Genomic DNA, 56,661 nt, shown 5'->3' with positions numbered 1-56,661 from the left:
GACGAGCTTCGTGTCGTGCTCGGCCAAGTCGGTGCCGAGCTCGGCGAGGATGCCCGCGGCGGTGGTGTCCACATCGGTCATCGGCTCCGCGGCGACGACGATCCATTGTGGACGCTCGCGGGCCAGGTGGCGGATCTCGTCGCGGAAGGTCTTGGCGTTGGCGAAGAACAGGGGCGCGTCGTAGCGGTAGAGCACGAGCCCGGGCAGCCGGCGTGCTTCGGGGTAGGAGCTGACGTCGTGGTACCCGTCGAGCCCGTCGACCTTGCCGAGCACGGCGGAATACGGGCGCCAGGCGTGCCGGAAGACGTTGAGGATCGACAACCCGACCGCGATGGCGATCCCGGGCAGCACGCCCAGCAGCGCCACCCCGAGCAGCGCGGCGATGGAGAGCAGGAACTCGCTCCTGCGCTGCCGCCACAGCCGGACGGTGCCCGGCACGTCGGTCAGCGAAAGCGCCGCGGTGATCACGATCGCCGCCAGCGCCGGCTGCGGCAGGTTCCGGAACAGCCCGGGCACCAGCACGATCATGAGCACGATGAGTGCCGCGCCGACGACCCCGGTCAGCTGCGTGCGCGCCCCGGACTGCTCGGCGACCGCGGTACGGGAACCGCTGGTACTGACCGGAAAACCCTGGAAGAGCCCGCTCGCGACGTTCGCCACGCCGATGCCGGTCATCTCCTTGTTCCCGTGCACCTCCTGCCCCGCGCGCGCCGCGAACGCCGACGCCGTCGAGATCGTGTCGGCCAGCGAAACCAGCGCGATCCCGACCGCACCCGCGAACAGCGTCCCGAGATCACCGAACGACACGTGCGGCAGGGTGAGCGGCGGGAACCCCCGCGGGAGCTCGCCGACGAGGCTCACGCCGTGCCCGGCCAGGCCGAACACCCACGTCGACCCGATCGCCAGCACCACCATCACCAGCACCGACGGGATCTTCGGCAGCCACCGGTTCAGCACCAGGATCACGGCGATGCCGGCGATCCCGACCGCCGCCGAGGCCGGCACGACCTCGCCGTCCACGATCGCGCGGACGGTGGCGGGGAAGTCGTCGGCGTGGAAGCCGAGGAGCTTGGGCAGCTGCCCGGCGAGGATCGTCAGCGCGAGCCCGTTGAGGTAGCCGGTCATGGTGGGCCGCGAGATCAGGTCGGCGATGAACCCGAGCTTCGCGACGGCCGCGCCGATCATGATCGCCCCGACGAGCAACGCGAGCATCGACGCCAGCGCGATGGCGCGCGCCGGGTCGCCGCCGGCCGCGACGAGTGGGAGGATCGTGGCCGCGATCATCGGCCCGAGCGAGGAATCCGGCCCCAGCACGAGGATCCGCGAAGGACCGAAGACCGCGTAACCGAGCAGGCACAGGATCGACGTGTACAGCCCGGTGATCGGCGGCAGCCCGGCCAGCTCGGCGTAGGCCATGCCCTGCGGGACCAGCAGGGTCGTCAGCACCACCCCGGCGACGACGTCCTTGGCCAGCCACCGCCGCCGGTACGAGCGGACGAGCTCCACGCCCGGCAGCAAGGCCGGCACTCGACCCTCCACAACGGACTCACGGGAGGACGGCGATGACCGGGACTTCACCGGACACCACCGCGGCCGGGACTTCGCCGGGCCGCCGGCGTGCCGCCGGGATCTACGGCTCGATCGTCACGGCCGCGATCCTCACCGCGGCGGGCGGTGCCCTGCCCACGGTGGGGCTGGCGCTGGCGGTGGTGGTCACGCTCGTCGTCTACTGGGTGGCCGAGGAATACGCGGAACTGCTCGGCGAGCACGTCGAAGGCGGGCGGCTGCCCGGCCGCCGGCAGATCGGGGCCGAACTGGCCGCGACCTGGCCGATGGTGACGGCGTCCTACGGGCCGGTGGCGGTGCTGCTGCTGGCGGGCCTCGCCGGCGCGTCCCGGTCGGCCGCCGCGAACACCGGCCTCGCGGTTTCGGTGCTGCTGCTGGTTTTCCACGTCTGGTCCGCCGGCCGGGTCGCGCGGCTGCGGGGATGGTGGCTGGTGCTGGCCACGTCCACCGCGGCGCTGCTGGGGCTGATGCTGATCCTGCTGAAGAACCTCGTGCTGCTGCACCTGCACTGACGAGGGCTCCCGCACGGCGGCGTGGCCGTGCGGGAGCCGGTGGTGACCGGGGATCACCACCGGTCGGACTGGACTTCCTTGCCGTGCACGATCACGGCCCAGATCACCAGCACGTCGAGCGCGATGCAGATCGTGCCCCACACCGGGTACGCGGACAGGAAAGCCAGCTGTGCCACGGCGTTGATGGTGGCGAGTACGACCGCGGTGACCCTGGCCCAGGTCGCGCCGCTGAACAACGCGAACCCGGCGACGATGGCGAGCGCGCCGAGGATGAGGTGCACCCAGCCCCAGCCGGTGAGGTCGAACACCAGCAGGCCCTCCGGGCCCACCACGTAGTACTTGTCGTTGAACAGCGCGACGAGGCCCTGGATGACGCCGAAGATCCCGAGCAGGATCATCATCGCGCCGCCGAACCAGATCCAGCCCACCCACAGCGTGCGGGTCCTGGCCTCCGGCTGTCCGGAAATGGGCCCGGGCCCGCCGGCGGTACCCGGGTGCGCTTGTTGGCTCATAGGTCCTTCTCCTGTCTTCCGGCTACGAGGCCGCTCTAGTCTTCGATCGTGATTTCCTTGCCGTGCACGATGAGCGCGTAGATGACGAGCACGTCGATGGTGATCACCACGAGGGACCACGCCGGGTACGCGGCGATGAACAGCAGGTGCACCACCGCGCTCGCCGCGGCGAAGACGGCGCCGGCGGCCTGGGCGACGGTGCCGCCCCGGAGCACGCCGATGCCGACGACCACCGCCACCACGCCGAGCCCCAGGTGCAGCCAGCCCCACGCGGTGTAGCTCATGTGCACCGAAAGCCCCGACGAACCGACCCGGTAGTACCCCTCGTCGAAAACGGCCACGAGTCCTTCCACCGCGTGGAACAACCCGAGCAGCACCAGCATGAGCCCGCAGAACGCGACCCAGCCGGTCCAGCCGGTGGCTCGCCGTGGCTCGGTCGTGCCGGTCATCGTGTCCTCCCGGATCGGCGTTCCGGTGCGAATTTCCGCCCGCGGGCGCCGGGCTGTCCTCATCCGGTCCGGGTGATGGCGCCGCGCGGAGGCGGCGGCCATCGTCCGTGCCGCACCGAAACCCCCCCGACAAGGAGGCAGCAGATGGGCACGTTGACGGTGTGGAAGTTCGACACGGCCGGAGGGGCGGAGAACGCGCTTCATCTGCTTTCCCGGCTGCAGAAGGAACAGGTGATCCGGGTCAACGACGCCGCATACGTAACCTGGCCGATGGACCGGAAGAAGCCGAAGACGAAGGACCTGGGCAAGCTGACCGCGAGCGGCGCGCTGGGCGGCAGCTTCTGGGGGTTCCTGTTCGGGCTGATCTTTTTCGTGCCGCTGCTCGGCATGGCGGTGGGCGCCGCGGTGGGCGCGCTGACCGGGTCGATGGCGCACGTGGGGATCGACGAGGACTTCATCAGCGAGGTGCGGCGGCAGGTCGTGCCCGGCACTTCGGCGCTGTTCGTCGTGACCAGCGACGTGGTGGCGGACAAGGTGCTGCGGCCGTTCAAGGAGACCGGGGCGTCGCTGATCACCACGAACCTGTCGAACGAGCAGGAGGAGCAGCTGCGCGAGGCGTTCGCCGACACCGAGGCGGACGCGCAGCACCTCTGAAAGTCAGCCGGCCTGGTGCTCTTCCTGGTTCGGCCGGTGCGCGGGACGCCCGGTCAGGACCAGGAAGAGCGCCGACACGGCCCCGAACACCCCGTGCGGGACCAGCGCGGCCGGGGCGGCGCCCGGCGCGTCGAGCGGCACCCGGACGCGGAGCGCGCCGGACAGGATCCGGAACCGCAGCGGGGGCGGCAGCCGCAGCGCTTCGCCGTCCACGCCGATCTCGACCAGCGCCTGCCCGGAGTCCACGACGAACTCGGTCCCGGTCCAGGCGCGGTAGCCGTGGAATTCGTGCAGCCGTCCCGCCAGTTCCGCCGAAACCAGCGCGGGCACGTCGCGGGCGCGGTCGACGGTGACCGTGACGATCCCGAGCCGCCCGGCGTCCAGGCGTTCCCTCGTGCCGAACCCGTTGATGTGATCGAGCCGGTAGACGCCGTTGGACACCAGCACGACGTCGGCGCCGGGCTGTTCCCCGCGGCCGGGCCTGCTGAACCGGAGGTCGGGCCGGACGGCCTCGGGCCCGAGCAGCTCGGGCAGCCGCTGCGCGATCGTGGCGACCTTCGCGTCCCGGTAGCCGGGGGACTGCACGACCGTGGCGTACACCCCGAGCGAGGCGTTGTTGACGAACACGCGATCGTCCACAGTGGCCAGATCGACGCGCCGCTCGTACGCGGTGCCGAACGCGTCGAGCGCGGCGGGCACGTAGTCGCGGTCGAGCCCGAGGTCGAGCGCGAAGTGGTTGCGGGTGCCCGCCGGGACACAGACGAACGGGATTCCGTGCCGCCGGGCCACATCCGCCACGAGCGCCTGGGAACCGTCCCCGCCCGCCATGCCCAGTACGTCGGCGCCCGCCGCGACGGCCTGCTCGGCGAGCGCGCGCAAATCGTCGCCCGGCGTGAGGACCATCGGCACCACGCCCCGCGAGCGTGCCCGCGACTCGAGCCGGAACCGGGCCGCTTTCCCGCCGCCGGAGCGCGTGTTGATGAGCAGCACTCCGCGCCGGGCCGGGGGCACGCGCACGCCCGCGCGGTCGGGCGCGAGGTCGTGCGCGAACGCGATCCGCGCCAGCGCGCCGGAGGCGGCGCACAGCGCGATCACGACGATCATCAGCAGGAAGGCGCGCAGGTCCGGCAGCAGGAGAATGCCGGCGAGCGCGACCAGGGCGAGCACGCCCGCGAAGACGCGCCGAGCGCCGCGGCCGACGAGCGCCGCCCACGCGGCCCCCACCGCGATCAGAACGAGCACCACGGCGATCACCAGCTGCACGGGATGGCGCGCGAGGGCGCCGATCGCCGTGCCCAGCGCCGCGAGCGCGGCGACCAGCGCGAGTGCCGCGCACACCCGGCGCGTGACCGAAGGGCGAGGGGATTCTTCGTTGTCTGCCACCGTCCCACGGTGCGAACCGGGCGGACGGGACGGCTCACCTTTCCCAGATGAACCCCGCTCACCCACGCTGGAGGAGGCACCTCGGCCCGGCCGGGCATACCCTGCGCTGATGACCGCGCAAGCCGTGACACCAGCGATGTCCCGTGACGAAAGGATCGCGCAGGGAAAGGCCGCCCGCGCCCGCGTCCCGCGCTCGGCGCACGCCGGGTTCGTGCGCGAGGAGGGCAGCCCGGCGCCGCTGGAACTGCTGGCGCGTCAGGACGAGGTCCGCGTGCCGGAGCTGGTGCCCATCCGGTACAAGCGGATGGCGGAATCGCCGTTCGCCTACTACCGCGGGGCCGCGCTGCCGATGGCCCACGATCTCGCGCCGACGCCGCGGACCGGGTTCACCGCGCAGGCCTGCGGGGACGCGCACCTGGCGAACTTCGGGCTGTTCGCGTCGCCGGAACGCCGGCTGGTCTTCGACATCAACGATTTCGACGAAACGCTGCCCGGCCCGTGGGAATGGGACGTGAAGCGGCTCGCCGCGAGCCTCGAAGTGGCCGCGCGCGACAACGGTTTCTCCGCGCGCGACCGGGACCGCATCGTGCTCGAAGGGGTGGGCGGTTACCGGAACGCGATGCGGGAGTTCGCCGGGCGCACGGCGCTCGACGTCTGGTACGCCCACGCCGACGTGGGATCGGTGCGCTCGCTCGCCGCCCCGATCCTCGATTCGGCGGGCCGCAAGCAGTTCGACCGCACGGTCGCGAAGGCGAAGTCGCGGGACAACGCCGCGTCCCTCGTCCGGTTCACGGCCACCGAGGACGGCACCCCGCGCATCACCTCGGACCCGCCCCGGGTGGTGCGCGTCGAGGACCTGGCCGTGGAGGGCTTCGATCCGGAGACGCTCTACGGCCAGCTCAACGAGGTGCTGCGCGCCTACCGCAGGACCCTGGAGCCGGAACGCCGCGCGCTGCTGGACCGCTACACGCTCACCGACATCGCGCGGATGATCGTCGGCGTCGGCAGCGTCGGCACCCGCTGCTGGATGCTCATGCTGCTCGGCGGTTTCGAGAAGGACGCGCTTTTCCTGCAGGCCAAGGAAGCGAGCCGCTCGGTGCTGGAGGAGTTCGCCGGCAAGAGCGAGTACGCCAACCACGGCCAGCGGGTGATCGTCGGGCAGCGGCTGATGCAGACCGTCAGCGACATCTTCCTCGGCTGGGTGCGCGTGCCCGGCATCGACGGCGCGGAGCGGGATTTCTACGTCCGGCAGCTACGCGACGGCAAGGGCTCGGTCGCGATCGAGAGCCTGCGCCCGACCGCGATGGCCACGTACGGGCGGTTGTGCGGCTGGACGCTGGCGCGGGCGCACGCGAGGTCCGGGGACGGCGTGGCGATCGCCGCGTACCTCGGCTCGGGGCCGGTTTTCGACCACGCCGTGCGCGAGTTCGCGGTGGCCTACGCGGACCAGAACGAACTCGATCACTCCGCGCTGCGCGCCTTCATCACCCGGAAAACATGAGGCGCTCCCCGGCCGCGCCCGGGAGTCTGGCCGTGCGTCGAGGGAGGCGAGTGCACATGGGCCGGACGAGTTTGCTCCGAGGTGGCGCCGCGCTGGCCGTCGTGGCCGCGTTCGCCGCCGGGTGTTCCGACGGCGGCGGAGGTGGCGGCGGCACGACGACCACACCGCCTCCGGCTTCGTCGGCCCCGGCGACCACCTCGTCCGCGAGGGCGGAGTGCTCGGCGCTCGTCACCGCGAGCCAGACCCTGCTCGCCACCGTGACCAGTTTCGTGACCGGGCAGGCGACCGGAGACCAGGTGCGCGCCGCGGTCACGGACCTGTCCACCTCCGTCGACCAGGCACGCGCGACGGTCGGGCCGGAGACCCGCGCCCGCCTCGACGACGCGAAGGCCGCGCTGGGCCGCCTGCAGACGGCCGTGACCGCGCAGCCCCCGGACCTCCAGGGCGCCAGGACAGCGGCGAACGACACGGTCTCGGCGCTGCGGGACGCGGCAACGTTGTGCCAGTCGTCCTCACCCTCGAGCAGCTGACGCGGGCTGGTCCAGGAACTGCACCACGGCGAGGCAGAACACCAGCACCAGCGCGATGATCAGCACGGTCAGCCCGCTCGGCCGGTCCAGGAAGACGAACACCAGCACGGCCACGCCCACCAGCGCCACCCGCAGGGCGGTCAGGTGCGCGTGCACCCACGGCCCGACCGGGCCGGTCCGCAGGCCGCCGAACCGCAGCACGCCGATCGCCTTCTTCGTGCCCTTGCGGATGGCCACGGCGGTGGTCGAGGGCCCGGCGAGGAACGCGCCGGCCGCGACGACGACGCCGACGGCGAACACGGTGCGCAGCCCGTCGCGCAGGAAGCGGACGATGATGTCGTAGGAATCCCCGGTGGCGATCGCCGCGCGAGGCGGAACCGCGCCGACCAGCGCGCCGCGGGTGATCAGCAGCGCGGCCGCGACGACGAGCATCGACAGCGCGATCCCCAGCCCCGCGCCGAGCAGGGCGCGGCGATGGTGCCGGGCGAGGTACACGCCGAGCGCCAGCAGCACGAGCATCACCCACGGCAGCCAGGTGGCCATCGTGTCGAGCAGCGAGTAGCCGCGCTGCGCGCGGGTCAGCGTGGTGGCGTCGGTGATCGGGATCGTCGGGTGCACGTCCGGGATGCGCGCGGCGACGGTCAGGCCGGAGGCGACGAGCTGTTGCTTCGCGGCCGTGATGAACGGCGCCAGGTCGAGCCGGACCTCGCCGCCCGACACGACCACCGCCTGACTGTTCCCGGACAGCACGGCGTTCATCTGCTCGTGCGCGGTGCGGATCGTCTGATCCCACAGCTGCGCCACGCCCGGGCTCGCCACGAGGTCGGCGACGCGGTCGTGGACGAAGCTCCGCACGCTCGACGCGAGCGGGCCTACCAATCCCTGCAAGGTGTCCGTGACGACCGGCGGGACGCCCTGCGTGCCCAGCGCGGTCACCGCGTCGCGGGCCAGGCCCTCGATGTCGAGCTGGCTGAAGATCGTGTCGGACACCCGGTCGGTGACCGCGGCCTGCACGGCCGGGTCGCGGATGAGCGGGCTCGCGGTGGCGACGAAGCGGTCGGTGTCGGCGACCTGGTTGTGCACCCACACGGTCAGCAGCGACAGCGGCGCGAGCAGGCAGCCGATCACCAGCAGCACTCCGGCCGCGAGCGATTTCCACGCGAAGCGGCGCTTTCCCCGCGTGGTCCGCAGCCGTGCGACCTCCGCCCGGAGCCGGGCGAGTTCGGCGCGCTCGTCCTCGGTGAGTGTCTGGGGGTGCTGTTCCACCGATTCGGCCATCACCGGCCTCCGTTCCCCGTGCCGTCAGCCGGAATCCTCGGGCAGCGCCGGGATCTCGTGCACGGACACGATCCGCAGCCCGAGATTTTCCAGCAGGGTCAGCATTCCGTGCAGATGGGCCTCGTCCGAGATGGCGCCGTAGATGAGGGTCTCCGGCGGCGCGTGCATCATGCGCACGTCGCTGAATTCCCGGACGGCCTCGCGGAGCGGTTCGGAAAGCCACCCGTGCACGCGGAATTCGTAGTTCGTCTCCGACACGGAGCCATCTCCTCGCCCGTTGCGCCGCCGCTCTGTCTCCCTTCGTGCACGTTCGTCGCCCACGGGCACCGCGTTCCTCGCCTGCCGGGGGTGAAACGAGCACGCGTACTGGAACCGGGCGTCGCGGTTCCCCACAATGACAGGGTGCGGGAGCCCGTGAGGCGGGTGTTGCGCAGGCAGGTGCCGGGCACCAAGGTCGCGGTGCCGGACCTCCCGGCGCATCTGGTGTCACGGCCGCGGTTGCTGGCGGTGCTGGAGGAGGCCGGCGGGGTGGCCGTGATTTCGGTGTGCGCGCCTGCCGGGACCGGGAAAACGCTGCTGCTGGCCGAATGGGCGCACCGGCACGGCCCGGTCTGCTGGGTTTCCCTTGACACGGACGACAACGACGAGCGGCGGCTGTGGTCGGCCGTGCTGGGCGCGCTCGAAACGCATCCGGGGATCGGGCGGAGCGGCGGGCTCGCGGCCGTCGACGTGCCGTCGAGCCCGGACGCCGCGCCCGCTTTCCTTGCCGCCGTGGGGGAAGTGCTCGAAAAGCTGCCCGAGCCCGTCGTGCTGGTGCTCGACGGCGTGCAGGAGATCACCGCCCCGACGGCGCGGCGGGAGCTGCAGTCCTTGCTGCGGCATCAGCCCGCCGGTCTCCGGCTGATCATCTCCGGACGGCTGGATCCGCCGTTGTCCTTGGCACGTCTGCGACTCGCCGACCAGCTCGCCGAAATCGGCGCCGCGCAACTGCAGTTCACCGAGGCGGAAGCGGCTGCCCTGTTCGCCATCGCGGGCGTCGAGGTTTCGGCGGATCTGCTGGCACGGCTGACGGAGGAGACCGGGGGCTGGGCTGTGGGGCTGCGCCTGGCCGCGGACGCGGCGGTGCGCGAGGGCGGTCTCGAAGGTCTTCTCGCCGGGCACGACAGGGCGCTGCAGCAGTATCTGGACGACGAGTTGCTCTCTCCGCTGGACGACGAGCTCCGGCGATTGCTCGTCTCGGTGAGCGTGTGCCCGGCCGTTTCGCCGGAACTGGCCAGGGAACTGTCGGGGCGCCCGGACGCCGCGGCCGCGCTGCACGATCTGCGTGAGCGGGTCATGGTGCTGGAGCAGGCGGGTACGCGCGACTACCGGCTGCCGCCGCTGCTGCGCACTTATCTGGTCACCGATCTCGGCCGCCGAGACCCGGACCGGCTGGCGGCGCTGCACGCGACGGCCGTGGACTGGTTCGAGGCCAACCAGTCCGCGGTGGCGGCACTGGAACACGCGGTGCCTGCCGGGAACCCGGGCCGGCTGATGCGATTGCTGCGGCGGCACGGGATCGAGCTGTTCGTGTCCGGCGCGCATCGCGCGTTGCGGCAGGCGCTCGGCACGCTCGACGAAGCCACGCTCGGCGGGGATCCGTTGCTGGGGCTGCTGCTCGCGTGCCTCCATCTCGAACTCGGGGAGACCGGGACCGCCGGACTGCATCTCGCTTCGGCGGACGACGCCTGGCCGGCCGACCCCGCCCCGGAGCTGATCGTGTTGCGGCAGTTGACGCGTGCCCGTCTCGCGGCGCTGACGGGGAAGGATTTTCCTTCCGTGGCCGGGGAAATCGATCTCGAACTCGCGCGGCGTACCGGCCTGCGCCTGCTGGCCGTGGTCGAGCGGCTGTGCGCGACGGACGCGACGGGGGAGCGGGCGCGGCTGGAAGCGGTGCTGACGGAGGCGGAATCGGCGGGGCAGCGCCACGTTGTCGTGCGGTGCCTCACGTTGCTGAGCTGGGCGGCCGGGCGCAGCGGCGACTATCGCGCGCTGAGCCGGTTCGCCGACGTCGCGAAGGAACGGACGCGCGAGGCGGGGCGGACGGTGTCGGGCACGATCGCCTCGGCCATGTCCGCCTACGGCAGTTTGTTGCGGGCCGAGCCGGTGGAGGCGGCCGGAGAAGCGAGCCGGGCCGGGTATCTCGCCGGGCGCTGGGGGCCGTGCTCGGAGACCGAACTGCCCGCGGTGGCCGAGGTGGTGCGCGGCGCGGCCGAGTTCGAACTGGGGGACTGGTACCGGGGACTGCGCCGGATGGAGCGGGCCAGGGCGAGGATGCCCGCGGGCGACGGGACCGGCGCGGCGTTGTGCGGGCTGCTCGAACAGCGCGCGGCGTTGCTGCTCGGCGCGGGCGACCACGCGCGGGATGTCCTTCGCTGGAGCCAGGAAGTGCATGTCCGGCCGGGTGAACTGGCGCTCATGCGGGCCCGCGCGCAGCTGGCGCTCGGGCGGCATTCGCTGGCCACGCACTCGCTCACGCTGCTGTTCGACGGCGGCGCCCCGACGACGGTGGCCTGGACCCCGCTCGAGGCGATGGTGACCGGGGCGCGGATCGCGCTGGCTGCCGACGAGCGCGAGCAGGCGCGCCGCTGGCTGGAGCGCGCGCTGTCCACGGCGGAGGAAACCGGCGTGTGGTACCCGCTCGTCTTCGCGTCCCCGGAAGTCGTCGAGGCGCTCACCGCGTTGCTGGGCAGACTCGGTACCCGGGAACGGTTCGCCGCGCGGGTGCTCGGGCGGCGGCGCAAACTGAACTGCCCGCCGGTCCCCGTCCCGCTGACCGAACGGGAACGCAGCGTGCTCCGGCTGCTGCCCACCCTGCGCTCGATCGAGGAAATAGCGGAAGATCTCACCGTTTCGCCGAACACCGTGAAAACACATGTCCGGGGTATTTACGCGAAATTGTCGGTGAGCAGGCGGCGGGACGCCGTCGCGGTGGCGATCCGCCAAGGACTGCTCGAACCGAGGGACGAGGAATTCCTCGGCTGAATGGGGGAACCGGGCGAAAAGTGCCTTTCGGCTCTAGGAACGCCTGCCGGCCCGCCATACCGTTAGGTTTGTGGGATCGTCCGTGGCAGGCCGGACGCGCCCGCGGTGGCAGGTGCCGCATGCGAAACTGGCGCCACCGCGCGTACCGGTGAGTTTCGTGGCACGGCAGGCCTTGCGTGACCGGTTCATCGAATCGGTTTCCTCGGCGGCCGTGACACTCGTCTGCGCGCCGGCCGGCTATGGAAAGTCACTGTTGCTGGCGGACTGGATCGAAAATACCGGAAATCGGGACAAGGCGTGGGTGACGCTGGATTCGGGCGACCGGGATCCCGCCGCTTTCGTGACCGCTTTGCTGTGCGCCGTCCGCGAATGCGAGATGGTGCCGGACGACGCGAAGATCCACCGGCTGCGCCCGCCGCGCCGGACGGACGCCGCGGCCGTGCTGGTGAGCCTGAGCGACGCGATCGGCCTGCTGCCCGAGCCGCTGTACCTGGTGCTGGACGACGTGCAGTCGGTGGTCGGGGAGGCCTCGCTCGGGGTGCTGACCGCGTTGGTGCGCGACCAGCCGCGCAATCTCCGGCTGGTGCTGGCGGCGTGCGCGGACCCGCCGTTGCCGCTCGCGCGGCTGCGCGTGGAAGGCCGGCTCGCCGAGTTCCGCAGCGACCAGCTGCGGTTCACCGCCGAGGAAGTGCCGTTGCTGCTGGAGGCCTGCGGGGTGCGCCTCAACGGCGACCAGGTGCGCAGGCTCATGGAGATGACCGACGGCTGGGTCGCGGGCCTGCGCCTCGCCGCCCGCTCGCTGCGCGACGCGCCGAGCCCCGACCGGTTCCTCGACACCTACGCCGGCGACGACGGCACGATCGCCGATTTCCTCGCCGGTGAGGTCCTTTCCCAGCTGCCGGGCCGGACCCGGCGGCTGCTCCGGCTGCTGAGCGTGTGCGAGAACGTCACCCCGGAACTGGCGAGCACGCTGTCCGGCGAGGCCGACGCGGGCGCCGTGCTGGCCGAGCTGGAACGCGAGAACTCCCTGCTGACCGCGCTCGGCGAGGACAAGCGCTGGTACCGCATCCACCCGTTGCTGCGCTCGTACCTCAGCGCCGATCTCAACCGCACCAGCCCGGAACTGGTGCGCGTGCTGCACAAGATCGTGGCCACGTCGTTCGCCGGGGAGGGGTACAACCGGGAAGCGCTGGGGCACGCGTGTCAGAGCGGGGACGCGCAGTCCGTGGTTTCCGTGCTGCGCGCGAACGCGGTGGAGATGCTGCTGACCGGGGAAGCGGATCTCGTGCTCGAAGGGCTCGCCGCGGCCGGGCGGGCGGCAGTCGCCGCGGACCCGTGGCTGGGTCTGTTCTCGGCGCTGGCCTGGCTGGAGAAGGGGGAGTTCGCGGCGGCTGAGCGCGCGCTGGCCCGGGCCGGGACGGCGGAAAACGCGCGTCTCGGACCCGCGTTCACCGCGCTGCGGCGGCTGATCGTGTCGGCCTATTCGTGTGCCACCGGGCGGTTGCTGCTCGACGACACCACGCCGAACCCGGGAGACAGCGCGCTGGTCGCGGTGGCGGCGACGGAGCGCGCGGTCGCGCTCGCGGCCCACGGTGATCCGTCCGGCGCCGACCGTGAACTGCGGATCAGCGAACACCTCGGCCGCAAGCACGGGCTGGATTACCTGCTGCTGCACGGAGAAGTGGCGCGCGCCTACGTGGCGGCCACCAGCGGGGACTTCGCTGCGATGGAGCTGGCGTGCGGGCGGGCGCTGGCCCACACGGCGGGCTCGGCGTGGCAGGACTCGCCGTGGCTTCCCTTGTGTGGCGCGCTTTCCGGGCTCGTCAAGCTGATGCGGCTCGACCCGGCGGGCGCGCTGGAGGTGGCGGCGGGGACCGTCGACGCCGCGGCGCCCGCGGTCCGGTTCGCCGGGGCACTGGTGATCGGGGCGGCGCGGTTCGACCGGGGCGACCGGACCGGTGGGCTGGAAATGCTGTACCAGGGCCGGCGGGGGCTGGGGGACCGGCCGGTCAACGTGGCGCTGGCGGCGACGGCCGCGCTGACCGAACACCAGTGCGCGCTGGAGGCGGGCCGGTTCCCGATCGCTCGCGAGGTCGCGGCCTGGGCCACGCACCGGCTGGGTGCGGGCGCCGAGGTGGAGCTGATGGCGGCGCGGACGGAACTCGCGCAGGGCGATTCCGACACGGCGGCAAGGCTTTTGCCCGAATGCCGGACCGGTGAGGCCCCGACGACGGCGGTGGAGAGCTGGCTGCTGGAGTCCGCGCTCGCGCTCGCCGCGGACCGCCGCACCCGCGCGCGCTTCGCCCTCGACACGGCGTTGCAGCTGGCGAGCCCGGTCGGGATCCTGCGGCCGTTCGCGCACGCCGAACCGGACGTGCGGCGGCTGCTCGTCGACCAGCTCGGCGGGTTCGGCACCACGGACGCCTTCGCCCGCCGGGTGCGCCGGGCACTGGCCGCCGGCGAGTCCGGCGAAGCCCCCCTCACCAGCCGAGAACACGCCGTACTGGTGCGGCTGACCGCGCCCCAGCCGCTGGAGGAGATCGCCGCCCAGCTCAGCGTTTCGGTGAACACGGTCAAAACCCACGTGCGCGCGATCTACGCGAAACTCGGCGTGACGAACCGACGTGAAGCGGTCGTGGTAGCGAGAGAACGCGGCCTCGACTGACGCCGCCCCACCCCCGCCGTGTTGGCCGCCCCCGCGCGCGTGTTGGCCGTTCCCGCGCGCGTGTTGGCCGTTCCTGCGGGTGTGTTGGCCGTTCGCGCGGGCGTGTTGGCCGTTCGCGGGCGGGGGCAAGGACCGGGACGGAGTAGCCGCCTCCGGTGCGGCGGGCGCGTGTCGCCCCGGGGCGGCCAACATGCGGACGCGGGCGGCCAACTCGTGCCCGGGCGGAGCCAACTTGTGCGCGTGGGCGGCCAACTCGCGCCCCGGGGCGGCCAACTCGCGCGCGTGGGCGGCCAACATGCGGACGCGGGCGGCCATCATGCGCGCGGGGGCGGTCAACACGTGCCCGGGGGAGCCAACAAGGGCTGGTGAACGACTCACCCGGCTCGGGTGGTGCCGGGGGCCGTCGGCGCGGTCAGGCTCCAGTCCGGGCGCTCTTCCGCGACGAGGAGGAAAACAATGGTGGTGGCCCAATCGGGTTCGGATTACCCGTTCCTGGATCTCATCTGGACGATGGTGGTCTTCTTCGCCTGGGTGATCTGGTTCTGGATGCTCATCGTCATCTTCGGCGACCTGTTCCGCCGGGACGACCTTTCGGGCTGGGGCAAGGCGGGCTGGACCGTGCTGGTCGTCTTCCTGCCCTTCATCGGCGTCCTCGCGTACCTGATCGTCGAGGGCAAGCGGATGGGCGAGCGCAAGCAGGCCCAGGAGCAGGCCGCGCAGAAGGGGTTCGAGGACTACGTCCGTTCGGTGTCGGCCAACGGCACGGGCGACGGGGCCGCGGACGAGATCGCCAAGGCGAAGTTGCTGTTGGACAACGGCACGATCGACGAGGAGGAGTACCGGACGCTCAAGCAGCGCGCGCTCGCGCGATGAGCGAGCCGGACGGGCACCGGGGCCGGACACCACTGCGTGGCCGGCTCCCGGTGCTGTCGTCGGCATTGCGTTCGCTGGCGACGCTCGTGGTCCTGGTCACCGCCTACTACGTCCTGCCGATGCCCTCCCGCGCGGGCGGCGCGCTGGTCGTGCTGATCGCGGGGCTCGCCGCCGTCGCGGCGGTGGTGGTGTGGGAGGTCCGGGCCATCCTGCGCGCGCCTTACCCGCTACTGCAAGGAATCCAGGCGCTCGCGCTCGTGATTCCCTTGTTCCTGCTCGTTTTCGCCGGCGCCTACTACTACCTCGAAAGCACGTACGCGGTGAGCTTCAGCGCCCCGCTGAGCCGGACGGACTCGCTCTACTTCGTGGTCACCGTGTTCGCCACGGTGGGGTTCGGGGACATCGTCCCGGTCACCGCCGTCGCGCGGATTCTCGTCACCGTCCAGATGCTCGGCGATCTGCTCGTGGCCGGCCTCGTGCTGCGCGTGATCGTCCTCGCCGTGCAGCGCGGGCGCGAACGCCAGGACGACCACGACCCGGCGCGCTGACCTCACCCCGGCGGGATGACGCCGCCACCGCACGGATGGCGCTGCGGTGGCGGCACCGGACCGGGAGGAAACCATGACCGAGACAGCCATCGCCGAACACGGGATCGTGGGCGATCTGCAGACCGCCGCCCTGATCAGCACCGACGGTTCCGTCGACTGGTTCTGCTGCCCCCGCTTCGATTCCCCGAGCGTGTTCGGCTCGCTGCTCGACGGGGCCGACGGCGGGCATTTCCACGTCCGGCCCGCCGCCGGGGAGTACACCGTCAAACAGGCCTACCATCCCGATTCCGCCGTGCTGATCACCCGCTTCTTCACGCCCACCGGCGTCGGCGAGGTCGCCGATTTCATGCCCCCGGAGGACGGCCCCGCCACCGGGCGGCACCGGATCGTCCGGCTGGTGCGCTGCGTCCGCGGCCGGATGCGGTTCGAGGTGGAGGTCGCCCCGCGCTTCGACTACGGCCGCCAGCCGCACGAAACCCGGTTCACCGCGGAGGGAATCCTGTTCTCCGCCAACGGTTCCCGGCTCGCGCTGCATCCGGTGCGCGAGCCGGAGGACGAGGTGCTCGCTGAGGGCGGGATCGTCGGCGGGGACGCGCGGTTCACCGTGTCGCTCACCGCCGGGCAGATCCGCGGCATGGTGCTCGAGTCCGAGCCCGACGGGCCGCCGAGAGAACTGCGCGCCGCCGAGATCCGGGAACTGTTCGAGCACACCGTCGGGTTCTGGCGCTCGTGGGTCGCGGGCGCGACCTACCACGGGCGCTGGCGCGAGGCGGTGATCCGCTCGGCGATCACGCTGAAGCTGCTGACCTACGCGCCGACCGGCGGGATGGTCGCCGCCCCCACGATGGGCCTGCCCGAACAGGTCGGCGGCGAACGTAACTGGGACTACCGCTACACGTGGGTCCGCGACGCCTCCTTCTCGGTCGGGGCGTTGCTGGGCCTCGGGCTCGTCGAGGAAGCGCGCGCGTTCGGGATGTGGCTGGGGGACCGGGTGCGGGAGCGCACCGGTGGTCCGTCCGGGCCGCTGAAGATCATGTACCGCGTCGACGGCAGCTCGGAGCTGAAGGAGGAGGTCCTGCCGGGCTGGTCGGGCTACCGCGGCTCGCGCCCGGTGCGCGTCGGCAACGACGCCGCCGACCAGTTGCAGCTCGACATCTACGGCGAGGCGATGGACAGCCTGTTCATCGGCGACCGCGCGGGGCTCGAGCTCCCGCTGGCGGGCTGGTCGGCGATCACCGAGGTGCTGGACTGGGTCAGCCGCAACTGGCAGCAGGACGAGGAGGGCATCTGGGAGACCCGCGGCGGCAGGCAGCCGTTCACCTACGGCAGGCTGATGTGCTGGGTCGCGCTGGACCGCGGCATCCGGCTGGCCGCCGCGCGCGGGCTTCCCGCGGACGTCGCCCGCTGGACGGCCGAACGCGACCGCATCCACCGCGAGATCCTCGAACGGGGCTGGCGGCCCGGCAGGCACGCGTTCGTGCAGCACTACGGGACCGACGTGCTCGACTCGTCCCTGCTGCGGATGGCGAAGGCCGGGTTCATCTCCGCCACCGATCCGCAGTGGATGTCCACTTTGGACGCGATGAAGGCCGAGCTGGTGACCGACAGCCTCGTCTTCCGGTACGACCCCGGCGCCTCACCGGACGGCCTGCGTGGCGAGGAGGGCACGTTCTCGTTGTGCACCTTCACTTACGCCGAGGCGCTCGCGAGGGCGGGGCGGCTGGACGAGGCGTGGGAGGCGTTCTCGAAGATGCTCACCTACGCCAACCACGTCGGGCTGTACTCGGAGGAGATAGCGCTTACCGGGGAACAGGTCGGCAACTTCCCGCAGGCGTTCACGCACCTCGCGCTCATCGACGCCGCGCTCACCCTCGACCGCGCGCTGGACGAGCGAGCACGGCGTTCAGCACGTGCGCCACGACCACGATCCGCGAAATCAGGGTGAGCCACACCAGCAGCGCGGCCGCCACGCCCAAGGTGCCGTAAAGCTCCGAGGCGCGGCTGAGCTTGGCGGGCAGGAAATACGCCGCGATCAGCCGCAGTCCCTCCAGCCCCACGGCGAATACGAGCGCCCCCGGCAAGGCCTCCCAGCGCGACACCGAATCGCCCGTGCGCAGCATGACCATCCCGAGCAGGACGAAAACCACCAGCGTGCACACCGAAACCAGTACCGCGGGCACGTGCGCGCCCGACCGCAGCAGCGGGCTGAGCAGGCACGTGGCGGTCAGCCCGAGCACCAGCGCGGAGTACCGCACGGCTCGCCGCCCCGCCGTCTGCGTCGGCGCGGACCCGGGTTGCACCCGGGCCCGCAGGCTGTCGAAGGTCTGGCCCAGCATGAACCCCGCCACGCACAACGAAGCGGCGCCGAGCAGCGCCAGCACGTACCGGCTTTCGTGCGCCTGGTTGCCGACCTGGTCGAGCAGGCTCCCGGTGATCGGGCTCAGCCCGGCCCGGCCGGCCAGGTCCCGTTCGTGCCCGGCGCCGAAACCCAGCAGCGCCACCACGAGCAGGGTGCAGGGCAGCAGCCAGAGGAACAGCCGGAAAGCCAGTGCCGCGGACAGCAGCCTGCCGGAGACTTCGCGGTCGCGCCGGAGCACTTCGAGCGCGGTCCCCAGCACAGGATGCCGGTCGGCGGCGGCCTGGAGACCGCGTCCGGTGCGCTGGGCGAACCGGGCCGCCTTCGCCCGCGCCCGTGCCACGGACGCCACCGGGCTCGCCTCAGGGTTCCGTGTTCCCGTGCGCCAGCACCGCCCAGATCACCAGGATGTCGAGCGCGATGATGATGGTGCACCACAACGGGTTCGCGGACAGGAACACCAGCTGCGCCAGCGCGTTGAACCCGGCCAGCAGCACCGCCACGACGCGTGCCCAGGTGGCTTCGAAGAACAGCGCCGCGCCGGTGCCCGCGGCGAAGAGCCCGACGATGAGGTGGATCCAGGACCACGCGGTGAGGTCGAAGACCAGCAGCCCCTGCGGGCCCATCACGTAGTAGGTGCTCTTGACCAGCCCGACGACGCCGAGGACGACGTTGAACAGGCCGGCCAGGACGAGGATCGTGCCGCCGAACATCAGCCAGCCGCTGGTGGTCTCCCGCCGGCCGGTCGTGACGCCGGGGGCGTCGTGTGTTTGCTGGGTCATCGCTGGGCTCCCCTCCGGAAGGACTCTGCGGGAGACCGTGCCGTGCAGCGCCGCGTGGCAACTTCGCCCGTGCCGGGTGAGCTGACCGGGCGGGCGGCGTCCGTAGTTTCCGCGAAATGAGGATGCACCGGGCCGTCGTGGACCGCGCCGGCGGCGCGGTACCCCCGTCGTCCGGGCCACCCCGGGCGCTGGTGGTGCTGCTCGGGGCGGCCGCCGTCGTGATCATCGTCGCGGGCGTGCGCGCCTCCGCGTGGCTGCTGGGGCCGATCTTCCTCGCGCTGGTCATCGTGATCGCGGTGGCGCCGGTGCAGGACCGGCTGCGCCGCCGCGGCTGGCCCGCCTGGCTGACCGCGACCGTGCTGCTGATCGCGGGCTACGGGATTCTGCTCGTGCTGGCGCTGGGAATCCTGGTCTCGGTGGCGCGCCTGGCCGAAGTGCTGCCCCAGTACTCGGACCGCGCGGACGAGCTCGCCCAGTCGGTCACCTCGGCCCTCGGCAAACTCGGGGTCGGGCACGATCAGGTCGCCGGGATCGCGCAGTCACTGGATCTCGGCAAGGTCACCTCCGCCGTCGTCAGCGTGCTGAGCAGCGTCGCGGGGCTCGTGTCGAACTTCGTGTTCCTGTTGGCGCTGCTGCTTTTCCTCGGCCTGGAGGCGGGCGGCGCCGGCCGCCGGATCGCCCTGATCGCGTCGGACCGGCCGTCGGTGAGCGACGCGCTCGGCGGGTTCGCCCGCGGGACGCGGCGCTACCTGATGGTCACCACGGTCTTCGGGCTCGCGGTCGCCGTGCTGGACGCGATCGCGCTGGCCATCATCGGGATCCCGCTCGCGGTCACGTGGGGCCTGTTGTCCTTCGTCACCAACTACATCCCCAACGTCGGGTTCCTGCTCGGCCTCGCGCCGCCCGCGTTGCTGGCGCTGCTGTCCGGCGGCCCGAAGGAGCTGTTGCTCGTGGTGGCCGTGTACGGGCTGCTGAACTTCGTGCTGCAGTCCCTGATCCAGCCCCGGTTCGTCGGGGACGCGGTCGGGATCTCGGCGCTGGTGACGTTCGTGGCGCTGGTGTTCTGGGCCTGGCTGCTGGGACCGCTCGGCGCGATCCTGGCGATCCCGGCGACGTTGCTGGCGAAGGCACTGCTGGTCGACATCGACCCGAGAGCGGGCTGGGCGGACGCGCTGGTGCGGGCGCCGGAGAAGAAAAGCAGGAAGCGGGAGGAGCGAGTGCCGGATGAATGACATCGCCGCGCGGGCCAAGCGGATCGCGAAGTTCATCGAGCCGTTGCGGGTCGAGCCGGGCCGGAAGGTGCGGCTGCCCAAGGATTTCGACCCACGCTACAAAGCGGACCTCATGACCAAGAAGGACGGTGTCGAGCTGCTCCGCACCGGGATCGGCCTGCTCGCCGAGTACCAGCGGCGGCTGGCCGCCGAGGACACCCGCGGCGTGCTGCTGTGCCTGCAGGCGCTGGACGCGGGCGGCAAGGACGGCACCATCCGGCACGTGATGAGCGGGGTCAACCCGCAGGGCGTGCAGGTGAGCGGGTTCAAGGTGCCCTCGGCCGAGGAACTCGACCACGACTACCTGTGGCGGTACGCGAAACGCCTGCCGGGGCGCGGCATGATCGGCATCTTCAACCGGTCGCACTACGAGGAGGTCCTCGTCGTCCGGGTGCACCCGGAGAACCTCGCCCGGCAGAAGCTGCCGGCCGAAGCCAAGGGGAAAGGCGTGTGGCAGCGCCGTTACCGCGAGATCAACGACTGGGAGCGGCATCTGACCGGCAACGGGTTCACCGTCGTGAAGGTGTTCCTCAATCTGTCCAAAGAGGAGCAGCGGCGCCGGTTCCTGCGCCGGATCGACGTGCCCGAGCGGAACTGGAAGTTCTCCGCGGCCGACGTCCGCGAACGGCGGTCCTGGGACGACTACCAGAAAGCGTTCTCCGAGATGCTGTCGCACACCAGCACGCCATGGGCGCCCTGGTACGTCGTGCCCGCGGACCGGAAGTGGTTCGCGCGGATCTGCGCCGGGGCGATCCTCGCGCACACCCTGATCGAGCTCGACCCGCAGTACCCGGACGTCGGCGAAGACGCCCGCCACGAACTCGCCCTGAGCAAGAAGGAACTGGAACAGGAGACGCCGGAGGCGGGCCATGACTGACACCGAACGCGTCTACGGCCGCTGGTACGCGAGAACGCCGCAGGAGGTCGCGGCGGCGCTGAAGGTGGATCCCGGCGTCGGACTGAGCGGGCAGGCGGCGGCGGATCTGCTGGCGCGTAACGGTCCCAACGCACTGCCGGAGGAGAAACCGAAGCCGGGCTGGCTGCGCTTCATCGAGGAGTACCGCAGCTACATGCAGATCATCCTGGTGGCGGCGGCGATCGTGTCGGCGCTGATCGCGCAGTGGCCCACGGCGATCCTGCTGGTCGCGCTCACCGTGCTGAACGCCGTGGTGGGGCTTCGCCAGCAGGGCAAGGCGGAAAGCGCGATGAACGCGCTGAAGTCGATGATGAAGGCGAGCGCGCGGGTCCGCCGCGACGGCGCCGAACAGGTGCTGCCCGCCGAACAGGTCGTGCCGGGCGATGTCGTGCTCGTGACGGCGGGCGACCAGGTGCCCGCCGACGGGCGCATCATCGCGGCGAGCGCGCTGCAGATCGACGAATCGGCGCTCACCGGGGAAAGCGTGCCCGCCGTGAAGGAGGCGATCACGCTGCACGATCACGACCTCAGCCCGGGCGAACAGGTCAACATGGCCTTCAGCAACACGCCCGTGACGCACGGCAGCGGGGTCGTGGTGATCACCGCTACCGGGGCGGCGACCGAACTCGGCAAGATCTCCGGGATGCTCTCGGCGACCGCGCCGGAGGAGTCGCCGCTGACCCGGGAGCTGAACCGGCTCACCCTGTGGATCGCCGCCGCCGCGGGGCTGACCATGATCGTGATGTTCGTGCTGGGCAACGCGCGCGGCCAGGCCTGGGACGCGTTGTTCGTCAGCGCTGTTTCCCTTGCCATCGCGGCGATCCCGGAAGCGCTGCCGACGGTCACGCAGACGATCCTGTCGCTCGGCGGAGTCGGGCTCGCCGCGCGCAACGCGATCGTGAAGGACCTGCCTTCGGTGGAGACGCTCGGGTTCACCTCGGCGATCAACTCCGACAAGACCGGCACCCTCACGATGAACCAGATGACCGCCGTGGAGGTGGTCGACGCCACCGACCGGTACACGATCTCCGGCGGCGGTTACGAGCTGGAGGGCCGCATCCACCACGCGGCGGGCAGCACGGACACCCTCGAACCGGCGATCCTGCCGTATCTGCTGGCCAGTGACGCGAAACTGGTCGACGGGCACGTGGTGGGCGACCCGACCGAAGGCGCGCTGCTGGTGCTCGGGTACAAGGCGGGCATCGACATCGACGCGACCCGCGAAACGCTGCCGCGGCTGGCGACCCTGCCGTTCGACCCGTCGTACAAGCTGATGGCCACCTTCCACTCCGCGCGGGACGCCCAGGGCCGGAACGTGGTGCGGTGCTTCGTCAAGGGCGCGGCCCCGGCGGTGATTTCCCGTGCCACGACGGCGATGTCGGGCAAGGGCACGATCCCGTGGAACGGCGACCTCGGCAAGCGGGCGCAGGCGCATCTGGAGCGGATGGAGGGCGACGGGCAGCGCGTGATGGCCGCCGCCACCCGTGACCTGGATCCGGCGCGGTTCGACCCGGCCGGGGATCTGCTGGGCTACGTCGAGGATCTGTGCGTGGCCAGTCTGGTCGGGATGGTCGACCCGCCAAGGGAAACCTCGTACGACGCCGTGAGCGCGGCGCACGCGGCGCACATCCGTGTCCGCATGGTCACCGGCGACGACGTGATCACCGGCGCGGCCATCGCGCGCGAACTCGGGATCCCCGGCGACGCCGTGCTGGGCGCGGACTTCGCGGCGTTGTCGGAAGCCGAACGCCTGGCGCGTATCGACGACGTCGGCGTACTCGGCCGCGTGGCGCCGGAGCACAAGGTGCTGCTCGCCGAGACGCTCAAGAAGAAGGGCGACGTGGTCGCGATGACCGGCGACGGGGTCAACGACGCCCCGGCCATCAAGGCCGCCGACATCGGGATCGCGATGGGCTCGGGCACCGAGGTGGCCAAGAACGCCGGCCGGATGGTGCTCTCCGACGACAACTTCTCCACGATCGTCTTCGCGGTCGAACAGGGCCGCAAGATCTACGACAACCTGACCAAGTACATCCGGTTCGTGCTCATCCTGCTGGTGGTGTTCGTGCTGACGTTCCTCGGCGCGAGCCTGTTCAACATCGCCGCGGGGGAGCCGTTCAACCCGGGCCAGGTGCTGTGGATCCACTTCATCGTCAACGCCCCCTTCGGCTTCGCGCTCGGGTTCGACAAGGAGAGCCCGGGGCTGATGGAGCGGACCCCGCGCCCGCGCGGGGAATCCGTGCTCACCACCGGGGTGCTGCTGACCGTCGGGCTGGTGGGGCTGCTGGTCACCGTCGGGCTGCTGTCGGTGAGCGAACTCGGCAAGGCCCGCTTCGGGGACGAGGCGATCGGGAATTCCATTTCCTTCACCGCGTTCGCGCTGTGCCTGATCGTCGCCGCGGTGGAATGCCGTAGTGAGAAGGCTTCCGTGCTGACGACGGCGACCTTCGACAGCAAGCAGATGAACTGGGCACTGGCGGGGGAGTTCGTGCTGGCGCTGCTCGCGACGCAGATGGACGCTTTCCAGCACCTGCTCGGCACCACCCGGCTCGACGCGGGCCAGTTCGGCTGGGCCCTGCTCCCGGCGATCGCGCTGCTCATCTTCTGGGAGGCGGGCAAGGCGATCGCCCGCCAGACGAGCCCACAACGGACCTGAGTCAGCGGGTGGCCGCGACCTCGGAGACCGCGACCGTGATCACGAGCCCGATCGCGACGTTCGCGGCCGCCCCTTCAGCCCGCACGTCTCCGCGGCCCCGCCCGCGAGACCCGAGGAGGTCCACACCACGAGGCGCCACCGTGACCTCCGGCGGCGCACCACCGCGCCACGGGATGTTCACGTCGTCGCCCCGGAGCCAGGGCGATTCACCCGGGTCGGGTGGCACCACGACGGCGGAATCCGTCCAGCATCGGCACGTTTCGTTCGGCCGGAGCCTGGGGAGGCGGACGGGTCATGATCGCGCACAGCAAGCCTTCAGCCAAGGAGGCACTTTCGTGAGCAAACAGGATGTTCCCGCACGGGGAGAGCAGCCCGCCCCGCCCGCGAACGGGGCCGGCAGGGCGAAAGCGCCCGCCGCCGCGTGGATCTCGTGGATCGCGCTCGCACTGATGACGACCAGCTCGGTGGCGAGCCTCCGCCCGGCGCCGACCATGGCCGTCTACGGCCTCGCGGCCGTTTTCCTTTACGTGGTCCCGGCGATCGTGTTCCTGGTGCCCACCTCGCTGGTGTCGGCCGAGCTGGCCTCGGGCTGGTCCGGCGGCGTCTACAACTGGGTCGCGCTCGGGATCTCCAAGCCGATGGGCTTCCTCGCCGTCTGGTGCCAGTTCGCCATGACGATCTTCTACTACCCGAGCCTGCTCGGCTATGTCGCGAGCACGCTGGCGTACGTGTTCGACCCGGATCTCGCCAGCAGCGGACTGTGGACGGCGGCGGTCATCGTGGTCGCCTACTGGTCCGGGGTGTGGATCTCTTCGCGCGGCACCAAGGGAGTCGCCGGGCTCGCGAGCGGCGGCCTGATCCTCGGCACGCTCATCCCGGGCGCGCTGCTGGTGGTGCTCGGCATCGTGTTCCTCGGCCAGGGGCATCCGTCCGCGGCGCCGATGACGGCGAGTCACCTGCTGCCCGCGTGGGCCGGGCTGGCCAGCCTGGTGCTGATCGTGAACAACTTCCTGTCCTACTCCGGCATGGAGATGAACGCGGTGCACGTGTCCTCGCTGCGCAAGCCCGGCAAGGAGTTCCCGCGCGCGATGTTCCTCGCGATGGGGCTCGTCCTGCTCATCTTCATCCTGCCCGCGCTCGCGATCAGCTGGGTCATCCCGGGCGACCAGCTGTCCCTCACCGCAGGCGTGATGCAGGCGTTCGACGCCGTCTTCGCGAACTTCGGCGCCCAGTGGCTGACGCCGGTGATCGGCATCATGCTCGTGCTGGCCTCACTCGGCGGGATGCTGACCTGGCTGGCAGGCCCGTCGAAGGGGCTGCTGCTGATCTCACGGCAGGAGGGTTACCTGCCACCGTTCCTGCAGCGGCTCAACAAACACGGCGTCCAGCAGAACATCCTGATCGCGCAGGGCGCGGTGACGACCCTGATCGCGCTGCTGTACGCGTTCATCCCGGACGTGTCCAGCGCGTACTGGATCTTCTCCGTGATCACGACGCAGGTGTACCTGATCATGTACCTGCTGATGTTCGTCGCCGCCGTGCGGCTGCGGCGCACGCACCCCGACCACCCGCGCGGCTACCGCGCGCCGATGCTGGTCGCCTTGTGCGGCATCGGGTTCTGCGCGTCCTTGGCCGCGCTGCTGGTCGGGTTCGTGCCACCCTCGCAGTTCGGCTCCGGCAACCCGTGGGTGTACCTGCTGATCGTCGCGGGCGGGGCGCTCGGCCTCGGCCTGCTCGTGCCGTTCCTGTTCTACCGGCTGCGCAGGCCTTCCTGGCGGCAGCCGCCCACGGAGGCGAGCGCGTCATGACCACTGTGGACGAACGGTCGACCCCACGCCAGCGGCTGATCAGCTACCTCGCGGTGGGCATCGCGCTCGGGGTGCTGCTGGTGGTCGGCCTCCTGCTGTTCCGCTCGGCGCGTTCGGACGCCGAAGCCGAGGCGAAGGCCAACCAGCTCATCGCGCGGCTCAACCAAGAGGGAGCGCGGGCGCCGACGCAGGACCAGGTGATCCGGTTGCTCGGCACCGACGGCGGTTCGATCTGCGTCGACCCGAACTCGGCGCTCGCCCGCGCGATGAGCGACAGCGGCCTCTCCAACGGTGCCGGCGGACCCGGCACGCGCCCGGTGCGCACGGCGGACACCGTGATCACGGGCGAGACGATCGTGATCGAGATCTACTGCCCCGACAAGCTCCCGGTGTTCCAGGAGTACGTCAACGGGCTCTCCTTCGCCGAAGTGACGGGCGGGTGACCACGAATGGACCTTCGTGACCGGGTGACCGGGCTGATGCCCAGGGCACGGCAGGAGCTGGCCGACCTCGTCGCGATCCCGTCGGTCGCGGACCCGCGCCAGTTCCCGCCCGAGGAATGCGCTCGCGCCGCGCGGTGGGTCGCGGATGCGTTCGCCGAGGCCGGTTTCACCGACGCGCGGCTCGCCGAGACCCCGGACGGCAGCCAGGCCGTCGTCGGTTCCCGCCCGTCTGGCATCAAGAACGCGCCGACCGTGCTGCTCTACGCGCACTACGACGTACAGCCGCCCTTGCGGGACGAGGCCTGGCGCACGCCGCCGTTCCAGCTCACGGAGGTGGACGGGCGGTGGTACGGGCGGGGCGCCGCCGACTGCAAGGGCAACATCCTCATGCACCTCACCGCGCTGCGCGCGCTCGGGGATGACGTGCCGGTGAACCTGAAACTGGTCGTCGAGGGCTCGGAGGAGCAGGGCACGGGCGGGCTGGAGGCGTTCGTCCCGCGGCACGCCGACCTCCTGCGCGCGGACACGATCCTGGTGTGCGACACCGGGAACGTGGCGGTGGGGCAGCCCGCGGTCACGGTGAGCCTGCGCGGCATGGTCAACGCGGTCGTCTCGGTGGAGGCGCTGCCGTCCGAACTGCACTCCGGCATGTTCGGCGGTCCCGCGCCGGACGCGCTGGCCGCGTTGGTGTCGGTGCTGGCGTCCTTGCGCGACGAGAAGGGCAACACGACGATACGCGGGCTGCGCAACGACGGCGTGTGGCCCGGAGCTCCTTACCCCGCGACACAGTTCCGCGCCGACGCGGGTCTTTCGCCCGGCGCCACCCTCCTCGGCGACGGGGACGTGGCGGACATGCTGTGGGCCCGCTCGGCGCTGACCGTGCTCGGGATCGACTGCCCGCCGGTCGTCGGCTCCACCGCGGCCATCACGCCCCGCGCCCGCGCGAGGGTGAACCTGCGGATCCCGCCGGGCGTGGCCCCGCACGACGCCGGGCGCCTGCTGGTCGAACACCTGCTCGCCGCCGCGCCGTGGGATGTCCGGCTCTCCGTGGAGATCGAGGCGACCGGTCACCCGTTCCGCCCGGCGACCGGGGGCCGCGCCTATCACGCGATGGCCGACGCCATGCAGACCGCGTACGGCCGCCCGATGAGCCGTCTCGGCCAGGGCGGTTCGATCCCGCTGTGCAACGTCTTCGCGGAGACCTACCCCGACGCCGAGATCCTGCTCATCGGGGTCGAGGAACCTCAGGCACTCATCCACGCGCCGAACGAGAGCGTCGCGCCGGAGGAGTTGGCGGCGATGTCACTGACGGAGGCGTTGTTCCTGCGGGGATACGGGGGTTGAGGCCCGCCACCTTCAATCCCGCAGCCCCGACTGGGCCGCGGCCGCCAGCGCGGGGACCGGCACGCTGTGCATGACCCCCGCGGCGGCCGAGGCCTGATCGACCGGGCGTGCGGCGGCGGGGCGGTGGCGCCCGTAGAGCAGCGCGAGCAGGATGCCGATCCCGGCGGCGATCGCCATCAGCAGCGCCGTCCGGCTGACTCCGTCGACCAGCGCCGCCTCGCGCGACGGGCCTTCGACGGTCGTCGCGCTTCCATACAGCGTCGCCGAAACGGCGGTCAGCAACGCGGCCCCCACGTACCGCGCCATGTTGGAAATCCCGGACGCTTCACCGACCTGGTCCGCCGAGACCGCCGAAGTCGCGGCCGCCGACGCGCAACCGTTCGACAGCCCCATCCCGACCGCGACGGCCACCAGCGGCAGCACGAACACCCCGTACCCCCAGCTTTCCGTGATGAAGATCAGCGCCACGAACCCGCCGAGGGTGATCAGGAACCCCACCAGGATCACGCTGCGCGAGCCGATCTTCTTCGCCAGCCCGGACACGAAGGGCGCAATGATCACGATGCCCGCCGCGGCCGGCAGTGTCGCCAGGCCCGCCTCCAGCGGGGACATCGCGAACGCCGCCGGGTCCTGGAAGAACAGGCTCATCACGTACATCAGCCCGTTGATCGCGCCCGCCACGATGAGGATCACCAGCGTCGCCCCGACCAGAACCTTGTTGCGCAGCAGGCGAAGATCGACCAGCGGCGCGGTGACCCGGCGTTCGACCGCGAAGAACGCCACACCCGCGAGCACCGAAACCACCAGGCACACCAGCGTTTTCACCGACACCCAGCCCCAGGCGGGCCCGAGGCTCAGCGCGAGCACCAACGGCACCAGGCAGCCGGCGACGAGCACGGTGCCCGCCAGGTCGAGGGTGTGCGGCCGGTTCGCGTCCCGCGACTCCGGCACCGTGGCGAGCGTCAGCGGCATGCACGCGGCCGCGATCGCGGCGTCGATCCAGAACAGCCCCTGCCAGCCGGTCGAGTCGACGAGCGTCCCGCCGACCAGCGGGCCGATGGCCGCCCCGGCCGCGGAAGCCGCGCCCCACAAGGAAACCGCGCGCACCTGGCCCGCGCCGTCCGAGGCGACCGACAGCAGGCTGAGGCCGCAGGCGAGCAGCGTCGAGCCCGCCGCGCCCTGGATCGCACGGCCCGCGATGACGGCGGCGCCGCTGCCCGCGAGCCCGATCAGCGCGCAGGACACCACGAACAGCAGCAGCGCGCCGAGGAACACGCGCCGCCTGCCGGTGATGTCCCCGAGCGCCCCGCCGGTGACGATCACGGCGGCGCCCACGAGCGAGTACCCGGTGACCGCCCATTGCAGCGTGGTCGTCGAAGAGCCGACGTCCTCGCTGATCGCGGGCAGCAGGATGGTCACCGCCGAGGTGTTCGCGTTCACGATGAGCGCCGAGATGCAGGTGACGGCCAGTACGCCGCTGCCTGCCCGCGCCCCGGAATCCGCAGCCATGGCGGCCATGTTCAGCGGGCCGCGGGCGAAGTGGCCTCACCCGCTTGAGATGACCCCTGCACCGGTCGCGGAGACACGAAGTCGGTTGACGACGCCGCTACCGCAGGGTGGCGATCCCGGCGAGGATGAGGTCGATGCCGGCGAGGAACTGGGCGCGGTCGTCGTGGCCGCGCAGCTGGCGCGCGACGGCCCGGGTGAACGGATACTCGTCGGGATCGAGCTTTTCCCACGCGTCGGTGACGCTGTCGAGGAACTCGTCGCGGTTGCCCCCGGGTTCGGTGGCGCCGGCGTTCGCGGCGTTCTGCCCGGCGGCGCCGAGGATGTAGTGCGCCAGCGCGGAAGTCGTGGTGAACCAGCTGCTTTCCGGCACGCCGAGCGTGCGGACCTGCCTGCCGATGGCCTCGAAGATCCGCGGCGTCACCGAACTCCACGGGGTCCGGGACAGCTGCGTGGCGAGCTGCGTCGTGAGCCACGGGTGCTTTTCGATCGCCTCGAACAGATCGAGGGCGACCGCGCGGATGCCGTCCCGCGGGTCCCGGGTCACCGGGGGAGTGAGCGTGGCCGCGACGACGGCGTCGGTGGCCGCGTCGAGCAGTTCGCCCTTGTTCGCGACGTGCCAGTAGATCGCGCCGGATCCGGTGGCGAGGCGTTCGGTCAGCGCCCGGAACGTCAACCCGCTTTCGCCCGCGGTGTCGAGCAGTTCGATGGCGGCGCCGACGATGCGCTCCCGGGAGAGCGCCTCCTTGCCCCGCCGTGACCGACCCGTCCGTGGTGATGTCATGCCCCCATCTTGACAGGTCTGGAATGACGTTCCAACATGGGTTGTGGAACGTCATTCCAGAGGGGAGTCTTCATGCACGTCACGATCATCGGAGCCGGGCTCGGCGGGCTCACGCTCGCCCGCGTCCTCCACGTCCACGGAATCCCGGCCACGGTGTACGAGGCCGAAGCGTCACCGGCGGCCCGCGCGCAAGGGGGAATGCTCGACATCCACGACGACACCGGCCAGCCGGCACTGGCAGCGGCCGGGCTGACAGAGGAATTCCGCGGCCTGATCCTGGAAGGCCGCGAGGCGATCCGGGTGCTCGGCCACGACGGCGCCGTCCTGTACGAGGAGCCGGACGACGGCTCGGGCGGGCGCCCGGAGGTGCAGCGCGGCGAGCTGCGGCGGATGCTGCTCGATTCGCTTCCGGCCGGCACTGTCCATTGGGGACACAAGGTGAGCGGCGTCCGCGCCCTCGGTGGCGGCCGCCATGAGGTGACCTTCGCCGACGGCGGCACCGTCGTCACGAGCCTGCTCGTCGGCGCGGACGGTGCCTGGTCGCGGGTGCGGCCGCTGCTGTCCGACGCGGTCCCGCGGTACCTCGGCCGATCTTTCGTCGAAACCTATCTCTACGACGCCGACACCCGGCACCCCGGCGCCGCGAAGGCGGTCGGCGGCGGATCGCTGTTCGCACTCGTGCCGGGGAAGGGCATCCAGGCCCACCGGGAAAGCGGTGGCACGCTCCACACCTATGTCGCGCTCACGCAATCGCCCGAGTGGTTCGCGGGTATCGATTTCAGCGACACCGCGGCGGCCACCGCGCGCGTCGCCCAGGAATTCGACGGCTGGGCCCCGGAGCTGACCGCGTTGATCACCGACACGGACACCGCGCCGGTTCTGCGTTCCCTCAACGCGCTGCCCGCCGATCACCGGTGGGAACGAGTGCCGGGCGTGACCTTGCTCGGCGACGCTGCGCACGTCGCGGGGCCGAACGGTGAAGGCGCCAACCTCGCGATGTACGACGGCGCGGAACTCGGCAAAGCACTGGCCGCGCATTCCGGGAACGTGGAGAAAGCGCTCGCAGAATACGAGGAGGCGCTTTTCCCGCGCAGTGCCGACGCCGCCGAGGACGGCGTTCAGCTCCACGAAATCATGTTCGGGGAAAGCAGCCCGCACAGCCTGATCGCGATGTTCACCGGCGGCGAGCAGGGGAAATAGGAATCTCCTCTGGCGATCGGTGGATACGTCAGTCGTGCTCGGCGCGCAGTGTGCCCGCGTGGCGGACGTGCGCGGACATCAGCGCGCCCGCGCGCTGCGCGTCACCGGCACGGACGGCTTCGAGGATCCCGGCGTGATCATCGTCCAAAGCGGACACATTGCGCTTCGTGTCCCACAGCGTGACGCTGGTGGGGAACCGCGACCACAGCGCGGAAATGTGGTCGAGCAGCAGCGGCGCGCCGCCCTGGTAGATCGCGTAGTGCAAAGCCTTGTTGAGCCGGGAAAGCTCGGCGGCGGGCGCCTTCCGCGCCTGGGCGGCGCGCAGCTCCTTGTGCGCGGCCTCGATGGCTTCCAGGCGGTCGGGCGTCATGCGTTCCACCGCGATCTCGGTGGCGAGGCCTTCCACCGCGGCGCGCAGGCGGTAGAGGTCCATCGCCGTTTCGGGGTCGACGTCCTTGACCGTGGCGCCGCGGTGGGGGGAGTAGGTGATGGTGCCGTCGGCCTCGAGGATCCGGAGCGCCTCGCGCACGGGCGTCACGCTGACGCCGTACCGGTGCGCGATCTGCACCTGCCGCAGCGATTGCCCCGGCTGCAGCGTGCCGTCCGCCAGGTCCTGCTTGAGGCGGGACACGACGTACGCGGTGCGGCTCAGCGGCGGGGCCGGCGTGCTGCTGTCGGCCATCTCCGGTTCCACCCTCCCTTTCGCATTCTGTAGAACACAGATTACCGACGCATCGCCGCGCCCAGCCGCCGACGCGCCTCGTCGCTCTCGAAGCACAGGGCCTGCAGCGCGGCGTCGGTGCTCCGGCGGTGGTCACCCGGCGCGGACATCGCCTCCTTCGCGTAGCGGACCGCGGTCATCGATGCCTTCCCGAGTTCGCCGAGCAGGCGCGCGAGTGCTTCGTCGAGGTCCGTGGTCACCTCGTCCACGAGCCCGATCGCGTGCGCCTCGGCCGCGCCGATCCGCTTGCCGGTCATGATCAGCCGTTTCGCCGCGGGCACCCCGACCGTCCTGGGCAGCCGGGCCAGCCCGCCCGCGGACGGGATGATGCCGAGCCGGACCTCGGGCAGGCCCCACGTCGCGGACTCCGAGGACAGCCGGAAGTCGCAGGCGAGCGCCAGTTCGCAGCCACCGCCGAGCGCGTGCCCGCCGACCACGGCGATGCTCGGCCACGGGTACTCCTCGATCGCGGTGAACAGGCGGTGGTTGACGCGCTGCAGCGCCTCGCGCCGCGTCCGGCGGGCGAGTTCGGTCAGGTCCGCGCCGGAGACGAACGTGCCGGGCACCGCGCTGCGGATCACCAGCGGGCGCCCGGCTTCGGCGAATTCGTCCAGCGCGCGCTGGATCCCGCCGCTCATCTCCAGGTCGAGCGCGTTGAGCTTCTCGGGGCGGTCGAGCCAGATCGTCGCGGCCTCGGCGGTCAGTTCGGCGCGCACGGTCATCGCACGTCCCCCGAACCCGGAATGCGCTTTCCGGCTTCGTCGTAGCGGTACACGCCGTGCCCGGTCTTGCGGCCGAGCCTGCCCGCCTGGACGAGGCTGACCAGCAGGGGATCGGGGCGGAACCGGTCGCCGAGCGCTTCGTGCAGGCCGCGCAATACCGACAGCCGCGTGTCGAGCCCGACCAGATCGATGAGCTCGAACGGGCCCATCGGATGGTTCAGCCCGTGCTTGAGCGCGGTGTCGATCTCCTCGGCCCCGGCGACGCCCTCGGACAGCATGTGGAACGCCTCGTTGCCGATCAGCACGTTGACCCGGCTGGTCACGAACCCGGGCCGGTCCGATACGCGGACGACGACCTTGCCCGCCGATTCGCACAGCTCGCGCGCGGCCGTCTCCGTGGCGGGCGCCGTCTGCAGCCCGCACACCATCTCGACGAGATCCATCCGGTGCACGGGATTGAAAAAGTGCAATCCGATCACGCGGTGCGGACCCGGCACGCCGGCGGCGATCGCGGTGATCGGCAGCGCCGAGGTGTTGCTCGCCAGCACCGTGTCCGGCCCGGTCGCCTCCGCGACGGCGTTGAGCATGCGGTGCTTGAGCTCAAGATCCTCCGGCACGGCCTCCACGACCAAGCCGGCTCCGGCGAAGGCGGCAACGTCTCCGACGGGGGAGATGCGTTCGAGCAGGTCAAGGCCGGGGCCACCGCCGCGGCGCGCGGCGCGTTCCAGCCCGGCGCGGATGGTCGCGAGTCCTTCTTCGGCCGCCCGCAGGCTGACGTCGCCCAGGACCACCGTGTGCCCGGCCGCGGCGAAGACCTGCGCGATCCCGCGCCCCATGATCCCCGCTCCCAGCACACCCACCGTGGAGCTCATCCCGTCCTCCGATCCTCGTCGATCCGATCACCGTAGTGCATAGACGGCATTCTATAAAATGTGTAATCTCCGGAGCCGGTGATCCCGCAAGGAAGCTGGAGGGACCGAATGGGCGAGCCGGGCCGCGACTGGGTGTCCGAGCTGAGCAAAGCAGGAGAGGGCGACCTGTCCGGCGGCGAACGCGCCGCGCTGACGGTCCTCGTCGCCGACGCGCTGGGGATAGCGGGCGCGGGCCGTAGCGCGCCCGGAGTCGCGGAAGCGTTGTCCTGCTTCGAAAACGACCTGGGTACCGGGCCGGTCCGGTTGCCGTGGACGAGGGCGAGCCTGCCCGCGCCCGCCGCGGCGGCGGCGTTGTCGGCGCTCGTGCACGCCTGGGATTTCGACGACACCCACGACTCGGCGGTGGTGCACACGAGCTGTGTCGCACTGCCGTCGGCGCTGGCGGTGGCGCTGGCGCGAGGCCGCTCCGGCGCCGACGTCGCCGCCGGAGTGGTCGCCGGAGTGCAGGTCCTGTCCCGCGTTTCCGCCGCGATCGGCGGGCAGCGCGGGATGATCCGCACGGCCGCGCTCGGCGCGCTGGGCGCGGCGGCAGCGACGGCCCGCACCCTTGGCCTGGACGAGGAACACTTCACCAGCGCGCTCGGGCTGGCGTTGCCCGCGACCGGTTCGGTGATGACGCGCCAGGTGGTCGCCGAAGGCTCACCGGCCAAACGGCTCCAGCCTGCGCTCGCCGTGCAGGCCGGGGTGTCCGCGGCGCTGATGGCCGCCCGCGGGGTGCGTGGCCCGATGGACTGGCTCGACGGCGACTACGGGATTCTGGCGCTGCGCCAGGACGGCGATCTCGCGGCCGCGTTCGAGGAAATCCGGGCGCCCGGCTGGGAAGTGGCCGGGCTGTCGCTCAAACCGTATCCGGCCTGCCGCTACACCCACGCCGCGATCGACGCCGTCCTCGGCGCCCGCGCGGACGGGCTGGAGAGCGCGGTCGTGCACGTGCCCGCCGGACAGGCTTATGCGTTGGTAGCGCGGCCTTTCGCGTGGCGCGGCCAGCCTGTCGCCGACGTGCAGTTCTCGATTCCGTGGCTGGTGGCCGCCGCCCTGCACACGGGCCGGGTGGACCTGAGCAGCCTGCGCGAACCGGTGCTCGGCGATCCCGCGATCGAGCGGCTCGCCGCGCGGATCCGGGTCGAGCAGGACCTGCCCGCGCAGGTCGGCATGGCCCCCGCCGAGGTCGAGCTGCACTACGCCGGCACCACCGAGCACCGGCGCGCCGAGATGCCCGGCTCACCCGCGCACCCCCTGACCCTCGACCAGGTCGAAGCCAAGATCGCGGCCTGCGTGCCGGATCCCCGCGCGGTCACCCGATTCTCCGCCGACCTCGCCGGCCTCGGCGCCGGCGACCTCCGCGCGGCACTGTCCACAATCGACACCCAGGAGCACTGATGGACTTTTCGCTCACGCCCGAACAACAAGCCCTGCGGGACTCCGCCGCGACGCTGGCGCGGCGGGAGTTCGCCGGACGCGCCTTCGCCCGCGACGGGTTCGCCTGGGACAGCCTCAAAACGCTGGCGGACCACGGGTTCACCGGGCTGACCATCGCCGAGGCCGACGGCGGCCAAGGGGCATCGCTGCTGGAGGCGGTGCTCGTGATGCAGGCGGTGACGAAGGTCTGCCCCCACAGCGGGGACGCCGTGCAGGCCAGCAACTTCGGCGCCATCCGGCAGATCGCGAACTTCGGCACGCCCCGCGTGAAGCAGGAGGTGCTCGCGCGCCTGCTGCGGGGTGAGGGCCTGGTCAGCGCGGGGATGAGCGAGCCAGAGGCCGGGTCGGCGCTCACCGACCTGCGCACCACAGCCCGCTACGACGGCGACTCGGTCGTCCTCAATGGACAGAAGTGCTGGAACTCGCACGGCCCGGAGATCACGCATTCGGTGGTGTGGTGCCGGTTCGGGCCCAAGACGCGCGACATCGGCGCGGTCGTCGTCCCCGTCGACGCGCCCGGGTTCAGCCGGGGCCGCGCCGAGCGGTACATGTCCGGCGAACAGCACTGCACGCTGAACTTCGACGAATGCCGCGTGCCCCGCGACTACGTGCTGGCCGACTCCGGCGCGGTCAAGAAGATGCTGTCGATCTTCGGGGTCGAACGGCTCGGCAACGCCTCGCGCGCGCTGGCGCTGGCCGAGACCGCGTTCGAGCGGGCGGTGGAGCACGTCAAGCAGCGCAAGCAGTTCGGCAGGCCGCTGATGGAGTTCCAGGGCCTGCAATGGAAGTTCGCGGACATGCGGATCAAACTCGACTCCGCGAAGATGCTGATCCACCGCGCCGTGGCCAACGCCGATGGGGAGACCCCGGACCCGGTCGAGGCCGCGATCGCCAAGGCGCACACCAACGAAGTCGCCTTCGCCGTCGCCAACGACGCCCTGCAGGCCTTCGGCGCCGCCGGGTACTCGACCGACCTGCCGATGGAGTACTTCGTGCGCCGCATCCGCGGCTGGATGATCGCGGGCGGCTCCGTGGAGATCCTGCGCAACACCATCGCCAAGGACATCTTCGGCGAGCGGTTCAGCCAGCGCCGCCCGGTCACGGAGGTGCGCTGATGCTCACCGCCGAAGTCGCGGATTTCGCCGCGCGGCTGCGGGACGAGCCGCTGCCCGCCGAGATCGTCACGCACGTCAAGCGGCTGCTGCTGGACCACCTCGGCGGGGTCATCGCCGCATCCCGCTACCCCGTCGCGCGCCTGGTCGCCGACTACGCGGCCGTCTCCCATGCGGGCGCGGACGCGACCGCTGTCGGTTTCGGGCCGCTGTCGGCCGAAGGAGCGGCGCTGGTGAACGGGACGGCGGCGCACAGCCTGGAGGTCGACGACGGCTACACGCCCGGCAGCGTGCACCCCAGCGCGGTGGCGTTTCCGGCCGTGCTGGCCGCGGCCGAGCGGCACGAGGTCTCGTCGGAGCGGTTGCTCGCGGGCGCCGCTGTCGCGTTGGAACTGGTCTGCCGGCTGGCCGCGTCGGGTCATCCGGCCACCTGGCGCAACGGATTCCACAACACCCCGCTCGCGGGCGTCGTCGCCGCGACCGCCGGGGTCGCGACCGTCCTCGGTCTCGATGCCGGGACCACCGAACACGCGCTGGGCATCGCCGGGTCCCACGCCGGCGGTCTGTTCGCCTTCCTCGGGCAGGACGCCGAAGTCAAGCGCCTGCACGCGGGGAAGGCCGCCCGCGACGCGATCGCGAGCGCGGAACTGGCGTCGCGCGGACTCACCGGCCCGCGCGGGGTCCTCGAAGGAAAGAAGGGCTACTTCGAGGCGTTCACGCGCAACGACTACGAGCCCGGCACGCTCACCGGCGGCCTCGGCACGGAGTGGACTTTGCTGCGCACGTACGTGAAGCCATACCCGTGCTGTCGTCACCTGCACGGCCCGATCGACGCCGCCTTGCAGTTGCGGGACCAGGGCGTGGACAGGATCACGAAGATCGTCGTCGGCACGTACACGGTCGCGTCCCACCACAATGCGTCCACAGTGGACAGCTTCCTCGGTGCGCAGATGAGCATCCCGTACGCGGTGGCGGTCGCGCTGCTGTGCGGCGAGGTCGGGCTGGCGGAGTTCGGCGATGAAACCCGGGCGCGGCGGGACGTCCTCGCGCTCGCCGCGAAGGTCGAGGTGCACGCCGATCCCGAGGCCGACGCCGGATATCCGCGTGAGCGCCCGGCGCGAGTGACGGTGTTCGCGGAGGGGCGGGATCCGGCGAGCCTCCGCGTCGCCCAGCCTTACGGGGAGCCGGGCAACCCGGTCTCGGACGAAGCGCTCGAAGCGAAGTTCCGGCGCCTGTGTACCCCGGTCCTCGGCGAATCCGGGGTGACGGCGGCGATCGACGCGATCCGCGAACTGAAGGACCTGTCGTTCCTGCCGGGGCTCGGAGAGGGGGTCGTCCCGCGATGACGGATGCATTGGCCACGGCGCTGCTGCGGCCCGCGAGCGTGGCGCTCGTCGGAGCTTCCGACGACCCGGCCAAGACGAACTCGCGGCCGTTGCGATACCTGCGCTCCGCGGGTTTCGCGGGACGCGTCTACCCCGTGAACCCGCGCCGCGAAACGGTGGGTGGCGAGCGCTGCTGGCCGTCGCTGGCGGAGCTGCCCGAGGTGCCCGACCACGTCTATGTGATGACCGGCGCGGACCAGGCCATCGAGACCGTGGGGGAGTGCGCGAAGCTCGGCGTGCCGGTCGCGACGGTGCTCGCGAGCGGGTTCGGCGAGGAGGGCGAAGAGGGCCGGGAACGTGAGGCCCGGCTGCGCGCGGCCGCGGGCCGGACGCGGATCCTCGGCCCGAGCAGCCTGGGCGTGATCAACCCGCGCACCGGGCTGCTGCTCACCGCCAACGCCGCGTTCGCGGAGACCGATCTCGCGCCAGGGCGGGTGTTCGTCGCCTCGCATTCCGGCAGCGTGATCGGTGCGCTCGTCTCGCGGGGCAAGGAGCGCGGGATCTCCTTCGCGGGCCTGGTTTCCACCGGCGGCGAGGCCGATCTCAGCCTCGGCGAAATCTGCTTGTCCACAGTGGACGACGACGGCATCGGTTCGTACGCGTTGTTCATGGAATCGCTGCAGCACAGCGACCAGCTCGCCCGGTTCGCCCGCGCGGCGGCCGAGCGCGGCAAACCCGTGGTGGTGTACAAGCTCGGCCGTTCCGCGCAGGGGGCGCAGCTGTCGGTGTCCCACACGGGAGCGATGGCAGGATCCGACGAGGAGGCCGACGCCTTCTTCCGCGCGGCCGCGATCAGCCGCGTCGACAACCTGGAGGCGCTCGTCGAAGCCCCCGCCCTTCTCGAACGCGTGGCGCCGGGGAAGGGCGCCGCGGACTTCCGCGTCGGCGTGCTCACCACGACCGGCGGCGGCGCGGCGCTCATCGCCGATCAGCTCGGGCTGCGGGGCGTGCACGTCCGGGCGCCTTCGGCCTCGCTCCGGGAGCGGATCCAGGACCTCGGCGCGCCGATCACCGACAGCATCGTCATGGACCTGACGCTCGCGGGCGCCAAGCACGAGATCGTCAGCGGCACCCTGGATGCCCTGCAGCGCAGCGGAGAGTACGACCTCGTCGTGATGGTGGTCGGGTCCTCGGCACGCTTCCATCCGGAGCTGGCCGTGCGTGCGGTGATCGAGCGCGCGGACGGGCCGACGCCACTCGCGGCGTTCGCGGTGCCCGACGCTCCCCGGGCGCTGGCCGCGCTGGGCGAGGCGGGGGTGCCCGCGTTCCGCACCCCGGAGTCGATCGTGGAAGCGATCTCGGCTGCCGCGTCCCGGCCTGCCGTGGCGAACGTCGTTGGGGCGCCTCAGGTTCCGCCGGACAGTGGGGGGCGGGTGCTCGACGAGCTCGGCTCGTACCGCTTGCTGGAGAAGGCCGGGATCGCCGCGCCACCCGCGCTGGAGTGCGTGACCGCGGAGGTGACCGAGGGCCGGGTGCCTGAAGGAGTCCGGTATCCCGTTGCCGTGAAGGTGTTGTCCGCGGAGATCGCGCACAAGACTGACGTGGGCGGCGTGGTGCTGGATGTGTCCGGCGACGACGAGCTGGCCGCGGCCGCGCGGAAGATCGCCGAACGCGTCGGCCCGGCCGCGGATCGCTTGCTGGTGACCGAAATGGCGCGGCCGGGAACGGACGCGCTGATCGGCTACCGCGTCAGCCCGGAGGTCGGGCCGCTGGTGATGGTCGCCGCGGGCGGGGTACTGGCCGAGCTGTACCGCGATTCGAGCCTGCGGCTCGCGCCGGTCGACCTCGCCACGGCGCACGAGATGATCGGCGAGGTCAAGGGCCTCGCACCGATCGTCGGCTACCGCGGCAGCGAGGGCGACGCCGGCGCGCTGGCCCGCGCGATCGTCGCACTGTCCACTTTGGCCGAAGCGGAACCTTCCGTGCTGGAGGCCGAAATCAACCCGCTGCGCGTGCACGGCCCCGGCGAGGGCGCGACCGCGCTCGACGCCCTGGTCCGCGTCACCGGGCACAACTGAAAAAGCGACACCCTGTCTCACCGTCGAGCGGAGGTTTGTTCGTCATGTCCGAAGTCCAGCGTGCTCCATCCCTCGTGGGCCGTCATCTCGATCGCGCACGGGTCGGCCGGTCCCATCTCAAGCAGCTCGCCCTGCTCGGGGGCGGCGGTTTCTTCGACGCCTTCGACATCTACCTGTCGGGCTCGGTCCTCGCGGCCATGCTCGCCGCGAAGTTCTCCACGGTCGGCGAAAACGCGACGTTCCTGTCCGCGACGTCGTTCGGCCTGCTGATCGGCACGCTGCTCGCCGGGTATCTCGGCGACCGGTTCGGACGGCGCTCGACCTACCTGTACGCGCTGGCGTTGTACAGCGCGGCGACGCTGCTGACCAGCATCGCGCCGGATCACGGGCTGATCGTGGTGCTGCGTGTCGCCACCGGGCTCGGGCTCGGCGCGGTGCTGATCACCGGGTACGGGACGTGGAACGAGTTCGTGCCCAACGCGCGGCGCGCGTCGTGGGCGGGCGTGCTCGCGATGGTCGTGAACCTGGCGCTGCCCGCGTCGGCGATCGCGGGCCTGCTGGTGATCCCGTCGTTCGGGTGGCGCGCGATGTTCCTCGTGTGCGGGGTGCCGGCGGTGCTGATCTGGGTGCTGCAGCTGAAGTTCCTCGACGAATCCCCCCGCTGGCTCGAATCGCGTGGCCGGTACGAGGAGGCCTACCGGATCGCGCGGCGCTACAACCCGGACATGCCCGAGCAGCCGGAGCTCCCGGCCGGTCCTCGCGCGAGGGCCGAGCGGCCGGACTTCCGCGCGTTGTTCCGCAAGCCACTGGGGCGGATCACGGCGGCCTGCGTGCTGATCGCGGTGTGCAACCAGATCGCGTTCTACACGTTCCAGTCGTGGGTGCCGACCTACCTCGTCGGGCAGGGGCTCACGGTGGAGAAAAGCCTGGGGATCACGGTGTTCATGCAGCTGGGCGCGATCCCGGGGTGTCTCGTCGGCGGGCTCGTCGGCGACCGGCTGGGGCGGAAATGGGTCAACGCGGCGCTGTTCGTGCTGATGGGCGGCGTCGGCATCTGGTACGGCTATTCGTCGTCGACCGCCGGGCTCATCGTGTCCGGGATCGTCTGGGTGTTCCTGGCGAGTTTCGCGATCTCGGTGCAGATCGCGAGCTACATCCCGGAACTGTTCCCGACCGAACTGCGCATGCAGGGCTCCGCGCTCGCGAACGCGTGCGCGCGGGGCAGTGTGATCGTGACCCCGTTCCTGGTCAGCTCGCTCTATGAAAACGTGGGGGTGCAAGGGGTTTTCCTGGGTGTGCTGGGTGTCTGCCTCGTCGGGGCGATCGTCGTGATCGTGCTGGCCCCGGAGACGCGCCGGCGCAGCCTGGAGGACATCGCGCAGGGAACCACGGGCCGCGCGCCTGCCGAGGAGTTGGAGCGGAGGGCCTGAGGCTCAGGCCCGCCGCGATGGGCGTGTTTGCCCCTCCCGTACGTGTGTTGGCCCCTCCCGTCGGCGTGTTGGCTGCGCGGGTGGGTGTGTTGGCTCGCCGCGGTGGTGTGTTGGCGCCCCGCCGCCGGGATCCGGTTCCGGGCTCCGGTTGCGGGCGGACACTCGCGTGCGGGAGTGGCCAATTCGTGCACGGGAGTGGCCAATTCATGCACGTGGGCGGCCAACATGCGTGCGGGAGTGGCCAATTCGTGCGCGCGAGTGGCCAACATGCGGGCGGGAGGGTGGCGACGGCCGCGCTGGTCCGCTGGGCCCGGCCGCTCGGCCGGGCCCACGCGCTGTGGATGACGCCAGTCAGCCGTCGATCTTGGCGGAGGCCTCGTCCAGCGCGTCGGTTTCGTCGACGCTGAGCACCAGCGTCGCGGACGCCAGCAGGGCCGGGAGCTGCTCGAGCGTGCGGGCGCTCGCGATGGGCCCGACCACGCCGAGGCGGCTGCGCAGCCAGGCGAGCGCCACAGTGGACATTTCGACGCCGTGGTTGCCCGCGACCTCCTCCAGCACGTCGAGCACCGCGAGCGCCGGCTCGGAGAAGTACTGGGTGGCCAGGCGCTGCCGGATCTCCTCGCCGAAGTCCTCCTTGCGGCGGTATTTGCCGGTCAGGAAGCCGCTGGCGAGCGCGAAGTACGGCACCACGGCGAGCCCCGCGTCGGCGGCGACGGGCGCGAGTTCCCGTTCGTACGGCTGGCGGTTCACGAGGTTGTAGTGCGGCTGCAGCACGGTCGGCGGCTCGAAGCCTTCGCGCCGCGCGATGTCGAGCCATTCCGTGAGCCGCTCGGCGGTGTAGTTCGACGCCGCCACCGCCCGGATCTTGCCTGCCTTGTGCAGGTCGGCGAACGCGGCGGCGGTCTCGGCGAGCGGGGTGTCGGGGTCGTCGTTGTGGGCGTAGTACACGTCGATGTAGTCGGTGCCCAGCCGCTTCAGCGACGCATCCGCCGCGGCGGCGATGGTGCCGGCGCTCAGGCCCTTGAACTCGGGGTGGTTGCTGACCTTGGTGCCGATCACGACGCTGTCGCGGTTCTTGCGCGCCGCCAGCCACGAGCCGATCACCGTCTCCGACTCGCCGCCGGAATTGCCCGGAGCGAAGTATGAATAACTGTCCGCGGTATCGATGAAGTTCCCGCCCCCGGCGGCGAACGCGTCCAGGATCCGGTGCGACGACGCCTCGTCACTGGTCCAGCCGAACGTGTTCCCGCCGAGTACCAGCGGAAACACGTCGATGCCGGTACGGCCGAGCTGTGTCATCGGGGATCCTCTCGTTGCCACCGAAGTCGGACCCCACGAATATCACAGCCGCCTCGCCGGTCACGCGGGTGCGCCGTTCTTCACCACTTCGCGAGCCAGCGGGACCCCAGGCCGGTAGGCGAGATGGATGTAGGAAGGCGCATCGAGCCGCACGAAATCCGCGCGACGGCCGGGGGCGAGCGCGCCGACGTCCGTGCGCCGGAGCGCGGCGGCGCCCCCGGCGGTGGCGGCCCACAACGCTTCCGCCGGCGTGAAGCGCATGTCCCGCACCGCGAGCGCGATGCAGAAGGACATACTCGACGTGTACGAGCTGCCCGGATTGCAGTCGGTGGCGAGAGCGACGGTCACGCCCGCTTCGATGAGCCGCCGGGCGTCCGGCCATCGCGCGCGGGTGGAGAACTCCGCGCCGGGCAACAAAGTCGCCACCGTGGAGCTGCCCGCCAGCGCCTCGATATCGTCGTCGGTGGCGTACGTGCAGTGGTCCACCGAGGCCGCCCCGAGTTGGACCGCGAGCCGGATGCCGTCGCCGGGGCCGAGCTGCCCGGCGTGCATCCGCGGGACCAGCCCGGCTTCCTTGCCCGCGGTGAGGATCGCGCGGGCCTCGTCCACGTCGAAAGCGCCCTTGTCGCAGAAGACATCCACCCATTTCGCCCACGGCGCGCAGGCCCGCAGCATCTCGCCGCTGACGAGATCCACATAGCTCTCCCGGTCTTCGCGGAACTCCGGCGGGACGACGTGCGCGCCGAGGAAGGTGGTTTCGTCAGTGAAGGCGGACGCGACCTCCAGCGAGCGCGCTTCGTCCGCGACGTTCAACCCGTACCCGGACTTGCATTCGAACGTGGTGATCCCGCCCCGCCGCAGCTCTTCGGCGAGCCGCGCCACGTTCGCAGTCAGCGTGGGCGTGTCGGCGGCGCGGGTGGCGGCCACCGTGGTCGCGATACCGCCCGCGGCGTAGGGCTGTCCGCTCATCCGCGCGGCGAACTCGTGCGAGCGGTCGCCCGCGAACACGAGGTGCGCGTGGCTGTCCACGAACCCGGGAATGACGGCGGCGTTGTCGCAGCTGACCCGGGTGTCGGCCGCCGGAGCCTTCTCGCGCGGCCCCACCCAGGCGACGTCCGTGCCCTCCACGACGAGCGCGGCGTCGGTGAGCACGCCGAGAGGAGTGCCGTCGCCCTGTTCCGGGTCGTTCGTGACGAGCTCGCCGATGTCGGTGTACAAGACGCTCATCGGGTCTGGCCTCCCTGATCGAGTAGCTCGCCGATCGCCGCGCCGAGTGCCCTGGCCGGGGCGGGGACGGTCAGGTGGACGCGGTCGGCGACGACGCGCCTGCCGTCGACGACCACCTCCGTCACGTCCGCCGCGCTCGCGGCGAAGACGGCGTTTTCGAGGGTGGGCCCGCCGCCCGCGGTGCGGAGCGAACCCAGGTCCACGGCGACCAGATCGGCGCGCATCCCGGGCCGCAGATGCCCGGCGTCGTCCCAGCCGAGCGCGAAGTGACCGTCCGAAGTGGACGACTTGAGCAGGCGCGCGGCGCTGATGTTCCCTCGCGTGCGCCGGTCGAGGCGTTCGTTCAGCTCGACCGCCCGCGCCTCCTCGAACAGGTCGATCACCGCGTGGCTGTCCGAGCCGAGGCTGAACAGGCTGCTGCCCGCCAGCAGCGCGGCCGCGGGCCCGATACCGTCGCCGAGGTCGCGTTCGGTGGTGGGGCAGAAACAGACCCCGGTGGCCGTTCCGTCCAAATCGGACAGATCCTGGTCGGTGAGATGGGTGGCGTGCACGGCCGTCGTGCGCGGCCCGAGCGCCCCGGCGTCGCGCAGGACCGCTGTGGGAGTGCGGCCGTGGACGGCGAGGCACTGGTCGATTTCCGCGGTCTGCTCGGAGGAATGGACGTGCAGGGGCGCGCGGTGCGCGTCCGCCCATTCGACCACGGCGGGCATGTGCTCGACCGGCACGGCGCGGACCGAATGCAGGGCGGCACCCACGCGCACGGTCGGCGAAGCACACTGCTGGTGCAACGCCTCCACGCGCTCGGCCCACTTTTCGCCGCTGCCGTCGCCGAAACGCTGCTGCGGGCCTTCGGCGAGCGGCGTCCCGTCTACACCGGCGCTGAGGTAACAGGTGTCCAGCAGGGTCAACCGGATCCCGGCGTCCGCGGCGGCCCGCACGAGGGCGTGCCCCATCGCATTCGGTTCCGCGTAAGGGATCCCGCCGCGATCGTGATGCAGATAGTGGAACTCGCCCACGGCGGTGATCCCGGCCAGCGCCATTTCCGCGTACACCGCGCGGGCCAGCGCGAGATAACGGTCCGGGTCGAGGCGATCGGCCGCCCGGTACATCAGCTCCCGCCACGTCCAGAACGAACCGCGGTCGCGCTGGGTGCGCGAACGCAGCGCCCGGTGGAACGCGTGCGAGTGCGCGTTCGCCATCCCCGGCAGCACAAGGCCGGGCAGGCGCCGCGCGTCGGCCGGGGGAGTGCGATCGCTCTCGACGGCGGTGATGCGGCCGTCGGCGACGGAGATCAGCACGCCGTCGCCGACGGTGTCCTCGCCGAGCCAGGCGTGTTCGCACCACCAACGCGTGGCGGTCACGCCGTGGTCCAATCCGCCATGACGTCGGCCAGTGCCTGCGCCCCCTGCACGCAGTCGCCGGGCTCGGCGTACTCCTCCGGCGAATGCGAGATTCCGGTGGGGTTGCGGACGAACAACATCGCGGTCGGCACGCGCGCGGACAGGATTCCGGCGTCGTGCCCGGCCTGCGTCGGCAGGACGGGAAGATCGCCGAGGTGCTGCAGCGTGCGCAGCAGCCGGGCACGCGGCCCCGGCGGGAACTGCACGATCGGGGTGACGGACTCGGTCTCGACCTCCAGGGCGAGCCCGCCTTCCGCGGCGTGTTTCTCCGCTTCGGCACGGATTTTCCCGACCAGGCGCGACAACGTGGGTTCGTCGGCCGCGCGGGCGTCGAGCCAGGCCCGGACCCGGGACGGGATCGCGTTGGTGCCGTTGGGGGACGCCAGCACCTTCCCGAACGTGGCGACCGCGTCGTGCTCGACCGCGCAGGCGCGGGCCGTCTGCACCGCGGAGGCGAAGGCGAGCATCGGGTCGCGCCGGTCGGCCATGCGGGTGGTGCCCGCATGGTTGGCCTGCCCGTCGAAGGTGAACTCCCAGCGGCCGTGCGGCCAGATCGCCGACGCCACGGCGAGGGGCCTGTCGACGAGATCGAGCGCGCGGCCCTGCTCGACGTGCAGCTCCACGTACACGCCCACGCGATCGGTCAGCGTCTCGTCCACGCCGAGATGCCGGGGATCACGCCCGGCGCTGGTCATCGCTTCGGCGAGCGTGATCCCGTCGATGTCCCGCAGTGAGCGCGCGCGGTCGGCGTCCAGCGCGCCGGTCGACAGCTGCGAGCCCACGCACGCGACACCGAAACGGGCTCCCTCTTCATCCGAGAACGCGACGACAGCCACCGGCACGGCCGGTTCGACCCCGCGCTGCCGGACAAGATCGACGGCCGCGAACCCGGACACCACACCCAGCGGGCCGTCGAAAGCGCCGCCGTCGGGCACGGAGTCCAAATGCGACCCGGTGACGAACGCGTCGTGGGGTTCGCCGGTCCAGCCCTCGGGCAGCCACCACGCCCAGAGGTTCCCGTTCCGATCCTCCTCCGCGGTCATGCCGCGTTCGGCCGCGCAGCCGCCGAACCACTCGCGCAACGTCAGATCCGCGTCGGACCAGGCATAACGGCGGTAGCCGCGGGTGTTCCGGTCCTGCCCGACGTCGAGAATGCCCGACCAGAGCGAGTCGAAGGTGGTCACCGGTTCTCCCGCATCGGGATGCGCACGCCCCGTTCACCCGCCACCTCGGCGGCGTGTTCGTAGCCGGCGTCGACGTGCCGGATCACGCCCATCCCGGGGTCGTTGGTGAGCACGCGTTCGATCTTGCGCGCGGCGAGTTCGGTGCCATCGGCGACGGTCACCTGCCCGGCGTGGATCGAGCGGCCCATCCCGACGCCGCCGCCGTGGTGAATCGACACCCACGAGGCGCCCGAGGACGTGTTGACGAGCGCGTTGAGCAAGGGCCAGTCGGCGACCGCGTCGGTGCCGTCGCGCATCGCTTCCGTTTCGCGGTAAGGGGAAGCGACCGAACCGGAGTCGAGGTGGTCGCGGCCGATCACGATCGGCGCGGACAGCTCGCCGGAGGCGACCATCTCGTTGAACTTCAGCCCGGCGCGGTGGCGTTCGCCGTAGCCGAGCCAGCAGATCCGCGCGGGCAGGCCCTGGAACGCGACCTTCTCCCCGGCCAGCGTGATCCAGCGCTTGAGATGGTCGTTGTCCGGGAAGAGCTCGAGGATCGCCTTGTCGGTGGCCGCGATGTCCTTCGGGTCGCCGGACAGCGCCACCCACCGGAAGGGGCCGAGGCCCTCTTCGAACTGCGGGCGGATGTAGGCGGGGACGAAGCCGGGGAAAGCAAAGGCGCGGTCGTATCCGGCGCGGCGCGCTTCGTCGCGGATCGAGTTGCCGTAGTCGAACACCTCGGCGCCGCGGTCGAGGAACCCGACCATAGCCTCGACGTGTTTCGCCATCGACTGCCGCGCTTGTTCGGTGAACCCGGCCGGATCCCGGCTCGCCGCCGCTCGCATGTCGGCGTGCGCGACGCCGATCGGCAGGTAGGACAAGGGATCGTGCGCGGAGGTCTGGTCGGTGACCACGTCGATCGGCGCCTCCCGGGTAAGCAGCTCGGGGAAGATTTCGGCCGCGTTGCCCCGTAAACCGATCGACAGCGGACGTCGCGCGTCGCGCGCCTCGACGGCCAGTTCGAGCGCCTCGTCGAGGGTTCCGGCCTGGGTGTCGAGGTAGCGGTGCTCGATGCGGCGGTCGATGCGGGTGACGTCGCAGTCGACGCATAAAGCGACGCCGTCGTTCATCGTCACGGCCAGCGGCTGCGCGCCGCCCATGCCGCCGAGCCCGGCGGTGAGCGTGATCGTCCCGGCGAGCGTGCCGCCGAAGCGTTTCCTTGCCACGGCACCGAAAGTCTCGAAGGTGCCCTGCAGGATCCCCTGCGTTCCGATGTAGATCCACGAGCCCGCGGTCATCTGGCCGTACATCATCAGGCCCCGCGCTTCCAGCTCGCGGAAGTGCTCCCAGTTCGCCCAGTCGCCGACCAGGTTGGAGTTCGCGATCAGCACGCGCGGCGCCCAGGTGCTGGTGCGGAAGATCCCGACCGGCTTGCCCGACTGGACCAGCAGCGTCTCGTCGTCCTCCAGGTCCCGCAACGAGCGAACGATGGCGTCGAAGGCTTCCCAGCCGCGCGCGGCCCGGCCGGTCCCGCCGTAGACCACGAGCGCGTCGGGGTGTTCGGCGACCTCCGGGTCGAGGTTGTTCATCAGCATCCGCAGCGCGGCTTCCTGCTGCCAGCCCTTGCACGAGAGCTCGGTGCCCCGTGCCGCGCGAACGGGCCGGGCACCCGAGGTGGTGGCCATGATCTCGCGATCCTCCGTCCGGGGAACGAAAAGCGGTCGTCCACCAGCACACGTCATGCCGCGCCGTTGCACCACCGCGCGGCCGGGACTAATGTCTCGGATCCGAGACCACCCGGTGAGGATGGGTTATGAGCAGTACTTCTCCGGCCGTGGGCCGCGCGCTCGACGTCCTGCTCTATCTCGCGGCGCGGCCGGGCCCGGTGGCGGGCGCGGCGCTGGCGCGCGATCTCGGGGTCCCGCGGTCGTCGATGTACCACCTGCTGGATGTGCTGGTGGACCGCGGTTTCGTGCTGCATCTGGCCGACCGCAACGCCTACGCGCTGGGCATCGCCGCGTTCGAGATCGGCTCGGCGTATCTGCGCCACGAGTCCATCGAGCGCCTGGCCCGGCCGATTCTGAAGAAGCTCGTCGCCACGGCGCAGGAGACCGCGCACGTCGGGATCCTGCACGGCGCGGAAACCCTGTACCTGCTCAAGGAACAGCCGCAGCTCGCCCGCACGCCCGTCACGCTGGTCACCGATGTCGGCGTGCGCCTGCCCGCCCACCTGACGGCGAACGGCCGCTCGATCCTCGCGCACCTGCCCGCCGCGCAGGTGCGCGCGCTGTACCCGAACGCGGGCGCCTTCGTCGACCGCACCGGCCGCGGCCCCTCGTCGCTGCCCGCGTTGCGGCGGATCCTCAACGCCGAACGGCGCGCCGGCTGGGCCAGGGAGGACGGCATGATCACCGACGGGCTGCAGTCGGTGGCGGCGTGCGCGTTCGACCACAACGGCCAGCCCACCGCCGCGTTCAGCGTGACCCGCCGCATCGACCGGCCACGGACCCCGCTCGAAGTCCTGGCGCGCGCCGCGCGCTCGGCGGCGCAGCAGCTCACCTGGGCGCTGTCCGGGCAGGCCCCCGAGGGATGGTTCACCGGAGACGGGCGGGGCACGGCCCCGAAGTGATCCACGCGTGGCGCAGCTACGAGGCCTATCCGATCTTCATCGGCGTGCCCCCCGTTCGGGCTCAGCGCGATCGCCGAAGCCGCGGCCTGTGCGGCGAACCCGTTCTGCTGCACACCTTCGACCACCTCGTGACCGCGGGCGCCGAACCGGAGCCCGACGTCTTCCACGTCGGCCTCACCGACGGCTACACCACGCATGAGTCGCACCTGAGCCGCGTGGACCTGCGCGGCTGGGCGCCGGGCGGGGCCGAGCCCGAGATCGACACCGTGCTCACCTTCGACGACCGGGTGCGCGCCCTGAACGGCGCCTGCCCGAATCGCGCCCGGCGTCCTGCTGATCGCCGACTGCTCCGGCGGCTTCATCTGGCGGGTGGACCTGCCCGCCGAGGGCACGCCGTCAGCCCGGATCTGGTTGGCGCACAAGAGCATGGAGCACGATCCGCTCAGCGACATGAAGCCGCCGCAGCCGGGCGTCAACGGCATCCGGTACGCCGCGAGGACCCACCACCTCTACTACACGTCGACAGCGCAGAAGCTGTTCATGCGCGTGCCCTTCGACCCGGAAACCCACGACCCCGCGGGCGAGCCGGAGCGCGTCGGCGGCGGCACGATGGCGGACGACTTCTGCCTCGACGAGGACGCCGGCGTGGCCTACGTGACCACGCATCGCGAGAACACGATCGACCGTGTGCCCCTGGATCCCGCCTCGCCGGAGCCCGCCCGCACGCTGCTCGGCGATCCACTGGACCTCCGGCTGCTGGGGCCGTCGAGCATGGCGTGGGGCCGTCGCCCCGGCGAGCACGGGCGGATCGCGTTCGTCACGACCGGCGGTGGCACGACCGCTCCGCCCCCGGACGGGAAAGTGCGCACTGCCAAGGTTCTCAGGCTCGACCTCGGCTAAGTCTCTTCCCAAGGGCGCAAGGGTTCGGGATTCGGCGGGATGTCGGCGTAGGCGCGGGCCCGGTCGACGGCCGCGCCGATCGCGTCGGCGGCGCGCGTGTAGCCGCCCGCCGCGAGTACTTCGTCGAGCCCCGTAACGAGGTTGCCGAGGACACCCGGCCCGTTCAGCAGGACGGCGCTCGCCACCTCCACGGCCCGTGCCCCGCTCAGCAGGAAGCGCGCGATGTCGGCAGCGGACCGGGCGCCGTTCGTGCCGATCAACGGGGTTTCCCGGTCGGCGGCGAAGGTTTTCGACACCCAGTACAGGCTGACCGGGAGCATGCCGGGCCCGCCGACCGCGCCCCACGAACCGAGCACGGGTTCGCTCGTCAGCGGGTCCGGCCAGAAGCCGTTGAACCGCCCGATCATCGCGACGACGTCCGCGCCGGCGTCGCGGGCCGCGGCGGCCAGCGCCTGTGGACTGTCGGCCTGCGCGGGGAGCTTGACGATGAGCGGCACGTCCACGGCGTCGCGGACGGTGCGTGTGTACTGCGCGACCATCTCCGGCCCGGTGATCTGCTTGACCGCGCGTGCTTCCCGGCCGTGCGGGGCACCGACGTTGAGTTCGATCGCCGGCACCACCTCCGCCATCTCCCTGGCGATCTCCGCGGCCGGTTCCGGGTCGGCGACCGTGATGCTGCCGAACACGTGCGCGCCCAGCCCGCGCGCGTGGTTGTTCGCGCGCTTCAGCATTTCCAGCCAGCCGTCGCGGGAAGCCAAACCCGAGCGGCACAGCAGTGTTTCGCCGCCGGTGCGCTGCTGCCATTCGACGGGATCGCCGTCGTCGCCCAGCAATGCGTAGTCGGCGATGTACAACTGCCTCGCGGCGGCGGGGGATTCGTTGACCGACTTCGCGACCACCGCCCCAGCGCCCGCGTCGAGGCAGGCGCGGATGCCGTCCTCGGTCATGGTTGCCTCCGAGGACGCGGCCATGACCGGGTTCTTCAGCCGCAGCGGGCCGAGCGTGGTGGACAGGTCGGTCATCGGGCGTTCCCCTTCAAATGGTCGGTGCGGCGGCCGATCACGAACACGCAGACCGCGCTGAGCACGCCGGTCGCCGCGAGGTAGCCGGCGACGGGCATCGCGTGCCCGTCCTTGCCGGCGAGCGCGACCGCGATGAGCGGCGCGAACCCGCCGCCGACGATCCCGGCCAGCTGGTAGCAGAGGGAGATCCCGGTGAACCGGACCTCGGCCGGGAACATCGCCGCCGCGAAGGCGGGCAGCGGGCCGTACACCAATGAGCGGCCGATGTTGTAGAGGATCATGCCCAGCCACAGCAGCGCGACCGTGCCTGTGCCCGCGAGGGCGAACAACGGGATCGACAGGGCCGCGCTGAGCAGGGTGCCCGCGAGGAGGACGGGCTGGCGCCCGGCGCGGTCGGCGAGCATCGCGGCCAGCGGCAGCGCCACGATCTGCACCACGGCCACCAGCATCGTGCCCACCAGCAGATCGCCCGAGGCGAACCCGAGGTGCTTCGTGCCGTAGCTGGTGAGGAACGTGGTGGACAGGTAGAACCCGGTCAGCGTCACCACCATCGCCCCCGTGCCGAGCAGCACCGCCACCCAGTGGTCGCGCAGCACGACGCCCAGCGGCAGCTTCGTCTTTTCCTTGTGCGCCACCGGGGTCTCCTCGATCCGCGACCGCACGAACTGGCCGATCCCGATCAGCACCACCGACAGCAGGAACGGGATCCGCCAGCCCCACGAGTGCACCGCGGCCGAGGGCAGCGTCTCCACGAGCGCGAACACCCCGGCCGCGACGAGCAGGCCGAGCGGGGAACCGACCTGCGCGAACGAACCGTAGAACGCCCGGCGCCGCGCGGGTGCCCGCTCCACGCCCAGCAGCACCGCGCCGCCCCATTCGCCGCCGACCGCGATGCCCTGCAGGAAACGCAGCACCACCAAGAGGATCGGCGCGGCGACGCCGATCGACTCGTACGTCGGCAACAGGCCGATCGCGAACGTCGAGAACCCCATCATCAGCAGCGTGGCCATCAGCACGAGCTTGCGCCCGGCGCGGTCACCGAGGTGTCCGAAAAGGACACCGCCGAGCGGCCGCGCCAGGAACCCGATGGCGAAGGTGGCGAATGCCGAAAGCGTCTGCGCCGTGGAGTTCAGCTTCGGGAAGAAAAGGTCGCCCAGCGCGAGCGCGGCCGCGGTGCCGTAGATGTAGAAGTCGTACCACTCGACCATCGTGCCGACGAGTGAGGCGACGGCGACCCGGCGAAGCTGCCGCTGGTCCGTCGTGGTGGACATGGCCTGCTCCGTCGTCTGTTCGCTCACGCCCGGACCTCCGCCACGACCGACCGCGCCGCGGTCGCGAGCATCGAAGTGTCGTTGGAGACCACGACGAACCCGCAGCCCTGGGCGATCGCGCCGGCCGCGGGCGCCGCCGCGCCGAACGCCAGCCCGCAGGGCTTTCCGGCGGCGGTGGCCTGCGCGATCGTCCGTGTGATCAGCTCCGCGACGGCAGGGTCGGCGGGCGTCGTGCCCATCGACATCGACAGGTCCGCCGCGCCGACGAACACCGCGTCCACTCCGGGCAGCGCCAGGATGTCCGTCGCCGCAGCGAGGGCTTTCTCGCTCTCCAGCTGAGGAATGCACAGGACGGGCTGCCCGGTGTACTCGGCGTTGGCGCGCAGGCCCCAGCGCCCGGCGCGGCTCGTGCCCCCGGCGCCGCGGTCCCCGTCCGGCGGGAACCGGGTCGCCCTGGCCACCGCAACGGCCTGCTCGACACTGTCCACTTTGGGCACCAGCACCCCGGCCGCGCCCGCGTCCAGGATCTTCTGGATGGTCGACGGGGTGTGGTCGGGCACGCGGACGAGCGGGGTCATGCCCAGCGCGGCGGCGCTGTTCACCAGCCGGTAGGCGGTTTCCAGCGTCAGCGGCGCGTGTTCGAGGTCGACCACCACGAAGTCGAACCCCGCGTGGGCGGCGATCTCGACCGGTTCGGGCGCGGCCATCTTGAGCCAGGTGCCGACCGGGACGCCGGCGTTCGCGAACATCGTCATGGCTGGGGGAACTCCTCGGCGTTGAGGACCCAGCCCTGCGCGGAGAAATCCGCGCGGGGCGGGGAAAAGATGTCGATGAGCTGGTTGTGGCCCGGCGCGGCGGCGGCCGAGGTGTGCACCGTGGGCGGCGGGATCACCGTGACCGACGGGCTGCCGACGCGCACGTGGTCGTCCTCGCGCCAGGTGCGCGAATCCGTGGTCCACGGGGTGCGGATGTGGTGCACGAACTCGCCGGCCACGGCCAGCGAAACCTGTTCGAAGTCGTCGTGGTGGTGCGGCGAGAACTTCGCCGGATCGCGCGGGCCTTCGTGCGGGGGCAGGAAGTTCACCATGAACGCGCGCGTGCGGAAGATCCGGCCGAACCGCTTCGGATCCCGTGGCACGTCGGCGAGGGGATAGACGCGGAGTTTGTCGCCACCGGCCGGCGCCGGCCACGGCGTGAGCGGCGTGACGCGCGGGTGCGGTTCGGCGTAGGAGCCGGCGTTGCGGGCGCGGGCGGCCCAGCCGGGCTCGTCGGTCCGCACGAGCTGCACGAGATCACCGTCGCCGAGCGAGACGATTTCGCTCGTGCCGGGCGGGATCACCATCAGGCCCTGCCCGTGCAGGGTCACCTTTTCTTCTCCCGCAAGCACTTCCGCCGCGGATGAGTCGTGCACGAGCAGCAGCACGTGTTCGAACGTGAACTCGCCCGCGTCGAGCGACTGGCCGGGCCCGGGCGAGGTGTAGGCGAGCAGCACGTTCTGCGCCCGCGTGTACCAGGTGCCGCGGCCGAGCCCGGCGAAGTCGTGGTATTCGGGCGCGGCGATGCCGGAATCGGTGCTGTCCGTGGCGAGCGCCGCGCGGGGATCGTCCTTTGTGTACACCCCGCCCCCTCAGTCCAGTCCCAGCAGGTACGCCGGGTTGTCGCAGGTCATCCGGCGCAGCTCCTTCTCCGGGAGACCGAGGTCCAGCAGCGCGCCGCAGACGCGCAGGTACGCGTCCACCGGCTTCGGGTTGCTCGCCTGCCCGAGGTCGGAGGCGATCACGGTGTGCTCGGGACCGACCTGCCCGATCCAGTCCAGCAGCAGCCGCGGATCCCAGTGCATGTGGCCCTCGGGGTCGTACATGCCGACCTCGTGCTCGATGAACGCGCCCAGCTCGACGAACTCGCGGCATTTCGCCGGGTCCGCGCCGATCACGAAGTTGGGGTGGTTGACGATCAGCCGGCGGATGCCCTTCGCGCCCGCGGCCTCGAAGAGCTGCCGGATGCTGTCCGGATACATGTGGCCGCCGGAAAGCAGGGCGCCGGTTTCGGCGACCACGTCGAGGATCTCGTCCACCTCGGGCTTCAGCTCGCCCGCCTCGTCCTGGATGTCGATGCGCTCGCAGGTCAGCGGGACGGTCTCGGTGGGGAACCCGTCGCCATCGTGATGGCATTCGATGTGCCGGCCCGAGGACATGGTCGGGAACCAGACGACCTTGCCGCCCATCCGCAGTGACATGCGCACCGCGTGCGGGTTCAGCCCGCCGACGAAGCTGTTGAGCGCGATCCCGCCGTAGACCTGGATGTCCAGCTCACGCAGCCGCGGCGCCATCGCGAGCACGTCCATGACCGTGTTGTGGTGGTGCGATTTCACGACCATCGCGCGCATGCCGATCCGCTCCTGCGCGTCGATGGCGGCTTCGACGTGGTCGAACCGGCGGGGGAACGGGCTGGGCCCGGAGTGACAGTGCAGGTCGACACTGCCGTGGAGGACCTTCGCGACCGGGTCGGACGTCTTTGTCATGCTCAACTCCTTCTCGTTGTTCGCGATACAGATTGCTACTTCGCTATGCGAACGTCAAGTGCTCGTTGATCCGAGTGGCGAGCGAATGTAGAGTCGGCACGTTCGCGATGCAGACAGCGTGATGCGCTATGTGGACATCAACGAGGATTCCAGGAGCAACCATGACCGAACTCGGCACGGACCGTCCCGCGGTGGCCACCGGCTTCCCGCCGGAGGCCAGAGCGGCGATCCGGGGCGGGGTACTGGCCTATTTCGTCGACCAGTACGACATCTACCTGCCCATCGTGGCGCTCGCCCCGGCCAGCGCCTACTTCCAGTCGACGGGGATCAGCGCCGGCGCGGCCGCGCTGCTCAACGCCTTCGTCTTCGCCTCCACGCTCATCGCCCGCCCGCTGGGCGCCGCCGTCTTCGGGCACTTCGCCGACACGCGAGGCCGCCGCAAGAGCACGCTCGTCGCGGTGGCCGGGTTCGGCGTCACCACCGCGCTCATCGCCGTGCTGCCGGGCTACGAGACCATCGGCATCGCGTCGGCGGGGTTGCTGATCGCGCTGCGGTTCATCGACGGGATCTTCCTCGGCGGCGAGTACACGACCGCCGTCCCGCTGGCGATGGAATGGAGCCCGAAACGCAAGCGGGGCCTGGTCTCGGGCAGCATCACGTGCACGTCGCCGGGTGCCTACGCGGTGGTCGCGGCCATCACGCTCATCCTGCTCTCGGTGATGCCGTCGGCCGGGGTCGACTCCGCGTACGCGCAGTGGGGCTGGCGGATCCCGTTCCTCGTCGGGGCGCTGCTGGCGGTGGTGCTTTTCCGTTCGTACCAAAAGGAAGTCGAGGAGTCGCGCACCGAGCGCACCCGGTCCGGGTCACCGCTCGCGATGCTGTTCAAGGGCGAGCACCGCAGGACGATGGCGCAGGTGTTCGTGCTGATGACCGGCACCTGGCTGGCGACCAACGCCGGGATCGCCGTGCTGCCGGGCCTGCTCAAGTCACACGCCGGGCTGTCCGGGCAGGCCGTGTCGGTGACCATGATGATCGCGACCGCCGTGACCGCGGTGACGTACCCGTTGTCGGGGCTGCTTTCCCAGCGGATCGGGCGGCGGCGCTTCTTCATCGGCTACGGGGTGTCCGTCATCGTGATCGGCGGGCCGTCCTTCGCGCTGGCGATGTCGCTCCACAGTGGACCGGCGATGGTCGTCGCGTGCACGCTGGTGGTGGTGTTCACGATCGGGACGTTCGGGCCCATCGCGGCCTACCTCACCGAACGGTTCCCGGCGAGCATCCGCGCGAGCGGGTACGGCGTCGGCTACAGCCTGGCGCTGATCATCCCGGCGTTCTACGCGCTGTACCTGGACGGGATTTCGACGGTACTGCCCGGGCATCTCGCGCCGATCGTGCTGATCGTGCTCGCCGGGCTGCTCATCAGCGCCGGCGCGGCGGCGGGGCCGGAGACCAAGGAGACGGACATGGGCCGCGATACGGTGAGGCGAAGCAACGGGTGATGAGGGAGAGACCAGTGACGCGTGAGATCGACGGCGCGGTGTCCTCCGGGGACATCCAGGCCGTCAGCCGGGTGGGGCAGATCCTGGGCCTGTTCTCGGGGGAGAACCCGACCACGACGGTGGCCGAGGCGGCCGAACGGCTCGGGCTCAACCGCAGCACCACGCACCGGTACTTCACTTCGCTGGTCACGGCCGGCCTGCTCGAACGCACGCGGGAGCCGTCGCGGTTCGAGCCCGGCGGCCTGCTGCTGCAACTCGGAGCGGCCGCGCTCGGCAGGCGCCGCGTGCTCGACGTCGCGCCGCCGTTCCTGCGGCGGGTGTGCCAGTCCACGCACCTGACGACGGTGATCAGCCTGTGGGGCTCGTCCGGGCCGGTGGTGTCGCGGTCGGAGGAGGACACCACGCGCTCGGTGCTGGTGACGGTGCGGGTCGGCACGCAGCTGGGGCTGCGCTCGGCGCAGGCGAAGCTGTTCCTGGCGTTCCTGCCCGACCAGCTCGGTGCGGACAGGCTGCTGGCGACGTTGCCGGAGAACGAGCGGGAGGAGCTGACCGCGCAGCTCGCGGAGGTGCGCCGGACCGGGGTGGCCAGCGACCACCTCGTCGACTCCGGCATCACCGCCGTGGCGACGGGTGTGTTCGACGAGTACGGCATCTGCGCCACCATCGCGGTCGTCGGCACCGTCCGCACCCTCCCCGTCGATGGCGGCGCGTTCCGGCACGACCTGGTCACCGCGGCGGCGGAGATCTCGCAGCGCATGGGCGGCGTGGTGCCGGTGGTGGCGGAGGAAAGCGCTGTCGTCTGAGGGGCGTTTCGGTTGGGGCTACCGGGATTCGCGTCGCGCGGGTCCGGTCACCATGCGCGTTCCCAGCGGCCGGGCGAGATCGACCATGTGGTGGGCGATCAGGGAAGGCGAGACGAACCGAGGCCCGCTGTCGGGGATGAGCTCGGCGAGAAACGTCACTGAGACGGCCTCGTCGGTTTCCTCGATCGCGGCGCCGTGGAGCGTGCCTATTCGCTGAGCGCTGTGGTCCACCACGAAGACCAGGCTGAGATCATCGTCGGTGCGGGCCACGAGTGATCCGGCGACAGGGGAGAGGCCGGGGATTCGTCCGCAGATGCGGGACAGGCGGGGCTGATCGCGAACCGAATCGGCGCGCACGATTCTGAGGGCTTGCGGTACAGCGTTCATCTTGCCTCGGCGGGTGTGGTGGGTTGCGTTGCGGGAGCTGCTTGCGTTGCGGGAGCAACGGACGCGCGTAGCGCGCGCTGGGTGCACCCCACCACCGCCCCGATCTGTGAGTGTTCGCGGTTCCGGGGGTTCGTCAAGGCGGGAAAGAGTACCTTGACCAACCCCCGGAACCGCAAGGGACGGCTGGGGACCGGGGCGGTGGAGGGGTGTGGTCGGTGGGGTGGTCCCCGGCTTTTGCTG

The 56,661-nt window shown here is 71.3% G+C and carries 50 protein-coding genes (1 of these 50 only partly in view); 25 read left to right on the top strand and 25 right to left on the bottom strand.

What is annotated here, in order from left to right:
* On the bottom strand, window positions 1-1,527 hold the 5' portion of the coding sequence (locus FPZ12_RS08865) for a SulP family inorganic anion transporter (RefSeq protein WP_144748318.1). The gene continues 135 nt to the left of window position 1, outside the view; 1,527 of the gene's 1,662 nt are visible here — the first part of the coding sequence; its start codon is at window positions 1,525-1,527; its stop codon lies beyond the left edge, outside the window.
* Window positions 1,528-1,562: 35 nt separating this feature from the next.
* Between FPZ12_RS08865 and FPZ12_RS08860 the strand changes: the two genes are divergently transcribed.
* Window positions 1,563-2,078, top strand: a complete 516-nt coding sequence (locus FPZ12_RS08860; protein ID WP_144748319.1) for a hypothetical protein — start codon at window positions 1,563-1,565, stop codon at window positions 2,076-2,078.
* Window positions 2,079-2,131: 53 nt separating this feature from the next.
* On the opposite strand, the gene FPZ12_RS08855 is transcribed toward FPZ12_RS08860, so the two are convergent.
* Together FPZ12_RS08855 and FPZ12_RS08850 are read right to left on the bottom strand one after the other, a co-directional pair.
* Window positions 2,132-2,590: a DUF7144 family membrane protein gene (locus FPZ12_RS08855; protein WP_144748320.1), complete on the bottom strand. Its 459-nt coding sequence runs from the start codon at window positions 2,588-2,590 to the stop codon at window positions 2,132-2,134.
* 35 nt (window positions 2,591-2,625) lie between these two features.
* Complete coding sequence (locus tag FPZ12_RS08850) at window positions 2,626-3,039, bottom strand: DUF7144 family membrane protein (RefSeq protein ID WP_243769746.1); 414 nt, start codon at window positions 3,037-3,039, stop codon at window positions 2,626-2,628.
* A gap of 144 nt (window positions 3,040-3,183) precedes the next feature.
* On the opposite strand from FPZ12_RS08850, the gene FPZ12_RS08845 reads away from it, so the two are divergent.
* Window positions 3,184-3,693 (top strand): DUF1269 domain-containing protein, encoded by a 510-nt coding sequence (locus tag FPZ12_RS08845; RefSeq protein WP_144748322.1) that lies wholly within the window; start codon window positions 3,184-3,186, stop codon window positions 3,691-3,693.
* Between the two features lie 3 nt (window positions 3,694-3,696).
* On the opposite strand, the gene FPZ12_RS08840 is transcribed toward FPZ12_RS08845, so the two are convergent.
* Window positions 3,697-5,076 carry a diacylglycerol/lipid kinase family protein gene (locus tag FPZ12_RS08840; protein ID WP_144748323.1) on the bottom strand — a complete coding sequence of 460 codons (1,380 nt, stop codon included), beginning with the start codon at window positions 5,074-5,076 and terminating at the stop codon, window positions 3,697-3,699.
* A 109-nt stretch (window positions 5,077-5,185) separates the two neighbouring features.
* On the opposite strand from FPZ12_RS08840, the gene FPZ12_RS08835 reads away from it, so the two are divergent.
* Both FPZ12_RS08835 and FPZ12_RS08830 read left to right on the top strand, forming a co-directional pair.
* The gene (locus FPZ12_RS08835) at window positions 5,186-6,577 is read left to right on the top strand and encodes a DUF2252 domain-containing protein (RefSeq protein ID WP_144748324.1); all 1,392 of its coding nucleotides are present in this window, start codon (window positions 5,186-5,188) and stop codon (window positions 6,575-6,577) included.
* A 56-nt stretch (window positions 6,578-6,633) separates the two neighbouring features.
* The gene (locus FPZ12_RS08830; RefSeq protein ID WP_243769745.1) at window positions 6,634-7,107 is read left to right on the top strand and encodes a hypothetical protein; all 474 of its coding nucleotides are present in this window, start codon (window positions 6,634-6,636) and stop codon (window positions 7,105-7,107) included.
* Here the strand turns inward: FPZ12_RS08830 and FPZ12_RS08825 are convergent.
* Window positions 7,090-8,385, bottom strand: coding sequence for a hypothetical protein (locus FPZ12_RS08825; protein WP_144748325.1), 1,296 nt, complete (start codon window positions 8,383-8,385; stop codon window positions 7,090-7,092). The two genes, FPZ12_RS08830 and FPZ12_RS08825, sit on opposite strands and share 18 nt — an antisense overlap.
* A gap of 24 nt (window positions 8,386-8,409) precedes the next feature.
* Window positions 8,410-8,643 (bottom strand): hypothetical protein, encoded by a 234-nt coding sequence (locus tag FPZ12_RS08820; protein ID WP_144748326.1) that lies wholly within the window; start codon window positions 8,641-8,643, stop codon window positions 8,410-8,412.
* Between the two features lie 144 nt (window positions 8,644-8,787).
* On the opposite strand from FPZ12_RS08820, the gene FPZ12_RS08815 reads away from it, so the two are divergent.
* From FPZ12_RS08815 to FPZ12_RS08795, 5 genes are all read left to right on the top strand, one after another.
* Window positions 8,788-11,409 carry a winged helix-turn-helix domain-containing protein gene (locus tag FPZ12_RS08815; RefSeq protein ID WP_243769744.1) on the top strand — a complete coding sequence of 874 codons (2,622 nt, stop codon included), beginning with the start codon at window positions 8,788-8,790 and terminating at the stop codon, window positions 11,407-11,409.
* A 157-nt stretch (window positions 11,410-11,566) separates the two neighbouring features.
* Entirely contained in the window at window positions 11,567-14,074 is a 2,508-nt protein-coding gene (locus FPZ12_RS08810; protein ID WP_243769743.1) for a winged helix-turn-helix domain-containing protein, read from the top strand.
* 456 nt (window positions 14,075-14,530) lie between these two features.
* On the top strand, window positions 14,531-14,947 hold the full coding sequence (locus FPZ12_RS08805) for an SHOCT domain-containing protein (protein WP_144748327.1): 417 nt from the start codon (window positions 14,531-14,533) through the stop codon (window positions 14,945-14,947).
* The gene (locus FPZ12_RS08800; protein ID WP_144748328.1) at window positions 14,944-15,495 is read left to right on the top strand and encodes a potassium channel family protein; all 552 of its coding nucleotides are present in this window, start codon (window positions 14,944-14,946) and stop codon (window positions 15,493-15,495) included. The genes FPZ12_RS08805 and FPZ12_RS08800 overlap by 4 nt, the downstream gene beginning before the upstream one ends.
* Window positions 15,496-15,568: 73 nt before the next feature.
* Window positions 15,569-17,440 (top strand): glycoside hydrolase family 15 protein, encoded by a 1,872-nt coding sequence (locus tag FPZ12_RS08795; protein ID WP_144748329.1) that lies wholly within the window; start codon window positions 15,569-15,571, stop codon window positions 17,438-17,440.
* Here FPZ12_RS08795 and FPZ12_RS08790 read toward each other — a convergent pair.
* Both FPZ12_RS08790 and FPZ12_RS08785 read right to left on the bottom strand, forming a co-directional pair.
* Window positions 17,361-18,203, bottom strand: a complete 843-nt coding sequence (locus FPZ12_RS08790; RefSeq protein WP_144748330.1) for a YhjD/YihY/BrkB family envelope integrity protein — start codon at window positions 18,201-18,203, stop codon at window positions 17,361-17,363. The genes FPZ12_RS08795 and FPZ12_RS08790 overlap by 80 nt on opposite strands.
* A 10-nt stretch (window positions 18,204-18,213) precedes the next feature.
* The gene (locus tag FPZ12_RS08785; RefSeq protein WP_144748331.1) at window positions 18,214-18,633 is read right to left on the bottom strand and encodes a DUF7144 family membrane protein; all 420 of its coding nucleotides are present in this window, start codon (window positions 18,631-18,633) and stop codon (window positions 18,214-18,216) included.
* 122 nt (window positions 18,634-18,755) lie between these two features.
* Here FPZ12_RS08785 and FPZ12_RS08780 point away from each other — a divergent pair, with 122 nt between their 5' ends.
* Genes FPZ12_RS08780 through FPZ12_RS08770 form a run of 3 tightly spaced genes read left to right on the top strand, consistent with a single transcriptional unit; the run spans window position 18,756 to window position 23,476 of the window.
* Window positions 18,756-19,865 (top strand): AI-2E family transporter, encoded by a 1,110-nt coding sequence (locus tag FPZ12_RS08780; protein WP_144748366.1) that lies wholly within the window; start codon window positions 18,756-18,758, stop codon window positions 19,863-19,865.
* The gene (locus FPZ12_RS08775) at window positions 19,858-20,781 is read left to right on the top strand and encodes a polyphosphate kinase 2 family protein (RefSeq protein WP_144748332.1); all 924 of its coding nucleotides are present in this window, start codon (window positions 19,858-19,860) and stop codon (window positions 20,779-20,781) included. The genes FPZ12_RS08780 and FPZ12_RS08775 overlap by 8 nt, the downstream gene beginning before the upstream one ends.
* On the top strand, window positions 20,774-23,476 hold the full coding sequence (locus tag FPZ12_RS08770) for a cation-translocating P-type ATPase (RefSeq protein WP_144748333.1): 2,703 nt from the start codon (window positions 20,774-20,776) through the stop codon (window positions 23,474-23,476). Before FPZ12_RS08775 ends, FPZ12_RS08770 begins: the two co-directional genes overlap by 8 nt.
* Before the next feature lies 1 nt (window position 23,477).
* On the opposite strand, the gene FPZ12_RS08765 is transcribed toward FPZ12_RS08770, so the two are convergent.
* Window positions 23,478-23,705 carry a hypothetical protein gene (locus FPZ12_RS08765; protein ID WP_144748334.1) on the bottom strand — a complete coding sequence of 76 codons (228 nt, stop codon included), beginning with the start codon at window positions 23,703-23,705 and terminating at the stop codon, window positions 23,478-23,480.
* Between the two features lie 106 nt (window positions 23,706-23,811).
* Between FPZ12_RS08765 and gadC the strand changes: the two genes are divergently transcribed.
* The 3 genes from gadC to FPZ12_RS08750 are packed head-to-tail and all read left to right on the top strand — an operon-like array spanning window position 23,812 to window position 27,071.
* A complete protein-coding gene (gene gadC / locus FPZ12_RS08760) occupies window positions 23,812-25,284 on the top strand; it encodes a glutamate/gamma-aminobutyrate antiporter GadC (RefSeq protein ID WP_144748335.1) in 1,473 nt (490 codons plus the stop codon).
* The gene (locus FPZ12_RS08755; RefSeq protein ID WP_144748336.1) at window positions 25,281-25,727 is read left to right on the top strand and encodes a hypothetical protein; all 447 of its coding nucleotides are present in this window, start codon (window positions 25,281-25,283) and stop codon (window positions 25,725-25,727) included. The genes gadC and FPZ12_RS08755 overlap by 4 nt, the downstream gene beginning before the upstream one ends.
* A gap of 6 nt (window positions 25,728-25,733) precedes the next feature.
* Window positions 25,734-27,071 carry a dipeptidase gene (locus FPZ12_RS08750; RefSeq protein WP_144748337.1) on the top strand — a complete coding sequence of 446 codons (1,338 nt, stop codon included), beginning with the start codon at window positions 25,734-25,736 and terminating at the stop codon, window positions 27,069-27,071.
* A gap of 12 nt (window positions 27,072-27,083) precedes the next feature.
* On the opposite strand, the gene FPZ12_RS08745 is transcribed toward FPZ12_RS08750, so the two are convergent.
* Together FPZ12_RS08745 and FPZ12_RS08740 are read right to left on the bottom strand one after the other, a co-directional pair.
* Window positions 27,084-28,580, bottom strand: coding sequence for an MFS transporter (locus FPZ12_RS08745; RefSeq protein WP_208025805.1), 1,497 nt, complete (start codon window positions 28,578-28,580; stop codon window positions 27,084-27,086).
* Between the two features lie 97 nt (window positions 28,581-28,677).
* Window positions 28,678-29,361, bottom strand: a complete 684-nt coding sequence (locus tag FPZ12_RS08740) for a TetR/AcrR family transcriptional regulator (protein WP_144748339.1) — start codon at window positions 29,359-29,361, stop codon at window positions 28,678-28,680.
* Between the two features lie 72 nt (window positions 29,362-29,433).
* Between FPZ12_RS08740 and FPZ12_RS08735 the strand changes: the two genes are divergently transcribed.
* Window positions 29,434-30,561 (top strand): FAD-dependent oxidoreductase, encoded by a 1,128-nt coding sequence (locus tag FPZ12_RS08735; RefSeq protein ID WP_208025804.1) that lies wholly within the window; start codon window positions 29,434-29,436, stop codon window positions 30,559-30,561.
* A gap of 28 nt (window positions 30,562-30,589) precedes the next feature.
* Here FPZ12_RS08735 and FPZ12_RS08730 read toward each other — a convergent pair whose 3' ends face one another.
* Genes FPZ12_RS08730 through FPZ12_RS08720 form a run of 3 tightly spaced genes read right to left on the bottom strand, consistent with a single transcriptional unit; the run spans window position 30,590 to window position 32,876 of the window.
* A complete protein-coding gene (locus FPZ12_RS08730; protein ID WP_144748341.1) occupies window positions 30,590-31,243 on the bottom strand; it encodes a GntR family transcriptional regulator in 654 nt (217 codons plus the stop codon).
* Between the two features lie 41 nt (window positions 31,244-31,284).
* Window positions 31,285-32,004: an enoyl-CoA hydratase/isomerase family protein gene (locus FPZ12_RS08725; RefSeq protein WP_144748342.1), complete on the bottom strand. Its 720-nt coding sequence runs from the start codon at window positions 32,002-32,004 to the stop codon at window positions 31,285-31,287.
* Entirely contained in the window at window positions 32,001-32,876 is an 876-nt protein-coding gene (locus FPZ12_RS08720; RefSeq protein WP_144748343.1) for a 3-hydroxyacyl-CoA dehydrogenase family protein, read from the bottom strand. Before FPZ12_RS08720 ends, FPZ12_RS08725 begins: the two co-directional genes overlap by 4 nt.
* Window positions 32,877-32,984: 108 nt before the next feature.
* Between FPZ12_RS08720 and FPZ12_RS08715 the strand changes: the two genes are divergently transcribed.
* The 5 genes from FPZ12_RS08715 to FPZ12_RS08695 are packed head-to-tail and all read left to right on the top strand — an operon-like array spanning window position 32,985 to window position 40,300.
* A complete protein-coding gene (locus FPZ12_RS08715; RefSeq protein WP_144748344.1) occupies window positions 32,985-34,316 on the top strand; it encodes an MmgE/PrpD family protein in 1,332 nt (443 codons plus the stop codon).
* Window positions 34,316-35,470 (top strand): acyl-CoA dehydrogenase family protein, encoded by a 1,155-nt coding sequence (locus tag FPZ12_RS08710; RefSeq protein ID WP_144748345.1) that lies wholly within the window; start codon window positions 34,316-34,318, stop codon window positions 35,468-35,470. Before FPZ12_RS08715 ends, FPZ12_RS08710 begins: the two co-directional genes overlap by 1 nt.
* Complete coding sequence (locus FPZ12_RS08705) at window positions 35,470-36,813, top strand: MmgE/PrpD family protein (protein ID WP_144748346.1); 1,344 nt, start codon at window positions 35,470-35,472, stop codon at window positions 36,811-36,813. Before FPZ12_RS08710 ends, FPZ12_RS08705 begins: the two co-directional genes overlap by 1 nt.
* Window positions 36,810-38,870, top strand: a complete 2,061-nt coding sequence (locus FPZ12_RS08700) for an acetate--CoA ligase family protein (protein ID WP_144748347.1) — start codon at window positions 36,810-36,812, stop codon at window positions 38,868-38,870. The genes FPZ12_RS08705 and FPZ12_RS08700 overlap by 4 nt, the downstream gene beginning before the upstream one ends.
* A gap of 44 nt (window positions 38,871-38,914) precedes the next feature.
* Window positions 38,915-40,300 (top strand): MFS transporter, encoded by a 1,386-nt coding sequence (locus FPZ12_RS08695; RefSeq protein WP_144748348.1) that lies wholly within the window; start codon window positions 38,915-38,917, stop codon window positions 40,298-40,300.
* 351 nt (window positions 40,301-40,651) lie between these two features.
* On the opposite strand, the gene FPZ12_RS08690 is transcribed toward FPZ12_RS08695, so the two are convergent.
* Genes FPZ12_RS08690 through hutU form a run of 5 tightly spaced genes read right to left on the bottom strand, consistent with a single transcriptional unit; the run spans window position 40,652 to window position 47,074 of the window.
* Window positions 40,652-41,599 (bottom strand): aldo/keto reductase, encoded by a 948-nt coding sequence (locus FPZ12_RS08690; RefSeq protein WP_144748349.1) that lies wholly within the window; start codon window positions 41,597-41,599, stop codon window positions 40,652-40,654.
* A gap of 60 nt (window positions 41,600-41,659) precedes the next feature.
* Complete coding sequence (gene hutI, locus FPZ12_RS08685; RefSeq protein WP_144748350.1) at window positions 41,660-42,826, bottom strand: imidazolonepropionase; 1,167 nt, start codon at window positions 42,824-42,826, stop codon at window positions 41,660-41,662.
* A complete protein-coding gene (locus FPZ12_RS08680; RefSeq protein WP_144748351.1) occupies window positions 42,823-44,187 on the bottom strand; it encodes a formimidoylglutamate deiminase in 1,365 nt (454 codons plus the stop codon). The genes hutI and FPZ12_RS08680 overlap by 4 nt, the downstream gene beginning before the upstream one ends.
* A complete protein-coding gene (locus FPZ12_RS08675; protein WP_144748352.1) occupies window positions 44,184-45,410 on the bottom strand; it encodes an allantoate amidohydrolase in 1,227 nt (408 codons plus the stop codon). Before FPZ12_RS08675 ends, FPZ12_RS08680 begins: the two co-directional genes overlap by 4 nt.
* The gene (hutU, locus tag FPZ12_RS08670; protein WP_144748353.1) at window positions 45,407-47,074 is read right to left on the bottom strand and encodes a urocanate hydratase; all 1,668 of its coding nucleotides are present in this window, start codon (window positions 47,072-47,074) and stop codon (window positions 45,407-45,409) included. The genes FPZ12_RS08675 and hutU overlap by 4 nt, the downstream gene beginning before the upstream one ends.
* 128 nt (window positions 47,075-47,202) lie before the next feature.
* Here hutU and FPZ12_RS08665 point away from each other — a divergent pair, with 128 nt between their 5' ends.
* Both FPZ12_RS08665 and FPZ12_RS08660 read left to right on the top strand, forming a co-directional pair.
* Window positions 47,203-48,018, top strand: a complete 816-nt coding sequence (locus FPZ12_RS08665; RefSeq protein WP_144748354.1) for an IclR family transcriptional regulator — start codon at window positions 47,203-47,205, stop codon at window positions 48,016-48,018.
* 369 nt (window positions 48,019-48,387) lie between these two features.
* A complete protein-coding gene (locus FPZ12_RS08660; protein ID WP_208025802.1) occupies window positions 48,388-48,918 on the top strand; it encodes an SMP-30/gluconolactonase/LRE family protein in 531 nt (176 codons plus the stop codon).
* Here FPZ12_RS08660 and FPZ12_RS08655 read toward each other — a convergent pair.
* From FPZ12_RS08655 to FPZ12_RS08635, 5 genes are read right to left on the bottom strand one after another with little or no spacing between them, the layout of a single operon-like run.
* Entirely contained in the window at window positions 48,915-49,940 is a 1,026-nt protein-coding gene (locus FPZ12_RS08655) for a dihydroorotate dehydrogenase (RefSeq protein ID WP_144748355.1), read from the bottom strand. The genes FPZ12_RS08660 and FPZ12_RS08655 overlap by 4 nt on opposite strands.
* A complete protein-coding gene (locus tag FPZ12_RS08650) occupies window positions 49,937-51,238 on the bottom strand; it encodes an MFS transporter (RefSeq protein ID WP_144748356.1) in 1,302 nt (433 codons plus the stop codon). Before FPZ12_RS08650 ends, FPZ12_RS08655 begins: the two co-directional genes overlap by 4 nt.
* Window positions 51,235-51,966, bottom strand: a complete 732-nt coding sequence (locus FPZ12_RS08645) for an HpcH/HpaI aldolase family protein (RefSeq protein WP_144748357.1) — start codon at window positions 51,964-51,966, stop codon at window positions 51,235-51,237. The genes FPZ12_RS08650 and FPZ12_RS08645 overlap by 4 nt, the downstream gene beginning before the upstream one ends.
* On the bottom strand, window positions 51,963-52,829 hold the full coding sequence (locus FPZ12_RS08640; protein ID WP_144748358.1) for a cupin domain-containing protein: 867 nt from the start codon (window positions 52,827-52,829) through the stop codon (window positions 51,963-51,965). The genes FPZ12_RS08645 and FPZ12_RS08640 overlap by 4 nt, the downstream gene beginning before the upstream one ends.
* 9 nt (window positions 52,830-52,838) lie before the next feature.
* Window positions 52,839-53,732 (bottom strand): DUF6282 family protein, encoded by an 894-nt coding sequence (locus FPZ12_RS08635; protein WP_144748359.1) that lies wholly within the window; start codon window positions 53,730-53,732, stop codon window positions 52,839-52,841.
* Between the two features lie 161 nt (window positions 53,733-53,893).
* Between FPZ12_RS08635 and FPZ12_RS08630 the strand changes: the two genes are divergently transcribed.
* On the top strand, window positions 53,894-55,231 hold the full coding sequence (locus FPZ12_RS08630) for an MFS transporter (protein ID WP_144748360.1): 1,338 nt from the start codon (window positions 53,894-53,896) through the stop codon (window positions 55,229-55,231).
* 14 nt (window positions 55,232-55,245) lie between these two features.
* A complete protein-coding gene (locus FPZ12_RS08625; RefSeq protein WP_243769742.1) occupies window positions 55,246-56,034 on the top strand; it encodes an IclR family transcriptional regulator in 789 nt (262 codons plus the stop codon).
* Between the two features lie 18 nt (window positions 56,035-56,052).
* On the opposite strand, the gene FPZ12_RS08620 is transcribed toward FPZ12_RS08625, so the two are convergent.
* Complete coding sequence (locus FPZ12_RS08620) at window positions 56,053-56,304, bottom strand: hypothetical protein (RefSeq protein WP_144748362.1); 252 nt, start codon at window positions 56,302-56,304, stop codon at window positions 56,053-56,055.
* Window positions 56,305-56,661 lie beyond the last annotated feature (357 nt).

The sequence above is a fragment of the Amycolatopsis acidicola genome (genome assembly GCF_007713735.2).
Lineage (GTDB): Bacteria > Actinomycetota > Actinomycetes > Mycobacteriales > Pseudonocardiaceae > Amycolatopsis_E > Amycolatopsis_E acidicola.
This window is presented reverse-complemented; position numbering and strand designations above follow the sequence as displayed.

Coding starts and splice junctions, on each gene's coding strand:
- FPZ12_RS08825 (WP_144748325.1), bottom strand. CDS start 8,385: ATGGCCGAATCGGTGGAACAGCACCCCCAGACACTCACCGAGGACGAG.
- FPZ12_RS08855 (WP_144748320.1), bottom strand. CDS start 2,590: ATGAGCCAACAAGCGCACCCGGGTACCGCCGGCGGGCCCGGGCCCATT.
- FPZ12_RS08695 (WP_144748348.1), top strand. CDS start 38,915: ATGTCCGAAGTCCAGCGTGCTCCATCCCTCGTGGGCCGTCATCTCGAT.
- FPZ12_RS08830 (WP_243769745.1), top strand. CDS start 6,634: ATGGGCCGGACGAGTTTGCTCCGAGGTGGCGCCGCGCTGGCCGTCGTG.
- FPZ12_RS08700 (WP_144748347.1), top strand. CDS start 36,810: ATGACGGATGCATTGGCCACGGCGCTGCTGCGGCCCGCGAGCGTGGCG.
- FPZ12_RS08785 (WP_144748331.1), bottom strand. CDS start 18,633: ATGACCCAGCAAACACACGACGCCCCCGGCGTCACGACCGGCCGGCGG.
- FPZ12_RS08735 (WP_208025804.1), top strand. CDS start 29,434: ATGCACGTCACGATCATCGGAGCCGGGCTCGGCGGGCTCACGCTCGCC.
- FPZ12_RS08745 (WP_208025805.1), bottom strand. CDS start 28,580: ATGGCTGCGGATTCCGGGGCGCGGGCAGGCAGCGGCGTACTGGCCGTC.
- FPZ12_RS08835 (WP_144748324.1), top strand. CDS start 5,186: ATGACCGCGCAAGCCGTGACACCAGCGATGTCCCGTGACGAAAGGATC.
- FPZ12_RS08860 (WP_144748319.1), top strand. CDS start 1,563: ATGACCGGGACTTCACCGGACACCACCGCGGCCGGGACTTCGCCGGGC.
- FPZ12_RS08780 (WP_144748366.1), top strand. CDS start 18,756: ATGCACCGGGCCGTCGTGGACCGCGCCGGCGGCGCGGTACCCCCGTCG.
- FPZ12_RS08730 (WP_144748341.1), bottom strand. CDS start 31,243: ATGGCCGACAGCAGCACGCCGGCCCCGCCGCTGAGCCGCACCGCGTAC.
- FPZ12_RS08805 (WP_144748327.1), top strand. CDS start 14,531: ATGGTGGTGGCCCAATCGGGTTCGGATTACCCGTTCCTGGATCTCATC.
- FPZ12_RS08655 (WP_144748355.1), bottom strand. CDS start 49,940: ATGACCGACCTGTCCACCACGCTCGGCCCGCTGCGGCTGAAGAACCCG.
- FPZ12_RS08635 (WP_144748359.1), bottom strand. CDS start 53,732: ATGACAAAGACGTCCGACCCGGTCGCGAAGGTCCTCCACGGCAGTGTC.
- FPZ12_RS08750 (WP_144748337.1), top strand. CDS start 25,734: ATGGACCTTCGTGACCGGGTGACCGGGCTGATGCCCAGGGCACGGCAG.
- FPZ12_RS08845 (WP_144748322.1), top strand. CDS start 3,184: ATGGGCACGTTGACGGTGTGGAAGTTCGACACGGCCGGAGGGGCGGAG.
- FPZ12_RS08645 (WP_144748357.1), bottom strand. CDS start 51,966: ATGACGATGTTCGCGAACGCCGGCGTCCCGGTCGGCACCTGGCTCAAG.
- hutU (WP_144748353.1), bottom strand. CDS start 47,074: ATGGCCACCACCTCGGGTGCCCGGCCCGTTCGCGCGGCACGGGGCACC.
- FPZ12_RS08630 (WP_144748360.1), top strand. CDS start 53,894: ATGACCGAACTCGGCACGGACCGTCCCGCGGTGGCCACCGGCTTCCCG.
- FPZ12_RS08690 (WP_144748349.1), bottom strand. CDS start 41,599: ATGACACAGCTCGGCCGTACCGGCATCGACGTGTTTCCGCTGGTACTC.
- FPZ12_RS08755 (WP_144748336.1), top strand. CDS start 25,281: ATGACCACTGTGGACGAACGGTCGACCCCACGCCAGCGGCTGATCAGC.
- FPZ12_RS08775 (WP_144748332.1), top strand. CDS start 19,858: ATGAATGACATCGCCGCGCGGGCCAAGCGGATCGCGAAGTTCATCGAG.
- hutI (WP_144748350.1), bottom strand. CDS start 42,826: ATGAGCGTCTTGTACACCGACATCGGCGAGCTCGTCACGAACGACCCG.
- FPZ12_RS08725 (WP_144748342.1), bottom strand. CDS start 32,004: ATGACCGTGCGCGCCGAACTGACCGCCGAGGCCGCGACGATCTGGCTC.
- FPZ12_RS08715 (WP_144748344.1), top strand. CDS start 32,985: ATGGGCGAGCCGGGCCGCGACTGGGTGTCCGAGCTGAGCAAAGCAGGA.
- FPZ12_RS08800 (WP_144748328.1), top strand. CDS start 14,944: ATGAGCGAGCCGGACGGGCACCGGGGCCGGACACCACTGCGTGGCCGG.
- FPZ12_RS08710 (WP_144748345.1), top strand. CDS start 34,316: ATGGACTTTTCGCTCACGCCCGAACAACAAGCCCTGCGGGACTCCGCC.
- FPZ12_RS08665 (WP_144748354.1), top strand. CDS start 47,203: ATGAGCAGTACTTCTCCGGCCGTGGGCCGCGCGCTCGACGTCCTGCTC.
- FPZ12_RS08740 (WP_144748339.1), bottom strand. CDS start 29,361: ATGACATCACCACGGACGGGTCGGTCACGGCGGGGCAAGGAGGCGCTC.
- FPZ12_RS08770 (WP_144748333.1), top strand. CDS start 20,774: ATGACTGACACCGAACGCGTCTACGGCCGCTGGTACGCGAGAACGCCG.
- FPZ12_RS08850 (WP_243769746.1), bottom strand. CDS start 3,039: ATGACCGGCACGACCGAGCCACGGCGAGCCACCGGCTGGACCGGCTGG.
- FPZ12_RS08705 (WP_144748346.1), top strand. CDS start 35,470: ATGCTCACCGCCGAAGTCGCGGATTTCGCCGCGCGGCTGCGGGACGAG.
- FPZ12_RS08720 (WP_144748343.1), bottom strand. CDS start 32,876: ATGAGCTCCACGGTGGGTGTGCTGGGAGCGGGGATCATGGGGCGCGGG.
- FPZ12_RS08795 (WP_144748329.1), top strand. CDS start 15,569: ATGACCGAGACAGCCATCGCCGAACACGGGATCGTGGGCGATCTGCAG.